Below are 57,671 nucleotides of genomic sequence, written 5' to 3'. Positions count from 1 at the left end.
AAAAACAACGTAGACCAACATGGGGTGTACAGGCAAAACTTGAATTGTTTGTATATGACAAAGGCGATATTGTTACGCCTCGAGGTTTCTTGTCAAAGCTGGAAGAGGTACTGAAAAACTTAGGCTACGACCCAAGTAAAGTTATTACCTCACAGATTTCATATGGCCGAGATGTTAGTTTCGGGGAATGGAATGACGGGTTTGTATTAAAAGAGGACCAGACACCAATGGTTGAAGCACTTATGCGAGAAAACGGAATAGGTGTAGCACCGGCTGGTTCAGGTAAAACCGTAATGGGCATGCGCTACATTTACGAAAAGGGTAAAGCAGCATTGTGGCTTACTCATACAAAAGACTTAATGTATCAATCCGCAAAGCGAGCTAAGGATACAATGCCTGGTATCGGTCGTATCGGCTTTTTCGGTGACGGTGTACATGATTGGGGAGACGGTAAATTAATTGTTGCTACAGTGCAAACTTTGCAGCGAAATCCACATTTAATTGATGCACTAAACGATTTTATCGGGACGGTAGTAGTGGATGAAGCCCATCATTTTCCGGCAATACAATTCATTGAAACGGCTGGGAAGTTAACAGCTGAAAATATGATTGGACTAACTGCAACACCTTCTCGAAAAGATGGATTGGAAATCTATATGTACAACGGTGTAGGTCCGAAAGTGTACGAGATTAGCAGAAACGGAATGTATGAAGCTGGGAGACTAATAAAACCAGCAGTGAAATTCGTATATACCGAGTTCAATTATGAGACGGCAAGTAACCGTAACGAGATTGATAGTGTAGATGCTGGTGGAGAAGATCTCGATTATACAGACCTAATTCGTCACCTTATTTCAGATAAGAAGCGTGCAAAATTAGTTGCTGAAAGTATCGTAGAACATTATCCATTAGGACCTGCGATAGTTATTACGGAATCTGTCCGGTACTGTTTTGTCTTACAACAACTCGTACAAAAATTATTGAAAGAACGTTACGGAGATACGTATTACGGGAAACAGATTAATACCGCTGTAGTACACGGAGGTATTAGTCGCTACACCTGGAGAAAAGCAAAAAATGAAAAACACGCACAGCAGCTTATCGATAGTGATCATGCGGTAGATAAAAAGCAAGGTAAGTACGGTTGGCAGGTAAAGGTTGCTCAGTATTCAGAAAAAGAAATTCGCGAATGGCAAGTGACAAAGCAGCAACGTAAAGACATTTTAGAGGCTTGCGACCGAAAAGAAGTAGATATTTTATTCGCTACTCAGTTAGCTCGTGAAGGACTGGACATGCAGCATTTAGCAGTTGGTCACATGGTAATGCCGAAACGTGGTGATTCACGGGAGAGCAATAGCGGTTCATCGGTTGAGCAAGAAATTGGACGTATTATGCGTCCTGATCGAAACAATCCGGATAAAGAGGCATACTGGTTCGATTACGTTGACTACAATGTTGGAGTATTTAAGGACCAATATCACAGCCGTAGGAAAGTATACAGCCGAATTGGATTGACGGTACCGAGAAAGCCGAAAACAGAACGTGATACAGTAGCCGGTTTCTTAAATGATATGCCTTGGTGAAAGGGGTGATAACGATGGGTAAGTACGAATATGTAGGTGCACTTTATGAAGTTACAGAATTGATTGCTTCAGCGAAAGAGGTGAAGTAAGTGAATCCAGTAGATAAAGAACAGACAGAGAAAGCATTTCAGGTAATTGTAGATACGGCTAGTAAAGTTTGGAATGCTATGAAGACTGTAGTTTAAGGTATTGGTGAGGGGTTAATAGCGACAGCAAGGGAAGCACAGCCATTTTTAGAAGAGGTTCAACGACTTGAAACGAAACGCGCGAAGCGTAGAAGACAAGTAACCTATCGAAAAAAGAAAAGCCAAGCAAAACGAAAAGCTTGGAAAAAACATGGCCTACAAGGGCGCAGGAGGAAAAAATAATGACACAAGAGACAAATCAAAATGAAGTAGTGGTACAAAATAACGCGGTGGCGAAAAGAAACGATGGAAGCAATTATATTACAGCAATTTTAGAAGAAACAAAGCAGGGGTTTGTTGAAGCGAATAACGGTCTCGATATGGATTTCGTCCGTATGGGCGAGTGGTTAACAGTTACTAAGAAAGGTAATTTTGTTGAGAAAGACGATGAGAATGTATCGTATGGTGACAATATTGATGTAGTAATCGGATACGGTGAGCAACGTTGGTCTGTATGGGGATTAGAAGAATCACCGGAGGCTGGACAATTAATTGTAGCTGAGAGAACAAAAGAAGAAGCAGAGATAGTGTTAAATCAGTGGCTAGCTGAGAACCCACAAGCACAAGAAAGATACGAGTTAGACGCTATTCAGCTTCGTTATATGGCATCAGTGGTACCAGTATCAACATTAAGCCCGGACGACTTCCCTCGTATCTACTTAATGAGCTTTAGCCCAACAGACACAATTATTTTCGGTCGTTTTGCGATGAATGTGTATACAGGGAAATATAAAGCTTTAGAAATCCCGTCAAAACTTGGGGTAAACAGAATTGTTACACGTCTTGTAACAGCTGAAAGAAAGAGTCGTACAAATGCTAGTAACCAATGGATCGGTATCGACTTCCAACCTGTTGGTGTATTTAAACCAGAAGATTACGGAATTAACGTAGAAGAAACAGAGCAAGCTTCAGAATAATTAAGGAGGGCGTCTACAAATGGCAAAAAAGAAAGATAAAACAAGTGAATATCAATATGTAGACGCATGGTACAGCAATCAGAACGGTAGAAGCATTCCTTGGAAACGAATCCCTTCCTCTGAAGTGAAGCAATTCCAAACGGGAGAGGCATTCAATTTCAATTGCTTTGCTACAGTTCAACGATTTGCGAACGACACAAAAGTAAAGGGGGAGGCATTTATTGCTCCCCTATATTTTGACCTTGACCATGCGGAAGACCCATCAGTCAGCCAAAAAGATGCAATAAAGCTGGTGGAATTTTTTACGAAAGAGATGGACATTCGTGAATCGGATATGTGGATTTACTTTTCTGGATCAAAAGGATTCCACATCTTAATAAGCTCCGATGCGCTCGGTATTGAACCGAGAAACGACCTTCATAAAATCTTCAAACATATGGCTGGGTACTTAGTCCATAGACTAGGACTCACGTCACTAGACCTTGTGGTATATACAGAAAAACGGATGATTCGTTTACCGAACAGTATGCATCAAAAAACGAACCTATTTAAAACAGAAATTAGTGTAAATGAATTAAACAAATTAACGTTGGAAGAAATTAAAGATTTAGCGAAATCACCAAGACACGCTGACGATCTACCTTATACGGCAGATGAACGTAAAAAGGCAATGAAATACAGACCTCGTACGGGGTATTTACTTATAAATAAGACAGAAGAATATGAACAAGCTGCAGCAACGAGTGCTCGTAAGTATGCGAAAGAAGAATTCCAGTTTAAGAAAGATAAACCACCGGCATGTGTAGTAGATATTTTAAATGGGGGCTGGAAAAAAGACGGTGACCGAAACCAGGCAACAGTACAGCTTGCATGTTACTTTAAAGACGCTGGCTACACGAGAGAAGAAACAATGAAAGAGCTGGAAGACTGGGTGCTTAAATTTACATCTGAGAGTAACGAGTACGGAAAACAACAGCGTGTCGCAAATACGCGAAGCGTTATTGATGCGGTATACAGCGGTGATAATACATACAAATTTGGTTGTGCGTTTATTCGTTCACTACATGGAGAAAAGAAACCAGGCAGCAAAGAATATGAACGTGTAGCATGTGCCGGTGATATGTGTCACTGCATTAAGAAAAATGCTGAAGAAGAGGAAAATGCAAAGTTACTTCATTTAGCAGAGACAGGTAATGCAGACCTTACTGGAAAGCTTGTAAAAACTCGCGTCATGGTTGCAGGGAAAAAGCATACACCTTACATCATTCCGAAAAACATTGAGTACCATTGCTGGGGCAGAGAAAGTTGTAAAAAGGTACATTGCCCTCTATACGACATCCATACACATACAGGATATAAAGACCTGGGCGTAAGTGATCGGGAAGTCATTCAAATGACGGGTGTAGGTGACGATAATATAAAAGGTATTTTACGAGAAATATCAGGCATACCAAATTGCCCGAAATACAATACGGATATTTTAGAGAACATGAACGTGGAAGAGTTACTTGTAATCCCAATGGCTGAAGAAGATGACGAAAAACAAGAGCAACATAAAGGGAATTATGTACTACGAAAAGTGTACGCCGTAAATGGACTAAACGTAAGTGAGAACAAGTACTATGAGTTAACTGGCTATGTATACCCGCATCCAAAGAATCAGGAGTCAACACTACTTGTAAAGAGTGCGGTACCGCTTCAGGATGTGGTTGAAAGTTTTGAGCTAAATGAACAAGTGAAAGAAGATTTAGCAACATTTCAGCCGGCAGATTATACAGCAGAATCGATTGAACAAAAGTTAGGAGCTATTTGTAACGATTTAACGTACAACGTAACACACATCGTAGAACGCGATGAAACGCTACTTGCAGTATTGTTAACACTTCATAGTGTCCTTCGCTTTAAGGTACCGTGGGATTTAAATCCGTTACGTGGTTGGGTGGAATTAAAAATAGTAGGTGATACAGGTACTGGTAAGTCCGCGCTCATTGAAAAAGTAATGAAATATGCAGGACTTGGAACACGCGTGAATGCGGAAAGTACTTCTCGTACAGGTCTAACGTACAAGATGGAACAGTCAGGTGCTCAAGGTGCATGGTACATCGTTTGGGGTGCGTGGCCGTTAGCTGATAAAGAAATGATTTGGATTGATGAAGATACAGGTATTACGAAAGATGATTATGGTGAAATGACGCTTGCTCGTTCTGACGGGAAGCTGGAAGTAAAACGAGCTGTAACAGCTGAAACACCTTGTAGAGTACGTGCCATCATGTCAGGGAACGTACCGAAAGGGAAACGACTTGCTGATTACTCTCAAGGCGCAGAAAGTTTAAAAGATATTTTCAATAACGAGGATATACGTCGTTTTGACTTTGCAGTTTTTATGAGAGCGAGTGATGTGGATCCTGAGTTGTACAACCAAACGCTTGCTACGTATCCATCGATTATACAGAAGGATACATTGAAAAATAACATCTTATATGCTTGGTCACGTAAGCCAGAGGACGTGCTATTTACAGACGGTACGATTGATAAAGTACTGGAAGTTGCAACAGACCTTGCGAAAGTATATGGAAATGCGAATGATATACCACTTGTATCTCCTTCAGATCAGCGGAATAAAGTGGCTCGTTTAGCAGTAGCACTTGCAGCACTTACACATTCAGTTGATGAATCGGGTGAAAGAATTCAAGTTTGGCCAGGACACGTTGAGTTTATTGGGGAGTATTTAAAAGCTTTATACAATGCTCCCGGTTGCGGCTTAAATTACTATGCTCGTTTAGCAATAAAAGAGGAAGAAATGACAGAAGAAAGATACCAGAGGTTTACGGCAGATCTTAAGAAAATCGATACGTTAACAGGTGAAATGAAGTTCTATGAGTTTATTAAACTATTTGCTCAGCAGAAGTACTTACGACTTGGTGATGTTGAAGCAATGCTATCTATCGATAAAGAAGAAGCGAAGGCAATCGTAAATCAATTAGCGAAAATGAGGATGATCCTTTTAACAAGTGGCGGCTATCGAAAAACGCCACGATTTAATGCATATATTGCGTATTGCATGAAGAAAGGTCTCTTTGATCATATAAAAGATGAGTACTACTAATTATACGGACAAGCAAGACAAATATGACTGGAAGTGAAAATATGAAACTTGGAAGTTTATTCGGGAAACCAAGAACATTAGCGAGTAGTAAAAAACAGGTACCGGTAAAGGAATCGAAATTAGCGGTAGAAATGGAAAAAAAGAAGAAGCCAGGGCAATTCGATATTGTTTGGCCAAAAGTAGAACCACAACAAGTGAAAGATTACCAAGCTATTCTTACAGTCTCAGAGTTAAAGAAATACCTTGAGCGTTGTATACAAACAGGTAAAGCAGGATTTGACTGGGAGACTGCAGCAAGTGAAGAAATTAGAGCGCATTACAAAAAGGCGTTTGAAGATATAGAAAAAGCATGTGCTACAGGTGCTATTGATGAGAAAGAAGCAGAAAAACAAAGAGAAAGTTTAGAAAAAGCATATTTAAAAACACCGTTAGATCCGTGGAAAGGCGAAATTTGTACCGTATCTTTATCAGCAGCGGCGCATGAATCAAGAGTTGTTCCAATATCACATAAAGTTGGCCAAGTATTTGAACCAAGTATGGATAGGAATGAAGCTAGAAAAGTTGTACTAGATTTACTCGATGAGTACTTATTCAAAAATGAAAATGTACTAAAGATTGCGGTCAATTTGTCTTTTGAAACGAAATATGCAGCGAAGTATGGTAAATACATTTTAGGAAAAGTGGCAGATCCATTGATTATGTGGGTACGGTGTTTACAAATCGCAGCACCTCAAAAGATTAATAACCCGAAAAAACCTACAAGCGGATGGGGTTTAAAACCAGCTACGAAAAACATTTTTGGTGTAACGATGAACGACTTTTCAGCCCTTTTAAAGAAATACAAGGTGGATTTCTTTGATGAAATTGATGCGAGTAAAGGTGAAGGACTACTTTACTCAGCTGAAGATGCGGATTACGCACTGCAGCATTATGAATATTGGTCCCAAATTGCTTCGCAAATTCCGCGATATGAGGAATGGCTCCATAAGATTGAAATGCCGTTCACACGTGTTATCGGTCTTATGGAGTATTGGGGAATGAATTGGGATCCGAACCTTGCAACGCAAAAGAAACAAGAGGCTGAAATTATGCAAGAACAAGCTGCTGAACGTATTAAACAAATCGCGAAAGAAACGTTCAATGTTGATATAAATACCGGTAAATCAGGTAAAACGAACGAAGTGAAAAGCTTAATGTTTGATTACTTAAAAATACCGGTGGCTAAGTACGGAAAAACAGGTGCGAGTCTTGATCAAGAGGCACTTATCGATATGGCATTTATGCTTGAGAATAAGCTAAACGATATCGATGAGGAAAAGTACCTCAGCATTCCATTACCTGAAAATTGGGAAAAAATTGATCCTGACAAGGACCCTACCTTAGATAAGTTAGAGCGTGGAGCAATTCGTATCGCAAAACGCGAACCACATCCTTATAAGGAACAAGCGTTAGAGGTTATCGATCAGCTGAAGAAAATCCAAAAATACACGACATTACTTTCTTCGCACATCGTAGGACGTGAAAAGTACTTGAACTTTATGAGTGGACGGATCCATGCCGGGTATAGTCCATTTACAGAAACAGGACGCTTAAACAGCTTTAATCCGAACGGACAAAACGTACCGAGACCAGATAATGATGAGTTTAAGATTAGAAACTTCTTTGTACCTAAACCAGGAAAGATATTGTTCTTCATTGACTTCTCAGGGTTCGAGCTTCGCTTAATGGCATGGAAATCAGGTGACGAGGTCATGACGGAGCTATTTAATACAGGCGGGGATATGCACCGTAGAACAGCGTCTGTAATGACTGGAAAGCCTGAGGATGAAATTGTAAAGAAAGAGCGTACAGATGCAAAGGCTGGAAACTTCGGTAGAGTAATAGGGCTTATGCCGAAGTAAAATCCACTCAAAACGGGGAAGGCTAAGGACTTTTGTCTATGTTAATCCCGTGCTGCCTTAACAGGTAGTGTATCGACTTATAATAAGCCGGCTAGGTATTTACCTAAATCAATCGAGCTTATTTATACGGTGGGCTAAAGATGTGAAAAGGAATGATGGTTTTGACTAAAAACGTAACTAGCAAACCAAAAGTATGCAAGGTTTGTGAAAAAGAGTATCTACCTACTAGCAACAGACAAAAATATTGTACTGACTGTAAGAAGGATATTAGCAAACAGTGGGATAGGACTAAGTACAAGAGACGATACGTTAAAAAGGGGTATAACCAAAAGGGTGAAAACAACAATAACTGGAGTGGTGGTACACCGCCTTATTATAAACGGATTGCTTATGAAGCTTACGGAAAAGTTTGCAACCGTTGTGGTAGTGAGAATGACATTGTTGTTCACCATAAAGACAGGAACCGTAAAAATAACGATATTAATAACTTGGAAGTCCTTTGTAAAAAGTGTCACCAGCATGAACATGAGTGCTGGAATAATCTCGGTAGGTATTTAGGAAATACAAATATATTACGTGATCAGTCAGGACGGTTTAAAAAACATCTTTAGAAGGTATAGTCAGCGCCCGTAGAAATACGGGATTAAGCGATAAGTTATGGAGGGACCGAGCACGCTTTACAGTTCACATTTAAAACGAAATACATGATTCGTAAAACATTAGACGAATGTGCACAAATTGTAAATGCTGTTAAAACAGCATACAAACGCATACCGGAGTATCAGCGCAAGATTGTTTTAGAAGCACGGGAGCAAGGTTATGTGCAAACGATTTATGGATATATGAGATTGCTACCAGGCATTAACAGCGCGAATAGAAGAGATCGTGGCTCAGCTGAAAGACAAGCAGCGAATACGCCAGTGCAAGGTAGTGCAGCTGACATTATGAAGAAAGTACAAAATGAAATTTATGAATCTATTGGTAAACAAGAAGGGGTACTTGCTCATGGTAGTGCCGATATGATTGCACAAATTCACGATGAAATTATTTTTGAAATAGATGATGATCCAGAGATTGTAGTGGCAGCAGAAAAACAAATTAAACAAGTTATGGAGCAACCTCCAGTACCAGGATTTCCAGTTCCGATTGAAGCAGAAGGAAGTGTAGGGTATCGATGGGGCGAGAAAAAGAGTGTTGAGTCCTGGCTTAAACAAAGGGAGGAATAGCATGTGGGAAGAGGAGAGGGACCGCGTAAATCGTTATTTACAAAGCGTCATGCAACAGCATTACCACGTGTAAAGCCAGCAAGAATTGTGGGAAGCATTGCTGGAGAACCGTACAACATGGTTTGGGTAGTAAGTTCATTAAGAAAAGATAAAAAGACTGGTGTGTTAGACCCAGTACCGCAAGATCCATACGCAGAATTGTTATTTAGCAGCTGCTTTAAAAAATGGAGGGAAGACGATGAACGTCTTGAACTGTCAACAACGCCGGGCGAATGAACGTGAGAAAAAGAGAACAAGGGAGCGGCAAAGTTTTCACAGGGGTGAAGTGCAGCAAGTATCCCTTTTATCGTATAAAGATGGCCGAACATTAGCATTACGTGCAGTAAAAGAAGTGTTAGGTTTGGGTCCAGTACGTTTAGAACGTGTACAGAAGCGATTGGAAGAACTAGAAAACGAGAATTTCAATGAACTATTTTTAGAGCATTTAAGAAAATAAAAAGCTGTAGGAAGGATGTACGATTGTGGGTGGTAGACAGCAAGGGAAGGGGTACGAAAATCGGAAAAGTGATAGAAAGATGGAAAGATTAAAACGTGAAATGGTTAAGCAAAAAAGGAAAGTAGCAAAAGGGGAGCCACGAAAGGCGGTAGTGTATTTGGACAATTCGGAGCAACAGTTAAAAGATGTGATGCAAGAAAATCGTGATTTGCAGTTAGCAGTTGATTTATACAAATCACAAGTGAAAGTGAAAGATAATTACGCAAAGCGTGTATTGAAAGAAAATAACGAATTACGGAAGCAGATTAAAAGTTTACGTAAAAAGTCTATTACGTTAATTGTTTCTTATATGGTGGTAGCGGTCATTGTTAGTTTTGTGATCTAGATAAGGAGGGAGCGATTGAGATGTCTGTGGTGAAAGACAATGAGTTTTGGAAAGAAGTGTATTACTACATGGAAAAGCATAATTGCTATAAGGATGAGGCTGTAAAGGTCGTGGGGGCTCAGTTCAATAGTAAGAACGAGAAAAGAGTAAAAATTATTGAAGCCGTAAAAGAAAAGTTGATTTGTGCAGGAATACCTGAAAAGGACTCTTTAAAATTCGCAGAAACTGCACCCTTTGTTAATTACTTAACTGGTGCCAGTGTAGAAAGAATGGTGAGAAGTTTTATAGAGTTGTTTAAAAAAGGGGAGCGTGCAAAACAATGAACATCACTCATTTATTCCAGCTTCAAAAAGACCTTGATAACAAGATTGTGGAAAAACGTAGTTTACAAAACGTGTCTTTGTTTCAAGAAAAGAAATTATCATTTCGTGACGAGTTAAGTGAGTTACTTCATGTCTGGCGTGGTCATAAGTTCTGGAGTGGAAATAACAAACCGATTACAAAAGATGTACGTAACAAGGGTCAAATGATGGAAGAAGATAAGGAGTACTACAATCCGTTATTAGACGAATTTGTTGATGCACTTCACTTTGCTTTATCGATTGGATTAGAACGTGAATGGAATAAATATATCGATGCCTTTGTAGTACGTAATAGCAAAGGAAATACAAAAACAGAAATTATCGATGTGTTTAACGATTTATATGAAAACAAATTATGGACTGCAGCACACTACATGACCTTGATGAATGACTTGGCGTACTTAGGTGCAGCGCTTGGATTTTCGGCTATTGAAATTTACAACGCATATATCGAAAAAAATAAAATCAATCATGATCGTCAGGCATCTGGTTACTAAAAAGGAGGCAAAGTGGTGGCACGATATACGTTATGGAAGAAAGAAGAAGTAGCGTATTTGGAACAGTATTGGGGAATATACAGTATCAAGCACATGGCAACAAAGTTTGGACGTTCAGTGGATGCTGTAAAAATAAAAGCGCAACGCTTAGGTTTAGGTGACGCACGACTACATTTTGACGGTATCACTATTTTACAGCTTTCTGAGGTTATAGGTGTCGATTATAACTGTATAAAAAGCTGGAGCAAACGTTTCGGATTTCCTATCAAGCTCAAATTGTTTTCATCAGAGCAGAAAGTAAAAGTTGTATATTACCGTGATTTATGGAAGTGGTTAAAAACACATAAACACGTGGTGGATTTTTCTAGAATTGAACCAGGCATTTTTGGTCCTGAACCAGACTGGATGATAGAGAAACGTAATGCGGACCTGGTAGCAAAAAAGAAACGTGGAAAACCATGGAGCGAAGACGACGATTTGTTACTTAAAAGTTTAGTGAATGCACACCGTTACACATATCCAGAAATTGCAATGAGGTTACAACGTACAGAGAGTTCTATAAAGCGTAGATTACAAGAATTGAAGATAAAAGCTAGGCCTGTACGTAGAGGGAATCATACAAAATATACAGAGCAAGAAGTAAAGCAAATTGTAGATTTGTATGATCGAGGTTACAGCATCGATGTAATTGCGGAAAGGTTAGGGAAAAGTGCGTTAGGTGTTCGAGGGAAGATGGAAAGAATGGGGTATCGGTTTAAAGGGAAGGTCCCAATAGTACCTAAGGAGGTTTTAGTCTGAAGATATAAAAAAGGCTAGGATTTCTCCTAGCAAAGAGTTATGTCGTACAGAAAGGTAGTTGTGCGCAAACCAGATGTTTGCAAGTTCATTATATAACGTTTCTTGAGTGGATAGGCTGAATCATAGCAATCTTTACGTAAATTTTACATGGTATTGAAGATTTTGATAAATATCAAATTTGAATTTTATTAAAAAATGGAGGAATGAAAAATGAATACAGTAACTATTAAGTTGGTCAAGGAACGGAATGTTGGAAAGAAATGCAAAAAGTAGCACAATACCTTCATTTGAAGGGTTATGAAGTTCAACCTTATGAGAATATCGGAATTGTAAAACTAACTAAGAAAATTAATGACGAATTAGTGGATAAGAAAAGACAATTCAATTGTGATCTTTGTTTTCAAAACAAGAATATTGAAGAGAAATCTATTTATCAATTCGATGAAGATGGTGACATTGTAGCATGTGTAGATTGTGAGAAAAAAGCATTTGAACAGTCAAAAAACTAAACCAAAGCGTTATTTTAAAATTAAAGAGCACCCAGGGGAGCGCTCTTCGATCAAGACAATATTGAAAAATACTCGGTAATATATGTAATCTTTTTAGCTTTGTGAGATTAATCAAAAGTTTTTTGACTTGTTTTTGGATGGTATTACATTTTGTTCTATTTTTTCGTAAAGATTAAGCAATTGTTTGATGAATGTAATTTTCGGTGTTAACCAATATGAAAATAGCGCTGAAATAATTCCTATTAAAGCTCCTGTTATTACATCGAAAGGATAATGAACTCCTACCCAAATACGAGAAATAGCTACGCAGAATGCAAGTACAAGCCATAACCATCTAACCTTTTTACGAATAAGCCAGAATGAAAAACAAATTGAAAAAAATAGAATCGTATGGTCGCTAGGAAATGAATTATCTACTGCATGATCGACAAGTTTATTAACATTAGGTAATACTGCAAATGGTTGATAATTCAAATGCAAATTCCCTGCTAATTTTCCAATTATTTCAGCAGTTACGAAAGCGACCATCGCTTGAATAATCATCATTTTGTTTTTTCTAGATTGAGTAAACCAATAAGCCATAATAATTAAACCTAAAAAATACACCATATATTCCGCCACAAATACCATAGTTGAGTTTAGGGATGAATATGACTTCCCTAAATCATTGATTGCTCGAAAAGCATCAATATTTAATTGAGAAAAAGACATTTTTAAGTCGCTCCTTACTGTGTGTTTATAACTTTATAAGGAAAATTATAGTAAAGAGTTTATAGTGAAAAAATTGATTTCAGTGACATTAGTATTACAAAATTGTAAGGATTAGCTCATTAAAGATTTTTAATAAAATAGTTATTTTAATAAAAAACGAGGAAATGAGGGGAGTGAAAGGAAAAGAACCCTTTATATAAAGGGTTCTTCTGGTGATTTAATCTATCAATTACATTCGTGGTAATATTCATCACATGAATCGTTATTATCGTTACAGCATATACAAAATGTTTTTTGAACAAATAAACTAACTTCACTATTAGAACCTTCCTGCTTTGTAAGAGTAAGACTTTGAAAATCTTCAACTTGAAATATTTTTGTTTGAACAGGTTGTAATGTAGTAGTAATTGGTACGCTAGATCTTCTTGTTAGAATAGTTACTTGAACGGGTGCACTCATACCGACAACGAATAACTGAATTAATGTTTTATTATGATTGTTTGTAAAATCCTCAAATACAGTTTGTGGAGCGGTGGTTTGAAGGAAAACAGACACAGGTATATTTCCATTTGCATTTTCTGCAAAACCAGCTATCGTATGAGTTTCAATAAAACAGTTGTTTTTTTGATTGTTGGAATGTGATTGGTTTTTATAATATTTTTTACCATCTTTATAAAAGTAATCAGCCATATGAATTTAAAGCTCCCTTCTTTTAGATATCTATATAGTCTATTTAATAAAGTGAAGTAGTGCTTGTACAACATAATAAAATCCGCTCTCGTAATTACCTAAAAATGTTATTTAGAAATTAAAGAGCGCCTTGAGAGGAAGGCGCTCTGACCAAAACTAATGTTGAAAAAGGATACCCAAGATATTGTATGTATGTTTTTTAGATAGGTGAAATTTTATAACAAAATCTTTATTTAAATAAAAAGAGCGCTAATCGAGAGCGCTCCTTATACCTCATTATAACGACAGTGACGAGCTCACATTATATAGAAAGGCACTATTATTGTATGTCAAAGTATGAGGTTAGTGAATGGATTTAGATAAAATCATTATTTTAAATTGTTTAGCCCCTTGAAGGGCGCTCCTAGGGGCTAAGATTCGAGAATTTTTAAACTCTTGTTTAATTACATGAAAACTCCCTAAAGATTATCTATGGAATTTTAACACTTAACTGATTATTTTTACAGACATATATTGAAACTCGAATGTTAATAAAAGAAACCCCGTTTATTTACGGGGCTTCTAAGGGTAATTGTCAAGTAATGACGTACTCGACTAAATAACCATATCATGAATTTTTTTGGTAAAAATACTGGTAAATGCGTCCAAATGGATGGGAGCATTATTTTAAACAAAAATGCTATTTTGTACTTAGTAAATGACAAAGCAGCTAGCTCAATGAACTAACTGCTTTATCGTCCAAGAAGAACAATACCCACAATACATTGTAACTAAAGGTTACAACTATAGTATGAGCAGAATCTAAAAAGTTATGCAAGAAAGCTAAATAAAAATTTCATTAAGCACAACATAGCAGCTAGTTAATAAAACTAACTGCTTGCTGTACAAAAGAAATGCTCGCTTACAGAAGTAATTTGTAACTAAGAGTTACAAAAATAGTATGAACAGGATTGAAAAAATTATTCGGAAATGAAAGAAAACCCAACAAAAACACTATTTTATACAATAAAACAGCTAGCGTGATTAGCTAGCTGTCCTGGTAAGAAAAGAAAACGGTGCTTATCAAATGATGCTTTTGTAATTGCGAGTTACAAACATAGTATGAGCAGAATCGAAAATATTATGCAAAAAAGAAAACCAAATAAAAACTTCATTTTACACAACAAAGCAGCTAGCTAATCTAGCTAGCCGCTCCATTGTAATGCACTGAGGAGTTCTACTAAGCATACATATTATGAGTTGTAACAAAAAGTTACAACTATAGTATAAACAAATCACAAAATAGTATGCATGAAAGAAAACTAAATAAAAATTTCATTTTGTAGAAATAAGGAAACTAAAAAAGAGCACCATGCATAAGTGCTCTTTAAGATAGGAGGTAACACTTTGAGCTGGATGGTTAGGTTAAAAGTATATGATGTAGAAAAGGAATAAGACTAAATTTTATTATTAACTCAATATAAAAGAGCAATTAGCTTTTGCTAATTGCTCGGCCCAAGGTAATAGACATAGAGTGGGTATTAGTAAATTTGGCTATTCACGAGCCTGTTTACAGTGTAACCAAGATTTTTTTAATGTATTCCCTCTTTAAAAACCTTATTTAAACAGTGTTATTTAAAGAGGGAGTGGAGTAATGAAAAAGAATACTTTTCCTTTAAACATGAAATGATTTTTAAATTCACAATATTATATGAGTGTTAAGACAAAAATGTGTAATTAAAAGAGCAGCTAGCAAAAGCTAACTGCTCAGGTCAGGGAACTACTGCTGATAGAGGTTCATTAATATGAGTTTTGGCTATCGCCTATGCACAGTATTGACGGAATATCGAGTTTTATTCAAGGGGGAGAGGGAAATAAATAATTTTAACTTGATACAACTTGGTCTTGATCAGCAACATCAGAATCAAATGTATTCGTTGCACTAACACCGTTAAAGGTATTAACAACAAAAGAAACATTTGATGCCCCTGAACCATTATAAGATTTTGTATTCTCTTTTGGAGATACGTTATAAAAATCCCCTAAATTGAAAGCACCATTACTGTTTTGAACGACAAGATTTCCAACGACAGAAGGCATAGTACACACCTGCTTTCCTAGAACGTATTTAAATTAGTATATGGTGTATTCGTCTAGAGGTTCATTAGAACCAGAAAAATTAAAGATGAAGTTTGTTAGAAACCAAACAAAAAAATCCTTTGAAAGAAAGGAGCATCCAAAACTATGAAACCCGTAAAAGCGAAATGTAAAGTATGTGAGCACGTGTTTCGTATCCAAATGCTCACAGTACGATTATCGAACCGTGTAGACAAGCACTATTTCATTTGTCCAAGCTGTAAAACAGAATTTGTAAGTTATTATTCGAACCGTGAAATGAGACAGCTGCAGAAAGAAATTTCGAAATTATACAACGATTTCCGTAAATGTTATACAAAGGACCAGGCAAAAGTAATCCAGGCGAAAATCGATAAAAAAGATTTAGAGTTTAAGTGGCTACGAGATAAATTACGAACGGAAATTGAAAATAATTTACCAATTTAAAGGGGGATAAAGTTATATGAACATACCTAAACAACTGATGATTGGTAGCGTGCCGTACGATGTGGAAGTTGTAAAAGGCTGGATTGATGAAAGAGAAAACGGAGAAGTAAGGATTGCTGAAGTAACGTATCATGAACAACATATCAAGATTTCGGACAATGTAGCGAAGCATGAAGGGCAAATGAAAAACGTACTTCATGAGGCGATTCACGCAATGCTTTATGAATACGGACTCGATCGTTTAAATAAAGAAGCAAACGTAAACGCATTAACTACAGTCTTTTTCGACTTTATTAAAAATAATATTCGTGGTGGTGTTTCCAGCTTTGTAGGCGCTAGTACTTACATCGAGATTAAGCCGGTACTGAAAACAAATATAGAATTTTATGACTCTGATGCGGAGCCTGCCAATCTAAGATTAAAAAAAGAAACAGATGAATTTTCATTTATCAATACCGCAGCAGAACTTGTAAAAGTGGTTAATCAGCACCCACCAGAAGTGGATGTCTCAGCATTAGGCGCTGCAATAGCAAAAGCGGAAGTTCATAAGGCTGTGGATCTAGGTGTTACGCATGAACAGATTCAGGAATCAGTTGTTAAGATGACCACGGATAAGCAAACTCGTAAACTACCAATCGTAGAAGTGAATCGTAGCTCGTTTCCTATGGAAGAGATAGCAAAAATCACGAAAAAAGAAGAAGCGGATCCGACTCATTGGAAAACAGGTATTAAGTATGACGATGAAGGTAAACCGAGATATCGTACACGTTACGATTGCTGCATGTGCGGGAATCGTGGAAATCAATATGAATATGAGGGGAATAAATTTACGAAATGCCACAAATGTAACGCGAAACTTAAGATAGTACAGGCAACGGAAAATGGATTCCCTGAGCGAGATGCATTCGGTAATTTTTACGTAGCTAATGATGAATACAGCGTTATTTTGGATGGTGAGTAAAGATGAAGAATATACCTACAAAAAACATAAGTGAAGAACTGGAGACACGTGAAGGTGTCACAACAGTGCAAGTAAGTCCCCATGAAAAGATTGAAGTAGCCGGTATTACGGTTGAGGGTCCGGCTGTGATTCTTATTAATAAGGACTAGGAGTGGTTGGATGGAACTTATATACGAATATCCGATTTGGACAACGTGGTTCATTTGTGTAATTTTCTTTGGTTTAGCTAGCGTTATAGAAACGATTAAGAAGTAAGAAAAAGGAGCTGAAGAGAAATGAAATCAACAGGTATTATTCGTAACATTGATCCATTAGGACGAATTGTGGTTCCAATGGAATTACGTCGTACATTAGGTATCCAGGAAAAAGATCCAATGGAGATTTTTGTAGATGGTGAATCTATTATTCTACAAAAATATAACCCTAATAACTCTTGCCAAATTACAGGAGAGGTTTCAGAAGAAAAGATTGAACTAGCTGGTGGGAAACTCGTACTGAGTCCTGAGGGAATCGACCAAGTTTTAGCGGAAATTGAATCATATTTGAAGGGGCGATAAGATGAGCGAACCAATAAAGAAATACACGAATGTCGAATTTGAAATGATGCTGGATAACATGATTCAAATGATGCCTATACAAATAAAATATTTCGATGAACTGTCCAAGTTGTATAGAGCACGCTTTGATTCATTAGTGAAAGAGGGTTTTATGGAACAACAAGCACTGGAAATCGTAAAATCACGAGGTATAGAGTGAAAGGATCTGAAGCGATCTTACGGACGATGCACCGGGTAGGAGGAGAAATCCCGGCTACGCAGTTTGATACGTGGCTGGGACAACTCTCTCAGTTAGGACTACTGGAGCAAGTCACGAAAGATGATAAACATGTTTATTATTACCGGCTTACGGAGAACGCAAGACAGTTTTTAGCGAAGAAGGGGGTAAATTAAACACCTACTTGCTGTATCATCGGGATAATCTGTTCGAAATCAGCCTGCATTTCTACAACATTTTTATATCTTTTTTGAACATCTGTATTGATCCCTTTTTCAATAAAATCTTGGAATTCTGTACTAGTAAAGGAACCAATGGATGTACGTCCAGTAAATATAAAATAAATTACACGTGTTAGTGAATATATTTCGTGATGAAGTTTGTAATTAGCGAAGCCAACCTCATAAAGGTTTGGATCACTAAAATACCCCTTAACTTCTGTTAATTGGTTAGTGAGTTGACTGTCTGGTAATTTCACTAAGCCAAAATCTGAAACTTTTATAAACTCTGTTCCGTCGTACATTTTTAATAAAATATTTGCAGGGCTAATGTCTCGATGTAATATATTCTTGCTATGGATATACGTAAAGGCCTTAAATATCTGTTGGACGAACTCAATTCTTTTTGAAATATCTATAGAGTTATTATATTTTTTTATATAGTCGGAGAGCGAGAATTCAGCGTACTCCATTATATAACGATGATTTTCTTCATCAAAATAAAATACGTCCAAAACATATGGAGATTTTAACTTTTTCATTTCTGAAAACTCTGTGCGGAACCTTTCAAGTTCTGAACTATTTAAATCTTTACGGGCAGTCTTCACAGCAAAAGAACGATTGTAAAATTCATCTTTATATTTATGTACTCTTGCATAAGAACCTTCTCCAATTAATTTCAATTTGTAAGGAATGGATACGCTTGAGTTATTTGTAGAAATAGTTGGTTTTAACTGAAAAACAGGGTTGATTTCTTCAAGGGTTACTTTGTGAGAAAAAGTAGGTGGGTAGCCATTTTTGAGTAATTCACGATTTTCACCAAATAAAGAAAGATACTCTTTAACTTCTAATAATGCGTCTTTGTATGAAGGTATTAAATCAAAGCTGTATTTAGTATTCTGTAAGGTTCCTTGAAGTTCTTCAAATTCATCGATCAGTTGCATAAATCTATATGCGTCACTGGAGTTGAAAGTATCATTAAAAATCCCAGTATAAAAATTTTTGAATTTTTTATTGAGATAAGGGTGTAACGTAGAAAAAATTCTACACAAAGGATAACCTATGTCCTCGTAACACATAGTAAACCTATTCGGCTCTAGATTATTCATTCCATAGAGTGCTAAATAATTTCTTAATTTTGAATCTAAATAATTGAAAATTCTTTCGTCTTGTGAACCCATTTATTAACTCCTTTTATTATGAAACTTTTTATTACTATAATATCAAAAATTATAAATATTATCGATACAAATTGATAATATTTATGGGGGAATTTGGATTGAGGTGTATAACAAATGACTGAAGATATTCGTAACTTACAAATCGATGTGGGAGAGATTTTATGACAAGTCTTGAATGGAGATAAAAAATTCTTTTCTTACAAGTAGTATAAACAGGCTTTAAGCTATACAGGTGTGGTGATATCGGCAAACAAAAACTTCTGAATATAGTATTATAATGATGTTGATATCTTAATGTATAAATTTATTTGAAAAGGAGAATTTTACATGGACTTATTTAATTTAGAAGTTGCAGAAAGTGCATTACATGAGAATTTTAAAAATATAAAAGATGACGCTGATTTAAGAAAAGTGATCAATAATTGGTGTATAGGTTTCGAAGATCGTGATAATAAATTTGTAAAAGAATTTCAAACCACTTTTAATTCATCATTTTGGGAAATATATTTACACGCTTCTTTTAAGAATCTGGGTTTTAAAACGGACTACTCTCATGATGCGCCAGATTTTTATTTGAAATCTAGAAAAACAAAAAAGGAATTTTTAGTTGAAGCAGTTGCAACAAAGAATCCTGATAATGGAACTCCAGAACATGAAAGAATTGAAGAATTAAATCGTTTATATAAAAGTGGAAAATCTGATGAGGAAATACACAGTGAGATTGTTCATTTAGCAACAGAAAGAATAGCTAATAGCATAAGTACTAAATGTGGTAAGTACGAAAAACGGTATTCAAAGATGGAGCATGTAAAAGGGAAACCATTCATATTAGCAATCGGTAGCTTTGAGCAACCACTGTTTTATTTACAAGGGATAGGTGCTATACAAAGAGTTCTGTACGGTTTAACAAAGGCTGAGTATAGAGGTGATATGCCATATATGGAGTTCTCAGACCATATTATTAAAAAGAGTACAGGTGGTAAAATTCCAATCGGATTATTTAATGATGATAAGCATAGCTTTATAAGTGGTGTGATTTTTAATCCAATAGCTACAGTAGGTAAATTGAGAGCATTATCAATAAATAAAAGTAAAGATATTATAGTAAACACGTATAAATATAATGATTACGATACAGTGGCGACTATAAATTCTGAACCACATAAAAAATATCGAGAGTCATTATTAGATGGAACAAGCCTTTTTTTAAACCCATATGCAGACAATCCAATTGATCCTAAAGAATTTGAGAATCCTGATATAGCTATTTATCATCATAAAAATTCTGCAAAAATAAAGCATAACTTTTTGTATTCACGAACAATAATTGATATTAAAACTAATACATCAGATATTCAAGAGATGCTATAGGGATATAGGATTGAGATGGTTTTCTCCTAGCTGGAAAATCGGTGCTGCGTGGTTATAAGACGACAGCAGCGTGGCACGTGTTTCTGGTATTAGATAAATTAAAAAATAGAGAACATTTGGTGGGCTCTAGTATCATAATTAAGCCTCTTTTGATGTAGGTTAAGCACTTTGAAATTGATAATTAATATCATGAAAATTGTAAATCAAAATCAGGGAGTGAATGATTATGTATAATAATTATTGGAATCCAAATCAAAGTCTGATGTATCCAAATGTTTATCCTAATTATGAGAATAACCCAAACTATATTCCAATTGAAGATCCAAATTATAGAATGACGCATCCAAATGCTGGTCCAAGTATGGATCCGAATTATGAAATGATGTATCCAAATTCAAGTGAAGATTCGGGGTATCAGTTCTCTCATGATTTAAATCAAAGTAATGTTCATGGCTATCGGAATGAGAGACAGCAGAAAGCGTACTTATATAGTGAAGGGGATACCGAAGAGGCTAGAAGTAGGGGCGATCTAGGACATGGGTTCTGGTCATTTTCTTGGACTCCTAAAACAGTTGAACCTAATAAATATTTAGTTGTTTTCTTGCATACACCTAATATGAATGTTATCAACGGTGGTTGGAAAATAAGTTCACCGAATGATCCAGTGTATGCAATAGAGAGTTATGATAGACAATTAGATCAGTGGGTTATTACAATACACAACGCTTCAAACAGAACTAAACAAGTTACATTTACCTTGATAGCGAAAGAAAAATAAAGCAATACGCGTGGTCAATAACTGGAACTAAAGATGAGAAAACGTTGTCAAGTGCTATGGAATTGTGTTTCGTAGGAAGATTTTCGTTATATCACAGCTCATGTAAGGAAAATAAAAATATATAAAAGAAAAATCTTTTAGTGGGGGTCTAATACACTACAGTACTTAAAAACGAAAAAGAAAATAAAAAAGACCCCCCTTAAAAAAATATACCTTATATATATAATATAAATATAAAACTAATAATTATATATAATATATATAGTATTATTTATTAATAGTTATATAGTATGTAATACTATTAATGGTTTAAGGTTTTCGTTTTAGGGGTTTGATTTTCTGAGTCAGGAGGTTCGGATATGACCATAATTGATGGCTATGTTTCAAAGAAGACAATACGACTATGGCTGGAGAATTACGAATCACTGGCTGTAGGTGATCGGTTCCCTGATGCGCCGCCTAGCTTTACTGGACCTTGTGCACAGGACGGGAAAAGCGATGGACGATTGAATAAGATTGTGTTGGATCAGGCGATTAAACAATTACCGAAGAATATGAAATATATAGTACTTGCGCGTTATGTATACAGGATTCCTAGAAGGAATACATTACGGACCATGAATATCACTGCAAAATTGTATTACGCACGCTGTAGACAAGCCGTAGATTTATTGCACATGAATATTAACGGTGATATGACTGGTATGAGAAGTATAATAAAAAAGTTGTACGAGGCTTGACAAGGTGGGTTCATAGTAGGTACAATTTATGTTAGGATGGTGAAATTGTGTCCTACTCCAGTACTAAATAATATACGTAGCCATGAGGCCCGTCATTAGGGTATCATGGCTATTTTTATGCCCGTTGGATTGGACTGATTGTGGGATATATAGTAGGTAAGAAATAGGAGAAGCTGTACCGCATACTATGAACTGTAGGCAACACGAAAGGGAAACCTTGAGGTAATTTCATCAGTCGCTCTCTCCTGGAGAAGAAGGCCCTTCGAAACTCAGGGGGTCATGATCCAATGTATAGGTAGTTAATAAGGTGAAGTTTATGCATTAATTAGATTAACAAAGGCTGTATGTATGACTTATAAACGTTGATATAACAACGTTGTATAATAAATGCATATTGGTTACGTAGTGAAAAAAGAAAGAATCATTGATATCAAGGGATTAAGTTTAAATGTAGTTTACATAACCAATGTTATAGGTAGTCATTTTTAATACAATATTCATCGTTATTCAAAATAGGCATTTTAGACTATTAAACATTTGGTTTTGTTTTAATCCCCCGGGGGAGGTCAAATCTGGTGAGGGGCTGGCAGGCGCTTGTAACGTTCCGCCAGAATTTTTAAACTCGGGGGGCTATACAAAATATACGAATTTCAAGGCAATCGATACTAAATCGGTTGCCTTTTTCTATTTCACGAAGAAAGGGGAGCGAAATGATGGCGAAGTTAGACGAGTTAAAACAGAAACTTACGGCTAAACAAATTCAAGCGGCGTACTTGCTTGTAGAAAACGAGTTGATGGAATCGAATAACGAGGAAAAAAGAACCCAAGACGAAATGGCGAACGAACTTGGTATAAATCGGACAACGCTTTGGGAGTGGCGAACTAAGAACCAGGACTTCATCGCATTCAAGAGTGAAGTGGCCGATAGTTTCCTTGCTGAGAAGCGCGAGCAGGTGTATAGCAAGTTAATGCAGTTAATTTTAGGGCCGCAACCGAGTGTAAAAGCTATGCAATTGTATATGCAGAGATTCGGTTTACTGACTGATAAGAAAGTAATCGAGGGTGATCTAGGAAATGCAACCCGTACAAATGCGGAAATCGAAGAACAGCTTCAGAAATTAAAAAAATTGACAGGCGAGTAAATGGAGGGCGGGCTACATGGCATATATAGACGGTAAATGGTTAGCCCGTCAAGAACGTCAGGAACGTATCAATCTTGTAGCAGAAAGAGCGAAAAAATTACAGGAGTTGTACGAAACTGGTGAGGCTACAGAATATTACATGGATACACTACTTGCTGACATCGATGAGTTAGAAAAGTTAAAAAGGGTGCACCGTGGAGAACATGACATGCTGTACTTCATGTATGAGTATTTCTCTGAAGAAGGGAATCCCGGGAATCCAGATAACTTAATCCCTGCCGGGGTATCGATGGATGATGCTGCAGAGTTTCACCAAACGTTATGTGGGCTATTAGATGACATCACAACAGGTAGGGAGAAAAAGAAAAAAGTAGCATGGAGTGTAGGACGTGGTCATGCGAAAACAGCATACCTGAGTAACGGTTATTTGTGTCATCAAGTCGTGTATCGATTAAAGCAGTATATTGTTTTGATTTCTGAAACATCTGATGTAGCCGGTGACTTTATATCTTGGGCACGTGATCAGTTAAAGTATAACGAAAAATTACGCGAGGATTTCGGAATCTTACTTCATGAGCAAAAAAGCCGAAATGAAGTAGATAACGACAAAGAGTTTGTGACTTTAACAAACACGAAAGTCGAAGCAAAAGGTATCGGAACACAGGTACGTGGGTTACGTCACGGTTCCAAAAGGGTTCAGCTTTACATTTTGGATGATTTGGAGAGTAAAGAAAATACCGCGACAGTTGATTTAATCGCGAAAAATAAGCGTTGGTTCAAGGAAGAATTGCTTCCAGGTTTAAGTCGTCAAGAAGGTGCCTGTATTTATATGGGTACCATCGTTTGTTACGACAGTTTATTGCATCACGTGATTAAAAACCGCCGTGATTTCGTATCGAGATCATTTCCGGCAATCCTAAAATGGTCAGAGCGAGAAGATTTATGGCAAAAATGGCGTGAGATTCGTCAGGTAGATGATCCAGACTCAGCAGATCGTGCTCGTGAATTTTATGAGCAGAATAAAGAAGAAATGCTCCGTGGAACAAAAACTTTGTGGCCATCACATTTCCCTTACATCGATTTGATGGAAATTAGAGAGGATGACGGTACCAAAGCGTTTAACCAGGAGTATTTATGTAACCCGACTGACGAGGAAAGACAGATATTTAAACCTAAATATTTCACGTACTGTACTGAAGATGATTTAAAAGATAAAAAACTTCTGCATTACGGTGCGGTTGATTTCGCGATGGGTAAAGAAAAAGGTGACTATAGTGTAGTAGTCACACTTGCGAAAAACGTTGAAACAGGAACTTGTTACGTTATCGATATTTTTATGGAGCGTGTGCATCCAAATACGTTGTTAGAAAAGGCTGTAGAATACACGCTGGAATATCAATACGAAGCACTTGCGGTAGAGGCGCAACAAGCCCAGGAATGGTTTGCGGATAAGGTTGGAGAGGCATTGCAGAAAAAAGGATATCCTTCATCGACTCGTTTAAAACAAATTAAGCAGCGTACACGAAAAGCACTACGTATTGAGTCGTTATTACCAGATATACAGAGCGGTAAATTACGTTTTATGAAACATTTACGTGCTTTATTGGAGCAATTTGAAATGTATCCGATGCACCCACACGATGACGGTCCGGATGCAGTTCAAATGGCTTTTTCTATTGCATATAAACGTGCAAGACGTAAAGCGGGAACTACAGGAAATTCAAGATATTGAGAAAGGAGGGGCTTGAATGAGAGTACAAGGTGATCGTAATTTTATGAATCCAGTGGAAATTGTAATGCCAGTTCGTACCGCACTCGGCGATTCTGAGTGGACACGCATTATGTCCGAGGTTCGTTTGTATGAGCGTTATGAAGGAGACTTAAACGTATGGTCTGATTATAAAAAACCAGACAATCTTGACTATGATCCTACGAAAATACAACTTGACTATCCTCAAAAAATCGTAAATATGATTGCAGCATGGCAATTTGAAAAAGAACCGAAAGTAACAGTTCCTCCTGATGTGATAGATGACCCAGCACTTATGATTCAATCAGGATATGAACCTAGTGAGGAGCAACAAGCAGAAAACAGTAGAGCGAAAGCAAAGGAACGGTTATTAACATGGGTTTGGGATGACAACCGAATGCATGAGAAGTTATTAGCAGCAGCAAAAGACAGGGCTATTTCAAAAACCGGTGTGTATGCTCGGATTCATTACGATAAACGCCGCGGTGAATTTAAGATTATTTGGCATCCATCGACGGAAGTAATTGCGAAATACAGTGACTGGGATATAGATCAACTGGAAGAAATTCATTTTATTGCATGGCTTGATGAAGAACAAACGAAAATGTGGAAATTATCGTATTACTTAGTTTGGCATGAAGAAGCTGGTGAGTACGACTGTGAAATTGAAGAGGCTGTATACAACGGTGATTTAGAAAAACAAGAGGATAGGGTTGAGCGCTCATCAATGGGCATCGATTTTATTCCCGTTGTACCAGTGCCGACTGAAAAGCTCAGTAAGCGAACTACAGGTTATAGTGAGCTTGAAAAAACGATTAAGCTTTCTGACGAAATCGACAAAAAGATGTCTGATTACTCGGATGCGCTACGTTTTGAAATGTTCGCTATTACGTTGCTAACGAATGTAGACGAGGATCCAAAGAATCCACTACAAGTTGCACCAGGTGCGAAATGGGATTTAGGTGACGGCGCTGAAGATGCAGGTGAACCAAGCGCTAAAAAGCTGGAAAGTGGATTCCGATTTAAAGAAACCATTGAAGCGTATCTGGACCGATTACAAAAACGCCTACATGAAAAAGCAGAAGTACCAATGGTGAATACGGCTGATATGAATACAGGTGGTATAAATGACATGGCCGTGCAGCTTTTATTCAGTAATATCATTTCAAAAACACAACGCTCATGGGTTATATGGCAATCACGCCTCCAAACCTTAAATGAGTATATTTTGCGTTATATGAAAGCAAGACAGGATGATCCAAAATTCAAATACGATAAAGCGATGTTAGCAAAAGTAGATAACTATTATGCTAGCAAGATTATTTTCGGTTTACCGTTACCACAAGATCAAAAAGCACTTATCGAACAGTTGGGGGATGAAATTTCTAACGAAATCGAATCAATTAAAGGTGCTATTACGAGAAGTGGTAAAGAAAATGCGGAACAAAAGTTCATGGAGATTATGCAAGAGCGGATGTTGAAACGACAGTCTCAGGATCCGTATAACGAAAAGTAATACTTGCCTTACGAAATGGCGCTATAAACTTTCGGAAATTATAGCCGACAGGCTCAAAATGGAGGATTTGTAAATGGAATACGCAAAACAAGCTACAGCATTAAAATTTTTTGTAGAACAAGTACAAAAAACACCTAAGTTCCCACTTCGATTAGACCTACAGTTTTTCTCTGATGGTGGTAGTCCTGAGGATAATCCTGATAACAACCCTGGCGATCCTACTAATCTACCTAAATCACAAGAAGAATTAGATGAACTTGTAAAGAAACGCTTAGAACGTGAACGTAAAAAGTCAGCTGAAAAATACGGCGACTACGATGATGTTAAAGCAAAATTAGCAGAATACGAAAAAGCTGAAGAAGAGCGTAAAAAGCAAGAAATGACGGAAATCGAACGTTTGCAGGCTGAAAAAGAAGAAGCTGACAAAAAGGCACTAGAAGCTTCTGAAGCAGCACAAAAAGCGCAAGAAAAAGCAAATACACGTATTCTAAATACAGAAATTAAGAGTATGGCACGTGCTTTAGATGCGAATGATCCAGGTGACGTATTGGCGCTTTTAGATAAGTCGACCATTCAACTTGATGAGAATGGAAATTATCAAGGAGTTGAAGAGGCTGTTAATGCGCTAAAGGAAAGCAAACCTTGGATGTTCAAGAAAGTTGTGGGAGCAGATGCAGCTGGTGGCGCGAATCCAGGAACAAATCCGAGAGCGAATGAAATTCTTGCTTTAGAAAAAGAGCTGGAAGAAGCGAAAACAAAAGCGTTAAAAGATTCAAAGTATGCGGGCGAGGTAACTCGTATTTATAACAAGTTGTTAGAAGCAAAATCGAAGAAATAACGGATCGTTGATTAAAAGTCAGCGGTTTTTTTATTTAAAAAATTTGAGGGGGCTACAAATATGCCAGTACCAACTACGTACGAATTTCAACAACAAGTAAGACAAATGCAAGCGAATGTGGATTTAATTCTTACGAAAGCACCTGTTCTTTTCGGATTAATTGGTGTAGGAGACGCTTTAACACAAACTAAATTTGAATGGCAGAATGACTATTTAAACTCTGATACAGGTATTGTGAAAACAGCCGCGGCTGTTGGGGATACGGACCTAGTTTTAGAAAAAGGCGAGGCTCGTAAATTTACTGAAAATGCTCTGGTACAAAACGGATTAGAAGTGCTACGTGTAGTAAATGTTGATGAAAACGCGGATAAAATCACTGTGCAACGTGGTTACGATAGTACGAAAGCGGAGGCAATTACAGCTGGTGGTGAATTAAAAGTCATTGCAAGACCGAGACCAGAAGGTGAAGATGCATTCCGTAAGAATGAAATTAATGATCGTCTGGTGTCACATAACTTCTCCCAAATCTTTTCAAGATACGCATCTGTTTCACGTACACAACAACAAGTGAACACATACGGCGTATCAAACGAATTAGATTATCAAGTAAACCTGCGTTTACAAGAGATGATTCGTGAAGCAAACACTTCTCTAATTTATGGTCGTAGAAATGTTGGCTCTCCAACACAACCGCGTACTACAGGTGGTTTATTTGCATTTGCGGGTATTGAAGGTTCTCATAAGCAAGACTTTAAAGGGAACGAAATTGCGGCAAAACCTTTAAATGACGCTGTAGAACAAGTATTTACTCGAGGCGGTTCAGCAAACACAATTTTATGTGGACCAAATATCGCGCGACAAATTACCAAGCTTGGTGGCGATACAATTCGTACTACACGCCAAGATACCGCAGCAGGTTACCAAATCTTATCATTCGTTTCCGACTTACCTGGTGGAGCAATTTCTAGTGTGGTAGTCGATTTAAATATGCCTAAAGATCGTGCATTACTTCTTGATACGGAAAAAGTTAAGGCGCGCTACTTAACTCCAATTTATGATCAAGATGCTACACCGAATGGTGCTGACTACTTCTCTCGTGTCATTCGTGGGGAATTTGGATTTGAAGTTAAGAATGCGAAAGAGTCTATCGCTGTTCTTGAAAATATCTCTAAAACAATGGCTTAAAAAGGTAGCGTGTATACTACCTTTTTTTCATTTTGAAAGGAGTGTTATAAATGCCTATTTCTGAAAATCAAGCTCAACGGTTAAATAAATCGATGCCGATTGCGAAAGACACATCGCTTGGCAATATTATTAAAGGTCTTGAAGAAAAAGTAGCTCTAATACCCAAAAAGGTTGATAAACAACCAGATAGTACAGCGACTGACGTAGCGGGTATAGTAAAAGACTTAAACGCCCTTATTGCAAAGTTAAAAGCTGCAGGAATCATGATGCCTTAACAAAATACAGTGACGGAGGTGACGCCAAATGAAGGTGTCGGAAAGGCTGGAGAGTCGGTTAGCAAAAGTTCCAAAAGTAACTCCTGAAGACATCGGAAATTGGCTAGCTGAAGCCGAAACCGAGTCAGAATTAACCGAAGAATTAAACGCAAATGCTGTTTTTTATCTTGCTCTGTCATTTGCTTATGAATCGATTGCGGCAGACGCAGCGCGCTATTTTTCTTATACAGATGGTGAAGAATCAGTTGATAAATCAATGATCTTTGCAAACTATAAGAAGTTATCAGCGGACGCGCTTAAAAAGTACAGGAAGTATCGACGGGGAAAAGGTACTCACCAAACATTTGCTAAACGGGCAGATGGGAGATGATTACATGAGCGATTCTCAACAAGAGATGGATGCGGCGCTCGATACCATTTCCGAAGAATTTAAAGAGGAGCATGAAAAACAGGTTTCTGATACAGTTAAGGCTATTATCCTAATACGTTTGTTTTTAGTTGATTTATTGAATGACTATCAAAAGGATGGAATCGTAAAGCGTAGTAGGTTAAATGCGTTATTACGAGACCTTACTTTATACGAAAAAGAATTTCGTAAACAAGCAGAGCGGTCATTCCATACATTGATTGAAAACACGTCGAAATGGACCACGTCAAAATTATCAGAAGCAGGTTTGGACGTGAAATCTATAACTGCAGTAAATAAGCAAATTATTCAAGGGGTTATAAAAAGACATGGTGAAGATGGCTTAGTTCTGTCTGATCGTGTATGGAATTTATCTGGAGATATGAGAGATCGATTAAGTAGTGTCATTCGTCCATCTGTATTAAAGGGCGAGAGCATTACAATGATTTCTCAAAAGATAAAAGAAGTACACGACAATGAGAGATGGAAGGTTGAGCGCGTAGCAATTTCTGAGAGTACTAACACATACCGAGTAGCTACTATACAGAATGGGTTAGAAAGTGAAATTGTGGCAGGTTATCAAATTATTGATAATGGCCATCGCCACAGATATCACTCAAAGCATATGTGTTACAAGCTAGCGAGACGTGATGCATACGGTTTAGGAGCTGGAAAGTATCCGAAAAATATCCCGGAAAGCCTTATGAATCAATTAATAAGCCCACATCCACAATGTTCGTCACGGCTGAACTACTTAATAAGCGGGGAGGTGTAGCAATTGCTTACTGAAGATGATATTAAAGAGATTCGCGAAAATCGTGAAATGGTTGAGCAGGGACGTAGAGAACCGGTGATTTTATACATTAAAGGGGTTTCTGTAAAGGATCCAATTACAGGAGAAGAGATGCAAGGTGAACCTCAAAAAGAAAACGTTCAATTAGTTTGGAAGAAATTCACGTCAGTGGAAAAGACGAAGTTTGCTGATCTCGATGTTAAAAAAGGAGAGGCACTTGTTACATTTTCTCTTAATGTGGACTTAGAGAACATTGAAAAAATTGAACGTAAAGGTGTTTTTTACGTTATCGAACTTATCGATGAACGAGGGCTTGGTGGAGTAAACCGTCGTGAGGTTATTGTAAAGAGGGTGATTTGATGAGGATTAAAGTTGTTGTTAAAGGAAAATCAAATGTGTTAAAAGCACATAATTCCAATAGATACAAAACACCAATTGAGCAAACGGTAGAAAAACATACACGCTTACAAGCTAATCAAGCCTCTAATCGAGCACCGATATTACACGGTCCTTTATCTGAAAGTATTCCTGCAAGTGTAAAGATGGTAGTCGGTGCGAGAATTATTGGTACGTATGGATCTCCTCTTATTTACGCGGCGGTACAAGAATTTACGCACAAAACAAAAAAAGGTTTTATGCGTAAAACAGCTTTTGAAGGTGAGCAACCATTTGTTGAGGATATAAGCAAAACTGTTCAACGTATAGCGAAGGGGCATTAATTATGTTGAATGATGTAATGTATTCATTAAAAAAGTTGCTGGATGTTTTTGCGCCTACTACATGGATATACGATGGTGTTTCTGTATCAGGAAAAGACAAACCCTTCATTACCATTGAGGATTTGTCTGGAACAATTAGCAGGTATTCAAAGGAGAATTTCTCACGTAATCATCTGATACAAGTAGGTGTGTATGCAGATAAAATTTTTGATAGGAACGATTTGCAAGATAGAATAATTAACCGATTCGAAAAGGGTTCAATTGACTTGTACGATACAAGTAAAAAGAATCCAGAACGAATCGGTTTTTTTAATGCAAAAGTAAAGGATTTTGAACCACTGTCTCAAAAAGACGTTGAGATTTTAACAGCGAAACATTTGAGTTTTATTACTATAACAATCAGAAATTAGAGGGGGACTAAAAATGGCAGAAGTGAAAAAAAGTAATGCACCTGAGTTTAAAGGTGCCGAAACGCTTTACTTGATTGACATTCCGCAACCTGATGGGAAAACTACAAAAACAGTTCGATTTTTTAACCAAACGTCAGGTTCACGATCAATTGAGGCTGGAGAAATCGAGTTGAAAACAAAAGATAAGAGTGGATCTGATTACGGTGACGTAACACAATCAGCTAGCATTGAAGGGATTTGTACTGAAGGTGACGAGGGACTTGATTATGTAGAAGAAGCAATTCTTAATAAAGTTTTAGTAAGAATTCATGAAGTTAACCTACGTAGTGCAACCGCTTCTGAGTTTAAAGTTAAATCAGGAACATACATGTTGAATAGTTTGGAACTTTCTCATGAAAATGAGGAGTACTCAAAGTATTCTATTGGCTTAAAATTAAATGGAAAAATTTCTAAAGGGACGCTTAATAAAGTACCTGAAGGTGCGCCTTCTGGTGATGTAGCTACACCAGGAGCGTAATAGTAAATCTATTTATTAATAATTAAGAATGTTTATGGGGGTGGGGATTTTTGGATATATCTAAAATTGAAAAAATTGCAATCGCATCTTCAATTCTTTCAACATTCGGAGAGGATGCTTTGGCTCCTCACGTTGATTTAAATCGCTTATCAGAATTATGTGAGGAATCGACTCGAAATTCAACAGCGAGACAATGTGGTGAAGCGACAGTTAGTGTTTTAAATAAGATTATTGATAGCTTGTCAGAGGAGGGTGAACAATGAAGCTAGATCAACAAGAGCAAGCGGTTATTATAGGCAATATAATTATGATGCTTGGTGGGCATGAAGAGGTAACTAATTATGTCGATCCTAAGAAGTTGGCCAAAGTAAGTGATATTCACAATGAGTTATACGATAATACAACCCCGCGTGAGCGAAGAGAAGCAATGATTAGTTTGCTTAATAAAACAATGGATGAATTTGTGGAAAATAAATAATTAAGATTTGAATAAGCGTTCATATAGACGCTTTTTTATTTTGAACAAAAAATAATTGGAGGTAATTATTATGGCTGAAAAATCATATACGCGTTTCGTAATTAATGGTAAAGAACAAGAACTGAAATTCTGTTTACAGGCACTGAGGTTATTAGATGAAAACGGTGGGCCGATGCAATTCGTTTCCCAAACCATGCAGGGCGGAATTACTAATTTCACGGATGTGGTTTATTACGCACTGATTCATACAAATGAGGGAATCACGTATGAAGCTGTACAGAAAGAGATTGAAGATATGTTTAATGCTGAAAAACTAGACCTTGATGAAATTCTAAAGTACAACAAAGCAGTTGTGCTAAATAGTTTTTTCTTCCAGAAGACAGTGAAGAAACTTCTAGGGACAATGACAGCGGAACAACAGAAATCGTTCGAGAACCTGTACGCATAAATATTGATGAATTGCAAGGTGAGTGTTTTCGTTTTTTTAATATGACCACCTTGCAATCTTGGCGTATTAGTCTCAAGGAGTATCACCTTATGTTGAACGGATATAAGGAACAACTACTTGATAAGTACGAGTTTGCAAGTGTACAAGCTTTGTTTAATCGAAATGCTAAAAGTGACAAAATCAAGTCATTAGCGGATATATATACCCGTCCAGAAAGTGTTCGTGATATTGAAAAACAAGCAAATGAACGGAAAGAAGTAGTTGAAAAAATTCAAAGAAACGAATCGTTCTTTGATCAAATAGAATCAATGATTAGAAGTCAAATACAAGAAGAGGAAGGGTAGGTGAGGTGAATGAGCCAGAACAAGGTAGAAACTCAGGTGATTGCAGACATATCTAATTTAATAAGTAACCTTGGAAGAGCTACACAAGCATGGAATACATTTTTTCAGCAGATTAGTAGACCACCTCCTATCCCACCAGCACCGCAACCGCCGTCACCTCCACCATTACCGCCAGCGCCACCAGCACCACCGCCTCCTGATTATTCAGGGTGGCGTGCTAGATTTCAAGAAGTAGGTAATCAAGCAATTGAAATGGGCCGACGTGTACAGCAAACAGGGCAAACAATGCAAAATGCATTTGGTCCTGCAGCTGCAGCGTCGGCTTTTGCTTTAGGGAGTATGATTCAAAAGTCACGAGAATTTGAATCACAAACTCGTAAAGCGGTAGTTTTAACTGCAGGTGACTACGGTCAAGTAAAGAAAGCGATTCTTGATATGGCAAAGGACTCTGTGTATTCAACAGGGCAGGTAGCAGCGGCTTTTGCTGAAATGGGTGCGAAAGGTTTTGATTCGGCTCAGGCAACGTCCGCATTACCTGGTGTGTTGAGTGCAGCGGCTGCGTCAGGCGAAGACCTGGGGATGGTTGCTGATACGATTACGTCAGCTTTAAACTCATTTGGTATGGAGGCAAGTCAAAGTACACATGTTGCTGATGTTCTAGCAACAGCCGCAAACGCAACAGCTGCGGGTGTAGGGGATATGCAATACGCTTTTAAATATGCGGCGGGTCCAGCAGCTCAATTAGGCATATCGATGGAAGAACTAGCGGCTTCTGTTGGTATTATGTCAAATAGCGGTATTAAAGGGGAGACCGCTGGTACAGCATTACGTGCATCTTTACTACGTTTAGTTAAACCGCCAAAAGCAGCGGCAAATGAGTTAAAACGGCTTGGCGTATCTATTACGGATCAACAAGGTAATATGAAACCATTGTCTCAAATTATTGGTGAGTTGAAATCAGGAATGGAAGGTATGACAAGTGCACAAAAAGGTGCGGCGTTAGCAACAATATTTGGTACAGAAGCTGTATCAGGTATGATGGCACTTGTAGCAGCAGGACCTGAAAAGATTGATGCTTTAACACAATCCTTAGTGAACTCGGACGGTGCTTCTAAAAAAGCTGCGGACTCCATGCTTGAAGGATGGGCCGGAGCACTGACGAAAATGGAATCCTCTCTTGATGCTGCTGCACGTGCATTTACTGATGCATTAGCTCCTGCATTAATGGCCGTAGCTGGAGTAGTTGAAACCTTGGCAAACGCGTTTATGAAATTACCAGCTCCTGTACAGACGGTGATTGCTTCCGTAGTAGCATTTACTACAGCTTTTTTAGTTATAGCAACGGTAGCAGGTATTGTTATTAATGCAATCGGTGGTGCAATTATCACCATCGGTAAACTTATGCTATGGATGTCGGGAACATCAAAAGCAGCGGTAATGCTTCGGGCTGCTTTATCAGCATTAAGAGCCGGATTTGCATTATTGTTAGGACCGGTTGGTGCGGTTATTGCAATTCTAAGCTTAGTGGGGGTAGCGCTAGTTCAACTTTACAAACATAACGAGACTTTTCGAAATGCTGTTAACAATGCGTGGGAATCAATAAAGAGTAGGACAGTAGCGGCAGTTGAAGCTATGAAATCTGCTTTTGATTCTTTAGGTTCTTATCTTGGGACGATACCAGAAAAATTTTCAGCAATGGGTACAGCAATCAGCGCAGCATTAGAGGCAGGGTTAATTAAAGCGGGTCAGGTGTTTTCTGGTTTTGCAACAGCAGTAGAGGTTTCGTTAGCTGTAATAAAATCGAAATTTAGTGAATTTGGTCAGGGGATAAGTGGTGCATTTAGTTCAGCAATATCAGGACTTAGTTCAGCATTTGCTGGAATTGGGTCAGCTCTTTCTCCAGTAATTGACTTTATAAAAATGTCTTTCTCTTCAATAGGAAATACGATAGCTACTTTAACACCATTAATTGTTCGTTTAGGCTTATCGTTTTTAGGTGTTTCAGGACCCGTAGGATGGGTAATCGCTATTGTAGCTTCTTTAGGTGCTACGATATTTAAATTGATAAATACAAATGATCAAGTGAAGTCTGCGTTTATGTCGGCTTGGCAGTCTATACAATCGATTTTTAGTTCTGTGATTTCTGCGATTTTGCCGGTTGTTCAGTCGATAGCTCAAGGGATTACACAAGCATTTGCACCACTTGCTCCTGAATTTGCGAAAACCGGACAAGTTATAGCAGAAAGTTTCGCGACACTTGGACCTGCTCTTTCTGAGCTAGGTACGGCCTTTGGTGAGCTAGGTTCTACAATAGCTAGTTTGTTTAGTGAAGTAGTACAAGCTGTAGTACCGATAGCACTCGACTTATTCCGTTTGTTTGGAGAAACAATCCAAGCCGTAGTACCTTTAGCGTCTGATTTATTTAAACTTTTTGGGCAAGTAATACAAGAAGTAATGCCTATGATTACTGAATTAATTCAGATGTTTGCTGATACGACAATAGAAATTATGCCATTGATAACAGAGGCTATACAACAAGTAGCTCAAATTTTTACTGAGCTAGCATCTACAGTTTTACCGATATTCGCTCAAGCTTTTCAAACGGCATTCCCTATTATTTTACAAGTAATCCAGACGGTGTTTAGTATAGCAGGAATGCTGATTCAAGGATTTGGAGAGGTCCTATCTATCATAGCGACATCAGTAATTCCGATTATTCTCCAGGCGGTACAAGCGGTCTTCCCAGTAATAGCTGGGATTATTGCTGCTGCGATTTCCGTTGCGATTCCGATTATTCAATTATTAGGTCAGGTAATCTCTATCATAGCGACTACAGTTATTCCTTTAATTTTGCAAATAGTCCAGGCGGTTTTCCCGGTAATAGTTTCTATAATTCAAGCGGCGATTCCCGTAGCCACTGCGATACTTGAAGGTCTAGCAACAATAATAAAAGGCGTAGTGATCCCGGCGATTCAATTTATTTTGTCGATTGTTCAGGCGGTTTTCCCCGCTATTATGGGCGTAATAACCTCTGCTATTGGGATAATCACCAATATAATAAAGCTTTTCACTTCAGTTTTAAAAGGGGATTGGAGTGGGGCGTGGAACGCGGTGAAAGGCATTACGTCGAGTGTGATGTCATTAATCGGAAATATCATCCAAGGGGCAATAAATTTAATTTCTGCGGTCGTGACTGGTGGGCTAAATTTAGTGAAATCTATTTTTTCTAGTGTTCTATCAGCGATAGGTTCTCTAGTAAGCTCAATTTTCTCGGGGATAGGCTCGGTTATTTCATCTGTTATGAATGCAGCAGGTAGCATCATTTCCTCAATTTGGAATGCGGCTAAGTCAGCGACATCTAATATCCTAAATTCTATCTATAACACAGTGACTCAAATTTTTGGCAATGTAAAGTCATTCCTAAGCGGAATTGATTTAGGAAGCATAGGAAAAAATATGATGAAGGGGCTTTTAAATGGTATAAGCTCTATGGCTGGGGCTATTTGGGACAAAATTACGGACATCGGAAATGGAATTAAAGATAAAATTTCAGGACTTTTATCGATTCACTCACCGAGTCGTTGGTTCAGGGATTTCATTGGTGTCAATATGATGAAAGGGTGGATTAATGGTATTGATGCAATGAAAGGCGCTGTACAAAGAACAACAGAACAAATGACTGAATGGATGAAACCGGAAGCTCTACAAGTAGAGACTGTATACGGAATGCCAAGAGGACTTGGTGCGTACCAGACAGCTAAGCCACAAGCAAGCTCAGGAAATGAAGATTCCGGAACTGCTTCAAATTCTACAGCTAGTGAAAGACAACCCGCGTATATTAATATACAGCTTGGTAGACAAGAGTTTAATAGGTTCGTTGATGATATTACTGGAGAGCAAGAAGCTGTGAAAAAAAGGAAAGATGTATTTTAAAGGAGGGCGGTAGATTGTTAGTTTTTAATGGGATTAATTTAGAAGAATATTTCGGTCAAAAATACGAAAAAGGATTTTTTATGGTTAACGATATAAGAGGTCGCGGAATTTTAAGTGACGAAATTAGTGAGTTAACGGTACCTCACCGCCCAGGTTCATATTTTTTAAGTAAAAGGACTCCCAAGAGAGTATTAGAAGTAGATTTCTCTCTTAAGGGAGTCTCTCTTTTTGAACTAAGGAAACGGATAGATGAATTGAATGGTTTATTAGATACAGAAGAACCTGTAAAAATTACCTTCACAGACGAACCGGATATTGTGTATTACGGGATTAAGGAATCTGTAGAGGAGACTTTAGAAAAATCTAATATTCATCAAGCAACTATTACACTAATATGTCCAATGCCGTATAAGTTAGGGAATGAGAAAACGGTTGACTTTGAAAATGACGGTCGAGGGTTAATAGCCAACATTCAAAATAAAGGCAGTGCGGAGTCAGAACCTATCATCGAAATTGAAGTTGAAAACCCTTCTACATTTTTAGATGTTTGGAATAAGAGCGTATATCTTCCAAACAAAGAAGATTATTTTCGGATTGGTTACCCGTTACAAGTAAACCAACTTCCAGTAGAGTGGAAACAACGTGTAATGTGGGATGAAATGTCTACTACAGTTGGATGGACAAGTGTATCACAGTTTGAAAACACTAAAGGTGGAGGTACATTCAAATCTAATGGACATCAATTTTATGTAGAAGATTATGGTGATCAGAATTACAAAGGGAATCATGGAGCGATTGCTAAAAAAAGTATTCCTAGCGGACCATTACAAGATTTTATAATGGATGCTTATGTAAGGTTCAACTGCAGTAGTTATGTACAAATGGGACAAGTAGAAGTGGCCCTACTGGATGAGACTAGTAAACCTGTAGTTCGATTGTCGCTAAACGATGTATATTGGGAGGCTGAAGAAACTTTTGGTGTTGCTAAGATTGCCTATCCAGGGCATCCAGCTGAACAAATGATGATCCATACGCGCGGTATGTATCCTTGGACGTGGAATAATTTTTACGGAAAGTTATGTGTTTACCGTATTGGGAATGAATGGGAGTTTTATATTGCGAAATTTGCGCACGGTACTGAGATTGATGATGCTGGAGCAAAAGCTCGTTGGGTAGACAAAGATGGGATTTTGATGAATAAAATTGCACAGGTACAAATTTCTATCTGTCAATGGTGGAATAATAATCCGGCTGTACTTATGACAGTTGATGATATTAAGATTTGGAAAGTTAACCAAAATACAAGTAATAATCCTCCATATATTGTTGGAAAAGGAGATAAAGTGCAAATCGATACAGCTAAAAGTCTAGTTAGTATTAATGGTTCAAGTGCAATTAATCTGAAGGAATTATTCAGTGATTATCCTAAAATTACTAAGGGCCAGAATAAACTTGAAATTATGCCAGCTGATATCGGAACAGCAAAAGTTAAATATAGGGAGCGATTTCGATGAGAACACCAAGCGGATTACTTCATGTTGTTGATTTCAAAACAGATCAAATTCTATCCGCTATTCAACCAAAGGACTACTGGGAAGATAAACGTCATTGGGAAATTAAGAATAACATTGATATGCTAGAGTTCAAAACTTTTGACGGCACTCCACATGCAATTACATTGCAACAGCAGAACTTGGTTTTAAAGGAAGTACGAGATGGTCGAATTGTTCCGTATGTTATTAACAATGAAGTAGAAAAAGATTCAAATGATAGATCATTAACTGTACATTCTTCTGGTGCCTGGGTTCAAATAGCTAAAGATGGGATTATTAAACCTCAACGTATAGAGAGCGAAACAGTTAATACGTTTATTGATATCGCGCTTGCCGATTCAAAATGGCAACGTGGAATAACGGATTATTCTTCATTCCACACGATGACTATTGATGAATTCATCGATCCCCTCACTTTTTTAAAGAAAATTGCGGCTTTGTTTGAGTTGGAAATACAATATCGTGTTGAAGTATCCGGTTCTCAAATTACTGGATGGTACGTCGATATGATAAATAAACGAGGGAGAGAAACAGGGAAGGAAGTAACCCTGGGAAAAGACTTAGTGGGCGTTAGACGCATTGAACATTCCAGGGATATTTGTACCGCCTTAGTCGGATTTGTACGGGGTGAAGGTGAAGAACTTATCACGATTGAGAGCATCAATAACGGACTTGTTTATATTACAGATAGTGATGCCTTTCAACGTTGGAATGCACATGGTAAACATAAATTTGGTTTCTACACGCCAGAAACAGAAGATCAAAATATGACACCACAACGACTACTGACTTTGATGAAGACGGAATTAAAAAAACGTGTCAATTCTTCAGTTTCTTATGAAGTAGAAGCGCAATCGATTGGACGTATTTTCGGATTAGCGCATGAACTAATTAATGAGGGCGATACAATCCGAATCAAAGATACAGGCTTCACACCTAAGTTATACCTTGAAGCAAGGGCAATCGCTGGTGATGAATCATATACTAATCCTTCGCAAGATAAATATGTATTCGGAGACTATCGAGAGATTATAGATTCGAACGAGGAATTACGAAAATTATATAACAAAATGCGTGCTTGGTTAGAGGGGAAGGCTAACAAGGAACTGTTAGAACAACTAGAAAAGTTGGCCGAAGAAGCAAAGGAAGAATCAGGAAAAGCTGTAAAGGAATCACAAGAGGCTAAAGATATATCAGAGCAACTAAAAAAAAATATTGAAAATAATATGGTTAACATTATAGAAAGTAAAGAACCACCAACTACTGATCTTAAGCCAAACAAAACGCTATGGCGTGATATTAGTAATGGAAAGCCTGGTATTTTAAAAATATGGACAGGTACAGCTTGGGAATCGGTTGTTCCGGATACGGGACCATTACAAAAAGATATAAAGAATGCACAAACAGAAATTGATACTTTAAAAGAGACAATTGAAGATATACCTGATAAGACTTGGTTAAATCAGCAACTTGAAGGAAAGGCCAACAAAGAAGGTGTTTATACAAAAGATTGGGTAAACGAAAACCTTATTGGAAAGCAAGTGTACGAAACAAACCGTAAAGGTGATATAAAAGTATTAAATGAAACAAAAACGACTGCTGAACGCACAGCTGAAGAAATTAAAAATAAAGCAGAGAAAACGGAGATAACAACTCTAAACGATAATCTTAAACTAGTAAGTCAAACTGCTAATATTGCTAAACAGACAGCCGAATCTAACACTAACACCATTACAGAATTAAAAACTACTGTAAATAATATTTCTGTAGGTTCAATCAATTTAGCTAGCGGTTCAGAAACAGGGTTAAATAAACAGAACATGACTGGAACCTGGTCAGACAATAAACAAATGACTTTATCGGATAAGGTCAACTATAGAAATAAAATTTTTACTATCTCATTTTTGTTTACTGGTAAAATGACAAAATTCAATACAAATGCTTGGTTTGGCGTAGAAACAGCGATAACGTATGCAGATGGAGAGCAAGACTGGAAATCTGTACGCGCAGACTCGCAATTAAAGATTAATGTGGATTATAAAGACGAGCCACTATCAGTTACATTCAGAACAAAAGACAAAGACGTAACTCAAATTAAATTCTACTATTCTGGGCGCAATATTGATGGGAGTTTAAACTCATATCACGCTAAATTTGAAGAAGGTAACATACGAACTACATGGCAACTTTCTAACGATGAAGTTACTTCTAAAGCAGATTTTACCCAAACAACTAATGAAATTCAGCAAACAGTAAATACGAACTCCAAAACAATCTCGAAAGTACAACAAGATCAAGGTACAATGCAAACAACTCTAAATGAAGTGAAGCAGACCACAAATTCGAATTCTCTTAGTATTAAAACACTAACAGAAACGCAAACAGATCAAGGAAAACTCATTCAAGAAAACAAGAATGACATTACACAAACAAAAGACTCATTAAGTTCAAAGATTTCGGAAAAGCAAATGAAAGCTTATGTAGGGGCACTTGGCAGTATAAATCAATTCTTCAACACAGAGTTTAAGAAAAAAACAGTTGATGCTAATGGCAATATAACAAATGAGGTTGCTAGTACCGATAAATGGACAGTAGCAGGAGTTGTATCAGGTGCTACAGTAACACCAGTAACAGACAGACGCCATGAAGGTTATAACTCGGTCAGAATTGCAAATGCGGGGGTTGCAGCAAATAGCTGGACTGGTATTGCTCAAAGTATTGGAGCCTCACAAAATAGCGGTGACTACGTATTGTCTGCATGGGTTTATGTAGTAGATAAAAACTTATTAGACCAAGGAGCGTGCGTTAAGCTTCAATTCTTTAATGGCTCAACCGCATTAGGTTATGAGCAAACTGAAATAAAAGAGTTATTAGTTAATGGCTCCTGGATACTAGTTAGTGTAACCATTAAAGCTCCTGACGTTCCTGTAACTCGTTTGCAAGGAGATATATGGGTACGCCGTAATGGCACAATGTGGGTATCTCAACCACAGCTGCAACAAGGGAAAGAACCATCTGTATACATGCCAAATCCAAAAGACATTACCAACTATAAAGAATTGATTGATTTAGTTGCGGACAAAGTTGTAAAAAGTGATTTTGATACAGTAACTACAAACATGCAGACAGAAATTCGGCAGAATACAGAAGAAATAGGCTTTCGTGCTAAAGCGACTGAAGTGTATTCAAAGACGGATGCGGACAAAAAATTCGCTTATGTTTTGGATATGGAAGCAGCTATTAATTTAACAAACCAAAATATTAATTCTAGGGTTAAAAAAGGCGATGTTATATCCCAGATTAATCAATCCGCTGAGCAAATTCTAATCCAAGGAAGCAGAATTAATCTTATAGGGTATGTAACAGCTGAGCATATCAAAGGGAAAGTTTTAGAAGGAGTAACACTTAAAACGAGTGGAAACAGATTTGTTGAAATAAATAAGCAAGACATGAAGATTTTCGATGCAGATAAGCCACGTGGCTATATAGGATTTATGGAAACAAATGATGGAAGTATTCAACCTTCATTTGTCCTTGGTTCTGACAATATTAAATACAGGGGGACAGGATCGTTTTATATTTATCAAGTCATGCCGCGAATTAATGGAGTCGATCAACCTTCTAAAGCGTATGCGAAATTTGGGGTTTCTAAAGGAGAAAATGCAGAAGGAACTAATATTTGGTCAAATTATATTCAAATGCAGAATGACGGTGGACATCTGAGCGTATATTCAGATGGACAATTTCGTTTTAAAAACTTGAATGATATTATTTTTGAATCTGAAGGATGGGCTCCAGGATATGGTTACTTCTCTGTAACTACAACTGAACCGCATGTTTTTACAAATAACTGGGGACAGTTTACTTTCAAAAGAAAAGGCAGTGACTATAAAATACATTTCGTAAACGGCGCCACCGATCATGATTTAATCATGGGTAATGCAATGATAAGATCAAGTTTTGTACAAGGTTATAACAACGGATTACAGATTAAAGATATGATGGGTCAGGGATGGAAAGATATAGAATTAAGAACACTACGAGCGCAAGAAAATGTAAATGCCAATGGTCAAATGTGGGCGAAAGCATTTAATCCTACGTCAGCTAGAAATATGAAAGAAAATATAAAAGACATTTCTTTCTCGGCTCTTGATAAAATCATGAGTTTGGCTATAAAACAGTACAACTTCAAGGACGACATGTACGATCTGTATCAAATGCGTGTGAACAAACCAGAGGAACAAACAGAACCATATACAACAAAAGAAATTGAAACGTATTTCGGTATGATTGCAGATGATACGGAAGATATATTTACAGATAAAGAGAAACGGGCCATTAATTTATATAATACCGTTTCTATTCTTATTGCAGCATTCCAACAGTTTTACGATGAGTATAAGTTATTGAAAGAAGAAAGCAAACAATCGAAAAGAAGGATTGAAACGCTCGAAACCAATATAGCTGAGTTGAAAGATATAGTTCAAAAGTTAATTAATGAAAAACCAGAGCAGCGATAAGTTGGTCTTTTTTTTATTGTCTAAAAAGGGGTGATGGCGGTGGAGCAAAAAGAGTACGAACGTATTGCAAAATTAGAAGTGCATCTTCAGACGATGAACGCCGCAGTTAAACGAATCGAGGAAAAGCTAGACTACAATCAAAAAAATTATATGCAAAGGACTGAAGTTGATGAGATGTTCAAGTTCCGTGATCGAGAAATACGAGACTTAAAACTAGCGCAAGAAAAGTTGGAAAGTAACAAAAAATCACATATATCTATGTGGATTTCAGGACTGTCATTGGCAGTCCTTTTATTATTTAATATTTTAAATTTCTTTAAATGAGAGGGGGTGAGAGCATGGGGAACTTTGATGCAGCTTCAATAAGTCGTTATGTCGTATTAGTAATTGCTGTGATTAATAGTGTCTTAAATCTGATTGGATACCAAACGATTGATGACAAAATTACAAACGATTTAGTAGCCGTAATTACAGGAGCATTTACTTTGTATATGGCTTGGAAGAACAACTATTTGAGCAACAAAGGATTACAACAAAAAGATGTATTAGAAAAAAATAACTTACACTAAAAGGAGATGTTGAGTAATGGAAATTAGAAAAAATTTAGTTGACCCAAGTAAATATGGTACAAAATGCCCCTATACGATGAATCCAGAATTCATTACTGTCCACAATACTTATAACGATGCTACAGCAGCAAATGAAATAGCATATATGATTCGTAATGATAATCAAGTCTCTTTTCATATTGCGGTAGATGATAAAGAAGCTGTACAAGGAATTCCTTTAGAGCGTAACGCTTGGCATTGCGGTGATGGTGGTGGTAACGGAAATCGTAAATCTATTGGAGTTGAAATCTGCTTCTCTTTAAACGGTGGAGATCGATATTATAAAGCAGAAGATAATGCAGCTATCGTTGTAGCCCAACTCATGAAACAGTATAATATTCCAATTAGTAAAGTTCGCACACACCAATCATGGAGTGGAAAGTATTGTCCTCATCGTATGTTAGCAGAAGAACGTTGGAATAGCTTTATTGAAAGAGTCCAAAATGCATATAACGGAAGTAATAATCCAGTAATACAAAAACCTACTCCACCTTCAAACGATAGTACAGAAGTTGCTTATATTAATGGCGATAACGTGAATTTACGAAAAGGACCTGGGACTGGATATGCAATTATTCGTAAGTTAGGTAAAGGAGAATGCTATCAAGTATGGGGTGAGTCAAATGGCTGGCTAAACCTTGGTGGCGACCAGTGGGTTTATAACGACCCATCATATATTAATTATACTGGAAGGAATGCACCAGAACCTTCGAAGCCTTCAAATGATGGCGTTGGTGTCGTGACTATTACAGCGGATGTATTACGCGTTCGCACTGGTCCAGGAACTAATTACGGCATCGTGAAAAATGTGTACCAAGGCGAAAAATATCAAACGTGGGGATGTAAAGATGGTTGGTATAATGTTGGTGGCGATCAGTGGGTTTCAGGTGGCTATGTAAAATTTGAAAAGTAAAATATATTACAAAATAATAGCTTGCTTTTTTATTGGTACATTTAATATTAATCAACATTAAAACTGCTCATAGTTTTTCTTTCTAAATCAGTGGGATCAAATAATCGTTTGCATTTCTCATACCCTTCTACTACATCTTCTTTAAACTCTTTCAAATTACGTAGTTTGTTTTCATAGTCCTCTTGGTTCTTGGTTTCAACAATTGTAAAGCCGCCTTCGATAAGTGGAATTAGTGCGTTAATTTGGTTGTATAAATCATTAGCTCTTTCCATACCTTCCCATAAATCTGAACGATCCATTTCGCCACAATCGCCTTTGAAAGTATAATCTGAAAGATAGAGTTTATTAATGAATTGCTTGTGTTCTTTTTGGATCTTATCATATGGTTCTAAGAATTTTTTAAATCCATTTAAGTTTATACCGGCCATATATAAAACAACTCCTACCTTGAATAATTTGATATGTATATATAAAATAAATATTACTACAAAACCTTTGGATAATCACGGGTTAATTACTATTTTATTCCTGTATTTAATGGGATGAGAGTATGGGGTATCTTTAGTTAGAATTATAAGGAGGTGATAAAATGAGAGAACAAGGAGGGAATGAGGCAGAAAATCTTACCATATGTATAGGACTATCTATTGTTTTGTTAGGCCTTTTTTATTTAATACGTGTCACTATTATTCCTTCAAGTTTGGTAATAGGTGTTTCATTTGCAGGGTTTTGCTTAACTTCGGTAGATTTTTTTGATGAAATGTATTATTACGAGAAAAAGAAAAATTTGAAATCATCTATAATTAATGGATTACTTTATCTGTTTGCAGCTATGGGTATTATCGTAATGCCTAATTTGAAAATGGATATAATATCCAATAAAGATGCGCTTGATACTCTAAGTACAGGTGTAAGTGTTGCGACTTTGGGATACGTTTTTATGATAACTGGATTTAGAAATAAACGTATTTCTCAAGAACAACAAATTCAACATAAAAAATACGTTCAGCGGGTAGAAGAGCTGGAAAGGCAAATTCAACTACTTAAAGAAAATGAAAATAAAAAAGTAGGTGCTTAAACAGACGTTAGTTTTGTTATTTTGAAATTTTTTTGTAATATGATTTTGTTTGTATAAAATGTTTGTTGTAGAGGAGTGGATTGTACTAATGGGCGGTCAAATAACAGAAATAGGTGCTGGAAATAAAGTTATGGAAATTGATCCTCCTAAAATTGTAAACGAGGAAAAATACGAAAAAGATTTATCTTCTAAACAAAGCGCAAATACATTATTTAATTTTACTGGGAGGTTTGAGTGGTTAACAGAAAACTTAAGAAGGAAAGCTTTTTCGCCAAGATACAATGAGGAGAGTATAGAAGTATTTGGTTTAGGAGACGAAAAAAAAATTTGTTTTCCTATGACTTGCTTTTGTGATATACATTTAAAGCGGCTTACACCTCATATGACAAAATACGGGGAATTTGGTATAGGGTTAAAAAAAGAATGGGGAATAAATGCTGGTGTTCAACCTATTCAATATATAAATGTTCATTCACCATTACATAAAGAGTTTGCTGAGTTGTTTACGAAAACGTTGAGAAGCGGTGATGAAGACAACGATTTGTTGATAGAACATCAAAATTTTCTTTTAACCAAGTTACTTTATATAAAACCTTTGGAAGGCATGATGAGAATATCTAATGCAGAAGATGATTACGCTACACGTAATTTTCATGATGAACGCGAATGGCGATATATTCCAGAAATGAATGGTCGAGGAAATTTACCGTTGGTATTACCTAAAGATCATATGTCTCCAGAAGCATACCTAAACTATTCAATCGCTTTAGGTCGTATACGAGAATTTTGGTTGGAATATAAGTATGAAGATATTAAACATTTGATAGTTAAAAACGAAAACTATAGAGAGCAGTTAATTCATTTTATAACAAATGAATTAGATATTAATGATTATGAAAAAATGTTGCTAGTTTCAAAGATAATTGTTTGGGATGATATTAATAAGGATTGGTGATAATATGTTTTCTAATTTTAAACAGGCATTTAAGAGGGATGAAAGTACAATTCCTAACATACCTCAGGAGGTTTTAGATGTATTGAGTGAAGAACTAGGTGGTGGTTTGAAATATGTTCCAATAGATGCAAGGCACGTTAAAGTAGTTGCAGAAGAGGGGAGTGATATAAAATTCACACTTTCGAATATTAAAATAAAATTACCCGATGGTCTGCAGCTTAGTTCTCCAGAAGAATTACAAGAATTTTTATACCGTACGCAACAAATTGTAGAAACCGATGGGATAAGTGTGATAATAAATGGGGAACGAAAACCTATTGCTGAACTAGTTAAGGATCCATTTAGACCAAAAAGATATTTAGACGGCAAAACAAAATTTGAATTAGTACCAGAGCCATTCCCGGAACCGAAGCCATTAGAAGTAGCTTATGATGAGGGAGGGATATTCAAAGTTTTTCATGTACAGAGACAACCTTTAGCAGACATGAAAAAAAGTTTATTTAAAACTGTAGATAATGGTTCGCTTGAAATTACTTTTATATTTAATGAAGAAACAGGATCTTTAACATTTAATGTGAATACAATTCTGTCAAAAGCAGAAAATATTGAAGAAATTATAGAAACATTAAAATTATATATTGGATTTATAAACGGGAAAATCAAATTAGGTGGTACGATTCAAACACCTCTTATGAACGGAAATGAGGGAGAGTCAATTAATGGTGCTTTACATTATTGGGAAAAAGTATTAGCTATAAGTAAAAAGTTAAATGTAAAATTTAATCCACATGAAGAAATTGATGAAAATGGTATGCTTTACATTGAGAAATTGTATAAATCTCTGATTGAAGGCGCGCCTTATAAAATCTCTGTAAATGTTGAGGATTTTACAACTACGACAAGTGAACCTTTAGATACGAGTGAATACTTAGAAAAAGATGGTATGGCGTTCCAGTATGCGCAAGAAGAAAGTGTGAAGCTATATGGAGCAACATTAACTATATTTAGTGCAGTTGCATTGCTTAATTGTAGAGTTACGGAAATTGAATCGGTGGAGAAAAATAAATATAAATTTAAAATAGAACCTGCTTATGGAGAAAATATTGAGCAAGCTGCACAGCATTTTATAAGTAGACAAGAATTGGATGATTTATTTACACCACCAGAAAATGCATTAAAGGTATTGTCAAAAGCTAAAGATCTTTATGAAAACAAGCCTTCTAATTAGAAGGCTTGTTTTCATTCTGCCACTCTACTAAAGTACGTTTCTTACAACTTCCACAATCAAAATAACCATTTCCTTTTGTAATTCTTTGTTTGTGATTACAGTTAGGGCACTGAATTTCTTGTTTTTTAAAAGCTGCATATATAAAACCTAATGAAAAAAGAAACAGTGGAACAGCGAAAAATAACCCGACTATTGTGATACCTAAAATAACAGAAAAAATGATACCAAAAATGCCGAAAACCAATGAAGTTTTACGGCCAAATTTTTCTTTTCCGGAGCTCTTTTTTTGATCCACTTCAATGATAAACGTATTACCGTCTGCCGTTGTTTTTGTCTCCATATTTCTCCTCCTTTATTACATTTAAATAAGTATATCAGAGTATTCAGAAATGTATCTACAAATAAAAACAGTACATTTATTTTATGTACTGTACAACGTCCTCAATACGGTAGGTTTTATCGACACCGTTTTCTTCAGCTAATTGGTTTAAAGCGTCCAGGATTGACTTTAATGTATCAAAACGTACAAGACCAACCTCACCATTAACTAGATTACTAATAGTTGCTGGACGAACTTTTGATTCCACTGCTAATTTGTTTTTGGTAATCCCGATTTCCTCCATCGTTTCTCCTAAAGTGAATACCATAGAACTCATGGTAATACCTCCGTTCATTCCGATCATTTATTACTTTACATTTTACACAATTTACATATCAAAGTAAAACTTTTTTAGGGATACCATTGACGTATGACTCCTAGAGTTATATATTAGTACTAACAAAGTTTTACTTCTGGAGTCATACTTTTATATAAATATGAAAGGTGGAACAGTATAGATGCAAAGAATAAGCGATTACTTCGGTTTAGAAACAAAATCTGATTGTATTTGGTTTTATGGTTTTTATACTGTAGCTTCGGTTTTATTCCTTATCAATATGCTTATAGCTCATGTGCTATAAGCTCTTTCTTTAACTAAATATCGGACAACCTCCAGCCTCGTGACTATCCTTATTCGAAAAAATAGATATGCACGAGGTCTAGTTTCCCATTGTCTTTTTTAGGTAACTAAGAGGAGGATCCACACGAGGAATGACCTAACACTCGTTAAACTTGAACAGGTTAGCTAAGCCAACGTCAGAAAGTTAAGCGTCCTAACGAATAACGTTTCCTTGTTTGCGTTGTTAGGAGTCTAGGCGAGTACGGCCATTAACGGTACGGCGGTTGCTTGGCGTGCTACGGCACGGGTAGCAGCTGATAATGAAAGAATTATAGGTTGCGAGTAATGAAGGATACGCCAGTAGTGCATTTCCTTTCCTGATTCTTTCTGCAGATAGGACAAGCTTTATCTGTAAAAAGTCAGCTGTGTAAGAAATTACAGCGTTTAAACAGGGTGTTACTATACGGATTCCTTAACCCGATAGACCATGATTGACAGAACGTCTACTTTACGACGCTTTTTATTTTTGAAGCGTTGTAAGGTAGTCATTCTCTGCCCTAGCCGTTGTCCTGTACCCTCATCCCATGATTGTATGCCGAACACAAAAGTCAAGTGTAAAAAGAAAAATAAAGATAAAAACTTATTAAGGCTGGAGGGGGGAGGAATTACTCCTCGATGGTCCAGATCTCCTCAATTGGTTTACCGAGTTCCTTACAGATTAAATAGGCTGTATCGAATCTAGGTTTAGTACGATTACGAACAATTGCACTAAGGGTAGAGTCGTCAACTCCGATACGTTTTGCAAAATCACTCTGTTTAATATCAAGCTCTGCAAAGATTACCTTGAGTCTACATTTAAACTTCATATACGCTCACCTCAAGAATTTACTTTCTATATACAGAAATAAATTCCTTTATAAAAAGTACAAGCTAGAAAGAAAAAAATTGGTGTGGACGTGCAAAAATAATTCTCCAGGTCATATACCTATATCAAGACCACGAGGAATACCAAGTGGAACTAAGGACATCAAGAGGGGAAAGGTGAGGAACGATGAGACCTGGGTATAAGTATTTAAACCGTATGCAGCTGTATCCATCCCAAACTTTTTACAACATGTACACAGAGGTGGACGACAAAAATGAAGTACGCTGTGTGTACGATCACATTGCAAATCACAATATGTTACAACACCCAAACTACACTGATATCGTTGACTTATTAGGAGAAGAAGAGCCTTATGGTCCGTATAACGAAATAGGGATTCAGAAAAGGATTGATGCGTACTTAGAGGACTGTAAACAGTGGAGGGATGAACGATGAGGTGGCAATATGATTATTTGAACGACACGCCATATCTGTATCCTTCTAAAGAGCTAAGAAGCATGTATAAAGAGTCCAGGGGTAAAGGTGAAGTAAACTCTATTCTAAAACATATGGAAAGACACGAAGTATCTAACAACAAAGAGTACCGCGGTTACTACAGCTTATCTAACGATATTATGGAGGATCTATACGGGGAAGAGGAAGAAATTATTGAATGGGATGAAATGGTTAATCAGTATCAACCGATTCTCACGTCAAAAGGATTACAACTAAAAAGAAAGAGGGAATCGATATGACACTTGCTGGGGAAGTTGTAGTAATTTGGACAGCGACAGGATTGTCTGTAGTGGCGCTAAAGGTAGCTGAGAAAATGGGGATGAGTGTTCCACATTGGCTTCCACGTATGACGACGTATACAACTCTTACCGGCTCGTTTTTGTATCTTCTACGTTATGTGCTAATGGTGTTTCTTTGAAGGAATGGAACCTGGAATCATGGGACACTTTGTTATATAAGAAAAACAACTTGTATGTAAACCTTCCAGTAAAGAGCAACTATATCCTTTAAGGATATATAAGGAGTGAACCCCTATGCTTGAATTGTTATTAATACCTGCAGTTTCGCTCGGGTACGCTTTACTAAATGATAGTTTAAAAGGTAAAGAGGATGATAGAAAGAAAATACAAGTATTCTTTGAAGTAAGTGGGATTGCAATTAGGAAGGATGAAAAATTACATTATCCGGTTTTTCTCGAAAGAAAAGAAGATGATCGTAGTACGACTTATGTATATAAACTTCCGTTAGGGATGCCATCTAAATTAATACAAAAGGTTGAGGATGTTGTAAGTGAAGGATTAAATAAGCCTGTACGTATTAAATACGATAACTACAAGATAATGATTCGGGTATTCAGTAAACGTATCCCACAAAAGTGGTGTTGGAATGAAGGGCTAGTAAAAAAAGGTGAATGGCAAGTACCGATGGGGCAAAGCCTCGAGAAGTTAATTTATCATGACTTTGATAAAACTCCTCATATGGTACTAGGTGGTCTTACACGAATGGGGAAAACAGTATTTATGAAAGTACTACTTACTACTTTGATTGAGGCGAATCCTGAAAATGCTCACGTATATTTAATTGATTTAAAGGAAAAGGGATTGGAATTTAGCGAGTTCAGCGGCTTAAAACAGGTGGAAGAAGTGGCTGATTCTGTAGAAAAAGCACATCATGTACTAAAACAAATAATGAAAAAAATCGAAGAGCGTGGAAAATTCATGAAGGAAAATGGTTACAAAAATATTGTTGAAACAAAAGAAAAAGATCGGTATTTCGTTATTGTTGATGAGGGTGCCGTACTTGCTCCGGCCAAAGGATTACCACGTCCAGTTAATAAAATTCGTGAAGAGTGTCAATATATGCTTAGTTATATAGCGACTGTATCAGGTGGATTAGGATTTCGTTTGATTTTGGCTACACAGTATCCTACAGTCACATCAATTCCATCAGTAGTAAAGCAGATGTCTGATGCGAAGTTAGGATTTCGGCTACCGACATATAAGGCATCTGAGGTTGTACTTGATGAATCGGGACTAGAAACATTGCCGTCCTTACCTGGTAGGGCTATTTATAAAACGGATCGACTAACTGAGCTGCAGGTACCGTTTATTAGCGATGAAATGATGTGGAAACATCTAAAACAATACGAGGTGAAAAAAGATGAACATCCAGACACATATCAAAATAAACCGTCAGATGACGATTCTGACCTCGATTAGAAAGCTGAAATTCGCAACACGTAGGCATCTAATGGCGGTGCACGATCTGGGAGGGATTCGCAACGCAAATCGTATTTTAAAAGATCTCAGTCCATATGTAAATAACACCGTGCACCAAAAAGAGTACGTGTATTACTTAAATAAAAAAGGTCGTGAACTGTTCGACGATACAGAAAAGATTGTACCAAATAGTCGATTAGCTCACAGCCTTATGAGAAATGAAGCGTGGCTCTATCTGTTTTGTCCCGACGACTGGCAGATAGAAACACCTATACGTTATAAAGTAAATGATAAAAAGAAGACAATTATTCCTGATGTGAAGTATAGGGATGAAGAAGGAATATTAAACGCCGTGGAAATAGATCGGACTCAGATGATGAATGTGAATGCGGAAAAGATGAGTCGTTACAGGGAATTTTCATTATATTATAAAAATAAATATAGTGGGAAAATACCTTTGATACATTTCTTTACAGTGACAGAATATAGACAAAAAAAGCTAGAGCAACTTGCTGCTAAATATGATGTGTATGCAAAGGTGTATGTGGTTTCAGGTATTTCGTACTGAAAAAATATTGGGTACATGTGAACATAATGGATTGTAATTATCGACTATGGCATAACAGTGGAAGTGGTACAGCTTTCCGAAGTGAATAATAATAATAAACGTTGGAGGTGAAGAAGTAATATTGTCAATATTAAGGGGGGATAGCAGTGAAAAGATTATTAGGTTAATGGGCTTACAGCCTGAAAAAATAAAGAAAGTTGCAGTAGCTTTTTCAGAATAAATTAGTTTAAAAAAAGACTTGCTATTAAATATTTGCTATTATTTGTATATAGAATTTAAGGAGTGGATACTTTGGAGAATGATAATTTAATAGCGGAAAAAACTAATATATATCGTGAGTTAGAAGATGTTGTTTCGGCTTTGAAAAAGGCTAAAGAAGATAATATAAATGTAAACTTATTAATTGGAGCTGGATGTTCTGTAACAGCAAATATTCCTGCAGCACAAGGTATGGTTGATGCTATAAAAAAAGAATTCCCTGGGGAATTCAAACGTGCAGAAGAAAAAAACTATCCTAATTGCATGTCTAAACTTACACCTTCCGAACGTAGAAATTTAATCTCCCGAATTGTAAAAGATGCAAAGATTAACTGGACACATATAGCTATTGCGCAACTATTGAAACATGGATATATAAATCGTATTTTAACACTTAATTTTGATAATTTGGTTCAACGTGCTTGTTCCTTAGTCAATGAGTTTCCAGCTATCTATGATATGACTACTTCTTCCGAATTTAGAACAGATTTACTATTTGATAAATCTGTAATTCATTTACATGGACAGCATACAGGGTTTATTTTATGTAATACAGGAGAAGAAGTAGAGGCACAATCTAAAGTCTTACAGCCTATTTTTGATCAACTTGATCAGAAGAGTTTATGGATTGTTATTGGATATAGTGGTAATAACGATCCTATTTTTAGGTTGTTAGCAAAAAAGAAAATTTTTGAGCATCGTCTCTTCTGGATTGGCTATGAAAATAATCCTCCTTCTACAATGTTAAAATCAGATCTTCTCTCTGATGACAAATATGCATTCTTTGTAGAAGGATATAATTCTGATGATTTTTTTGTACTTGTTTCTCAACAATTAGGGTGTTTCCCACCAACTTTTATTGGAAAACCGTTTACACATTTGTCTGAAACACTTGATACACTAGCTAGATACAGGATCCCATCAGTTAATCATAAATCGGTTAGATATGGAAATGCTGATGATAATTACGCTATTCATAGCTTAACAAAAAACGTAATCCAAAAAGCCATTAGTAGTATTGAAAATAATAGAGAACTTATGACTCAACATTATACTATGGCTGGACTTTTTGATGAGGTAATAAAATTGGCAGATAAAATTCCGGATAAGGATGACTTGGGATTTGAATATCAAGTAATTAATGCCTTGCGTCAAAAAGATGAGTATCCAGCCGCAATTGAGCGCTTGAATCAGTTAGATAGTATACTTCCTAATACTTACGAAATTAAAGATAGATTAGCATCCGCTTACTTTGTAAACGGATATACAAAAAAAACTACAGATTCTAAGACAATTGATTTAGAAAGTCTAAAATCATCTATGGATATCTCAATGAGTGCATACAATGTATCACCCTCATTAGATAGTATTAAACGTTGGGAGACACGCGTGGGTGTCATGCATGCTTTTTCGTTTACATCTACTCATGATGAAGAATTATGTACATTTTTACGTGAATCAGCAAATGTTTTTATTAAACATTTAAAATCCTTCGCATCAGATAATAGTGATAAATTGATTTCCACAGGCTTATACACGAGTGCAAAAATATATGTAGAAAAACAAGATTTTGAATACGCACAATTTATATTAGAAAGTTTACAAGATATAAATACCTTAGATACAGATTCTCAGGCGAATATAATGGCTACATGGGGATTATGGTATTTTAGAAATATAGATTGTGATTTCGATACAGCTTTAAAAAAAGGGGTACAATATTTTAAAAAAGGAATAAATTTATTAAATAAAAAACCTAATGCCGATTCGAATGGTAACTTGAACATTAAAATTAAACAAAAGTTCCTCTTTGAACATGCTAAATTCCTAGTGCAATATGAACAACCAAAAGAAGAAATAATTTCTATACTAAAAGAATGCATTGAGTTGGGTAAACTTCCTGGCCTGGATGGTGATATACAAAATGAAGCAGCTGTTATATTAGAATCTATGAATGTTCAAAATACAGCTCTATTACAAGTAGCTACTACTAATTCGCCAAACTAACTATAAAAATTTATTAAATAAAAGATAACCACCTGTGAGAACAGATGGCGTGCAATTTGTTGGTGGAATAAACGGAGTTGTACACAAGTACTGGCACCTAATCAAATGAAAATTATAGTCTTAAAATCTTAGAGTCTTATAGTAATACTACCTATATATTATTACTAATAATATACTCTATATATAATATATATTTATAAGTTATATATTTATATTATATATATAAGGTATATTTTTTATAGAGGGGGTTCTTTTTCTTTTTTGTTTTTATTAGATGTTGTTGTGTATTATTTACCCCCTCCTAAATTTTTGAGATTTATATATTTTTATTTTGACGACTGTAGAGAGTCGTCTTTTTACATTGGTAATAGATTGCCATATGACTCCAGGAGTTATATAATGGTGTCATAATCATGATGGATGTGGGAGGATGATATTAGTTGAAATATGCTGTATATGTACGTGTATCCACTGATAAAGATGAGCAAGTTTCGTCGATTCAAAATCAGATTGAAATCTGTAGATACTGGATTGAAAAAAACGGATTCGAGTGGGATGAAAATTCAATTTATAAAGATGAAGCTGTTTCTGGAACAGCATGGCTAGAAAGACGTGCGATGCAGTTGATCTTGGGGAAAGCTCGTAAAAAAGAATTAGATACTGTTGTTTTTAAATCTATTCATCGACTGGGAAGAGATTTGAGGGACGCATTAGAAATCAAGGAGATACTGTTAGGGCATGGTGTCCGATTGGTGACGATTGAAGAAGGGTATGACAGTTATTATGAAGGGAAAAATGATTTGAAGTTTGAGATGTATGCAATGTTTGCATCCCAATTACCTAAGACATTATCTGTTTCTATATCAGCAGCGCTAGCGGCTAAGGTAAGAAGGGGAGAGTACACTGGTGGAACAGTTCCGTATGGTTATAAAATTGTAGATAAGAAATATGTGATTAATCAGGAAGAAGCTGAAATTGTTCGGGAAATGTATGAATTATATGACAATGGACTAGGCTATTTGAGAATTTCTAATGCACTAAATGATGTTGGTAAGTATAAGAGATCTGGGAAATTGTGGACTTATTCGGCTGTGAAGCTAATAATTACGAATCCTATGTATAAAGGTGATTATGTAATGGGGAGGTCTACAGAGGTAAAAGTAGACGGAAGAAAAAAGCGGATTCAAGAGCCTAGAGAAAAGTGGGTAGTATTTGAAAATCATCATCCGGCTATAATTGAACGTCTGTTATGGGATAAAATAAATAACCCCAAAATAAATAAAAAAATAAAGCGGCGTGTAGCAGTAACGAATGAATTAAGAGGAATAGCACGTTGTATTCATTGTGGTTCACCGTTTGTTCTACACACTTACAAATACAAAAACAAAGAAGGTGAAGAGCTTAATTATGGTTATTTAACGTGCGGCACGTATAAGTTGACTGGTGGGCGTGGTTGCGTCAAACACTCCGGACTAAGGTATGAAAGATTGCGTTCTCTTGTGTTGCGAAAATTAAAGGAAAAAGAGAGAGATTTGGAAAAAGTATTTAAATTGAATGATAAAGATAAACATCAAGAAAAGCAGAAGAAATTAAGAAAAGAAAAGAAAGAATTAGAGATAAAAAGAGAGCGTTTATTAGATTTGTATTTAGATGGTGGATCTATCGATAAAGAAACTTTTACCAAACGAGATGCTAACTTTGCGAAAAATATACAAGAAAAAGAGTTAGAAATTTTAAAATCGGATGACGTTAAAGCGTTGATAGTCGAGCAGCAGAAGGTAAAAGATGCATTTAAGTTGCTAGAGGATGCTGAAAATCTATATCCGATTTTTAAGAAATTAATTGCACGAGTAGACATAAGCCAAAATGGGGCTGTAGATATCCGATATAGATTTGAAGAATAGTAGTTTTATTTTTGTCTATATTGGCTGTCCGCATCTGCATGGCGCATAACATATTTATGCGCTACAGCGATTGCTAAAACATCATCTAATAAGCCAATCTCAATAATAGCAGCTATATCTGGAATGAAATCAATTGTTAATACGTAATAAGATAAAGCGGCTAATATTATGAATTTCGCTTTAGTAGGTAATTCTTTCTTTTTCATTGTGTAGAATAAGATAATACTTTCATATACGCTGGATTTACCGAGGTTTACAGAGCTTTTTTTGAACTTTTTCCAAAGTGTCTGTTTCTCCATATAAATACTCCTTTTACAAAAACATAGATTTTTTAAAAGGATAGACAAAGAAGTGAGAGATTAATCAATGTTATTGTTTTTCTTATTATATATTTCCATAAAAATAGGGGATTACCTGTTCAAAATAATATAATGTGGATTATGCCACGATTCACAGTGTTCCGTTACATAGTATATATATTGTAAAATGTATGTGTATGATTTAGTTATTATTATGCATTTTATAAGCGGTATGGGGGAAGAAAAATGAAAATAATAGAACTACCAATTGAATTCGAATTTAACGGGCAAAAACAATGTATTTATCCAAGTTTAATTATATTACATAATGAATTAACGTTAGTCGATACAGGATATCCAAGTTTTTTACCTTTAATTGAAAATGCAATATTAAAACATGGATATGAGATGAAAAACTTAAAGAATATAATTATTACCCATTATGATGACGATCATATAGGGGCTTTATATGATTTTAAAATGAAATATCCAAATATTAATGTTATTGCTAGTGAAATTGAATCTAACTATATTAATGGTGATATAAAATCAGAGAGGTTAGTTCAAGCTGAAGAAATGTTAGAACGTATGCCAAATGAAGAAAAAGAATTTGGCAAATGGTTTATACAACAGTTAAAAAATATAAAACATATTTCCGTCGATGAAAAAGTACATGATGGTCAAATGATTTTGAATAATGAATGTCAAGTAGTGGCAACGCCAGGACATACCTCGGGGCATATTTCATTATATTTTCCGAATTTAGACTGTGTAATTACAGGAGATGCAGCGGTTCAAGAGAATCGAGAATTAGTTATAGCTAATCCGAATTTTTGTTTAGATATAGAAAGGGCGGAACAGTCTTTAAATAGGATTAAAAGTCTTAAAGCAGCACAGTATTATTGCTATCATGGAGGAAAACTTACTTTATAAAATAATGAAAACCGGTCTTTCCTAAATCGAAAAGATCGGTTTTTTAGTTCATATATTTTGCGATTTCAACCAAATCAGTAACATTATATTTCGGTAAAATTGAAATATATATGTAAAGAAGAATAT

At 36.5% G+C, this 57,671-nt stretch carries 62 protein-coding genes and 3 pseudogenes (1 of these 65 running past the window's edge); 56 read left to right on the top strand and 9 right to left on the bottom strand.

Annotated elements, in window-relative coordinates; genetic code table 11:
- The 13 genes and pseudogenes from DN403_RS16375 to DN403_RS16315 form a co-directional block, all read left to right on the top strand.
- Positions 1-1,583 carry the 3' portion of a DEAD/DEAH box helicase gene (locus tag DN403_RS16375; RefSeq protein ID WP_149185635.1) on the top strand. It extends 10 nt beyond the left edge of the window, so only the last 1,583 of its 1,593 coding nucleotides appear in the window; its start codon lies beyond the left edge, outside the window; it ends in the stop codon at positions 1,581-1,583.
- A 367-nt stretch (positions 1,584-1,950) separates the two neighbouring features.
- Positions 1,951-2,685 carry a hypothetical protein gene (locus DN403_RS16370; protein WP_149185621.1) on the top strand — a complete coding sequence of 245 codons (735 nt, stop codon included), beginning with the start codon at positions 1,951-1,953 and terminating at the stop codon, positions 2,683-2,685.
- A 19-nt stretch (positions 2,686-2,704) separates the two neighbouring features.
- A complete protein-coding gene (locus DN403_RS16365) occupies positions 2,705-5,791 on the top strand; it encodes a DNA primase small subunit domain-containing protein (protein WP_149185620.1) in 3,087 nt (1,028 codons plus the stop codon).
- Positions 5,792-5,814: 23 nt separating this feature from the next.
- Positions 5,815-7,677: pseudogene (locus DN403_RS16360) on the top strand (bifunctional 3'-5' exonuclease/DNA polymerase); the annotation flags it as partial.
- A 176-nt stretch (positions 7,678-7,853) separates the two neighbouring features.
- Positions 7,854-8,303 (top strand): HNH endonuclease, encoded by a 450-nt coding sequence (locus DN403_RS16355; protein ID WP_161959116.1) that lies wholly within the window; start codon positions 7,854-7,856, stop codon positions 8,301-8,303.
- A gap of 39 nt (positions 8,304-8,342) precedes the next feature.
- Positions 8,343-8,918 (top strand): annotated as a pseudogene (locus DN403_RS16350) (DNA polymerase); the annotation flags it as partial.
- A 3-nt stretch (positions 8,919-8,921) separates the two neighbouring features.
- On the top strand, positions 8,922-9,194 hold the full coding sequence (locus DN403_RS16345) for a hypothetical protein (protein WP_149185619.1): 273 nt from the start codon (positions 8,922-8,924) through the stop codon (positions 9,192-9,194).
- Positions 9,157-9,414, top strand: coding sequence for a hypothetical protein (locus tag DN403_RS16340; protein ID WP_149185618.1), 258 nt, complete (start codon positions 9,157-9,159; stop codon positions 9,412-9,414). The genes DN403_RS16345 and DN403_RS16340 overlap by 38 nt, the downstream gene beginning before the upstream one ends.
- A 25-nt stretch (positions 9,415-9,439) precedes the next feature.
- Complete coding sequence (locus tag DN403_RS16335; RefSeq protein WP_149185617.1) at positions 9,440-9,799, top strand: hypothetical protein; 360 nt, start codon at positions 9,440-9,442, stop codon at positions 9,797-9,799.
- Positions 9,800-9,819: 20 nt separating this feature from the next.
- The gene (locus DN403_RS16330) at positions 9,820-10,122 is read left to right on the top strand and encodes a hypothetical protein (protein WP_149185616.1); all 303 of its coding nucleotides are present in this window, start codon (positions 9,820-9,822) and stop codon (positions 10,120-10,122) included.
- Complete coding sequence (locus DN403_RS16325) at positions 10,119-10,658, top strand: dUTP diphosphatase (protein ID WP_149185615.1); 540 nt, start codon at positions 10,119-10,121, stop codon at positions 10,656-10,658. The genes DN403_RS16330 and DN403_RS16325 overlap by 4 nt, the downstream gene beginning before the upstream one ends.
- Positions 10,659-10,670: 12 nt before the next feature.
- On the top strand, positions 10,671-11,456 hold the full coding sequence (locus DN403_RS16320) for a hypothetical protein (RefSeq protein ID WP_149185614.1): 786 nt from the start codon (positions 10,671-10,673) through the stop codon (positions 11,454-11,456).
- A 210-nt stretch (positions 11,457-11,666) separates the two neighbouring features.
- Positions 11,667-11,965, top strand: a pseudogene (locus tag DN403_RS16315) (DUF8088 domain-containing protein).
- Positions 11,966-12,076: 111 nt separating this feature from the next.
- Here the strand turns inward: DN403_RS16315 and DN403_RS16310 are convergent.
- From DN403_RS16310 to gerPF, 3 genes are all read right to left on the bottom strand, one after another.
- Positions 12,077-12,676 carry an undecaprenyl-diphosphatase gene (locus DN403_RS16310; protein WP_149185613.1) on the bottom strand — a complete coding sequence of 200 codons (600 nt, stop codon included), beginning with the start codon at positions 12,674-12,676 and terminating at the stop codon, positions 12,077-12,079.
- Between the two features lie 225 nt (positions 12,677-12,901).
- Positions 12,902-13,366: an exosporium protein D gene (locus DN403_RS16305; RefSeq protein ID WP_098920072.1), complete on the bottom strand. Its 465-nt coding sequence runs from the start codon at positions 13,364-13,366 to the stop codon at positions 12,902-12,904.
- A gap of 1,863 nt (positions 13,367-15,229) precedes the next feature.
- Positions 15,230-15,445 carry a spore germination protein GerPF gene (gene gerPF, locus DN403_RS16300; RefSeq protein ID WP_061884034.1) on the bottom strand — a complete coding sequence of 72 codons (216 nt, stop codon included), beginning with the start codon at positions 15,443-15,445 and terminating at the stop codon, positions 15,230-15,232.
- 144 nt (positions 15,446-15,589) lie between these two features.
- On the opposite strand from gerPF, the gene DN403_RS16295 reads away from it, so the two are divergent.
- The 6 genes from DN403_RS16295 to DN403_RS16270 all read left to right on the top strand — a co-directional run bounded on the left by DN403_RS16295 (position 15,590) and on the right by DN403_RS16270 (position 17,818).
- A complete protein-coding gene (locus DN403_RS16295; RefSeq protein WP_149185612.1) occupies positions 15,590-15,907 on the top strand; it encodes a transglycosylase in 318 nt (105 codons plus the stop codon).
- Between the two features lie 16 nt (positions 15,908-15,923).
- Complete coding sequence (locus DN403_RS16290) at positions 15,924-16,868, top strand: hypothetical protein (RefSeq protein ID WP_149185611.1); 945 nt, start codon at positions 15,924-15,926, stop codon at positions 16,866-16,868.
- Positions 16,869-16,870: 2 nt separating this feature from the next.
- A complete protein-coding gene (locus DN403_RS16285) occupies positions 16,871-17,017 on the top strand; it encodes a BC1881 family protein (protein WP_000790088.1) in 147 nt (48 codons plus the stop codon).
- Positions 17,018-17,143: 126 nt separating this feature from the next.
- A complete protein-coding gene (locus DN403_RS16280; protein ID WP_149185610.1) occupies positions 17,144-17,425 on the top strand; it encodes an AbrB/MazE/SpoVT family DNA-binding domain-containing protein in 282 nt (93 codons plus the stop codon).
- A 1-nt stretch (position 17,426) separates the two neighbouring features.
- Positions 17,427-17,624, top strand: a complete 198-nt coding sequence (locus DN403_RS16275) for a hypothetical protein (RefSeq protein WP_149185609.1) — start codon at positions 17,427-17,429, stop codon at positions 17,622-17,624.
- A gap of 26 nt (positions 17,625-17,650) precedes the next feature.
- Entirely contained in the window at positions 17,651-17,818 is a 168-nt protein-coding gene (locus DN403_RS16270) for a hypothetical protein (RefSeq protein ID WP_179958935.1), read from the top strand.
- Here the strand turns inward: DN403_RS16270 and DN403_RS16265 are convergent.
- Positions 17,815-19,041, bottom strand: coding sequence for a serine/threonine-protein kinase (locus DN403_RS16265; RefSeq protein WP_149185607.1), 1,227 nt, complete (start codon positions 19,039-19,041; stop codon positions 17,815-17,817). The two genes, DN403_RS16270 and DN403_RS16265, sit on opposite strands and share 4 nt — an antisense overlap.
- Before the next feature lie 327 nt (positions 19,042-19,368).
- Between DN403_RS16265 and DN403_RS16260 the strand changes: the two genes are divergently transcribed.
- From DN403_RS16260 to DN403_RS16140, 25 genes are all read left to right on the top strand, one after another.
- Entirely contained in the window at positions 19,369-20,412 is a 1,044-nt protein-coding gene (locus DN403_RS16260) for a hypothetical protein (protein WP_149185606.1), read from the top strand.
- Between the two features lie 226 nt (positions 20,413-20,638).
- Positions 20,639-21,190, top strand: a complete 552-nt coding sequence (locus tag DN403_RS16255; protein ID WP_149185605.1) for a hypothetical protein — start codon at positions 20,639-20,641, stop codon at positions 21,188-21,190.
- A 359-nt stretch (positions 21,191-21,549) separates the two neighbouring features.
- Positions 21,550-21,930, top strand: coding sequence for a hypothetical protein (locus tag DN403_RS16250; protein WP_149185604.1), 381 nt, complete (start codon positions 21,550-21,552; stop codon positions 21,928-21,930).
- Positions 21,931-22,643: 713 nt separating this feature from the next.
- A complete protein-coding gene (locus tag DN403_RS16245) occupies positions 22,644-23,072 on the top strand; it encodes a phBC6A51 family helix-turn-helix protein (RefSeq protein ID WP_001086032.1) in 429 nt (142 codons plus the stop codon).
- A 16-nt stretch (positions 23,073-23,088) separates the two neighbouring features.
- Entirely contained in the window at positions 23,089-24,804 is a 1,716-nt protein-coding gene (gene terL, locus DN403_RS16240; protein ID WP_149185603.1) for a phage terminase large subunit, read from the top strand.
- Between the two features lie 16 nt (positions 24,805-24,820).
- Positions 24,821-26,338 carry a phage portal protein gene (locus DN403_RS16235; protein WP_149185602.1) on the top strand — a complete coding sequence of 506 codons (1,518 nt, stop codon included), beginning with the start codon at positions 24,821-24,823 and terminating at the stop codon, positions 26,336-26,338.
- Positions 26,339-26,411: 73 nt separating this feature from the next.
- Entirely contained in the window at positions 26,412-27,176 is a 765-nt protein-coding gene (locus DN403_RS16230) for a phage scaffolding protein (RefSeq protein ID WP_000455455.1), read from the top strand.
- 60 nt (positions 27,177-27,236) lie between these two features.
- Positions 27,237-28,361 (top strand): SU10 major capsid protein, encoded by a 1,125-nt coding sequence (locus tag DN403_RS16225; protein WP_061884046.1) that lies wholly within the window; start codon positions 27,237-27,239, stop codon positions 28,359-28,361.
- Positions 28,362-28,411: 50 nt separating this feature from the next.
- Positions 28,412-28,636 carry a head fiber protein gene (locus DN403_RS16220; RefSeq protein ID WP_149185601.1) on the top strand — a complete coding sequence of 75 codons (225 nt, stop codon included), beginning with the start codon at positions 28,412-28,414 and terminating at the stop codon, positions 28,634-28,636.
- Between the two features lie 28 nt (positions 28,637-28,664).
- The gene (locus tag DN403_RS16215; RefSeq protein ID WP_000868476.1) at positions 28,665-29,006 is read left to right on the top strand and encodes a hypothetical protein; all 342 of its coding nucleotides are present in this window, start codon (positions 28,665-28,667) and stop codon (positions 29,004-29,006) included.
- A gap of 4 nt (positions 29,007-29,010) precedes the next feature.
- Positions 29,011-29,817, top strand: a complete 807-nt coding sequence (locus tag DN403_RS16210) for a hypothetical protein (RefSeq protein ID WP_149185600.1) — start codon at positions 29,011-29,013, stop codon at positions 29,815-29,817.
- Positions 29,818-29,820: 3 nt separating this feature from the next.
- Positions 29,821-30,195, top strand: coding sequence for a hypothetical protein (locus tag DN403_RS16205; protein ID WP_149185599.1), 375 nt, complete (start codon positions 29,821-29,823; stop codon positions 30,193-30,195).
- Positions 30,195-30,554 carry a hypothetical protein gene (locus DN403_RS16200; RefSeq protein ID WP_149185598.1) on the top strand — a complete coding sequence of 120 codons (360 nt, stop codon included), beginning with the start codon at positions 30,195-30,197 and terminating at the stop codon, positions 30,552-30,554. Before DN403_RS16205 ends, DN403_RS16200 begins: the two co-directional genes overlap by 1 nt.
- A gap of 2 nt (positions 30,555-30,556) precedes the next feature.
- The gene (locus DN403_RS16195; RefSeq protein ID WP_149185597.1) at positions 30,557-30,964 is read left to right on the top strand and encodes a hypothetical protein; all 408 of its coding nucleotides are present in this window, start codon (positions 30,557-30,559) and stop codon (positions 30,962-30,964) included.
- Positions 30,965-30,977: 13 nt separating this feature from the next.
- Entirely contained in the window at positions 30,978-31,481 is a 504-nt protein-coding gene (locus tag DN403_RS16190; RefSeq protein WP_000852561.1) for a phage major tail protein, TP901-1 family, read from the top strand.
- A 50-nt stretch (positions 31,482-31,531) separates the two neighbouring features.
- Positions 31,532-31,744, top strand: coding sequence for a hypothetical protein (locus DN403_RS16185; RefSeq protein ID WP_000355285.1), 213 nt, complete (start codon positions 31,532-31,534; stop codon positions 31,742-31,744).
- Positions 31,741-31,959 (top strand): hypothetical protein, encoded by a 219-nt coding sequence (locus DN403_RS16180; RefSeq protein ID WP_149185596.1) that lies wholly within the window; start codon positions 31,741-31,743, stop codon positions 31,957-31,959. The genes DN403_RS16185 and DN403_RS16180 overlap by 4 nt, the downstream gene beginning before the upstream one ends.
- Before the next feature lie 70 nt (positions 31,960-32,029).
- Entirely contained in the window at positions 32,030-32,407 is a 378-nt protein-coding gene (locus DN403_RS16175) for a tail assembly chaperone (protein WP_149185595.1), read from the top strand.
- Between the two features lie 89 nt (positions 32,408-32,496).
- Positions 32,497-32,751, top strand: coding sequence for a hypothetical protein (locus tag DN403_RS16170; protein ID WP_149185594.1), 255 nt, complete (start codon positions 32,497-32,499; stop codon positions 32,749-32,751).
- Positions 32,752-32,787: 36 nt separating this feature from the next.
- Positions 32,788-36,684, top strand: coding sequence for a phage tail tape measure protein (locus DN403_RS16165; protein ID WP_149185634.1), 3,897 nt, complete (start codon positions 32,788-32,790; stop codon positions 36,682-36,684).
- 14 nt (positions 36,685-36,698) lie between these two features.
- Positions 36,699-38,198, top strand: a complete 1,500-nt coding sequence (locus tag DN403_RS16160; RefSeq protein WP_149185593.1) for a distal tail protein Dit — start codon at positions 36,699-36,701, stop codon at positions 38,196-38,198.
- Complete coding sequence (locus DN403_RS16155) at positions 38,195-42,757, top strand: phage tail spike protein (RefSeq protein WP_149185592.1); 4,563 nt, start codon at positions 38,195-38,197, stop codon at positions 42,755-42,757. Before DN403_RS16160 ends, DN403_RS16155 begins: the two co-directional genes overlap by 4 nt.
- 33 nt (positions 42,758-42,790) lie before the next feature.
- Complete coding sequence (locus tag DN403_RS16150) at positions 42,791-43,081, top strand: hypothetical protein (protein ID WP_255451991.1); 291 nt, start codon at positions 42,791-42,793, stop codon at positions 43,079-43,081.
- Positions 43,082-43,095: 14 nt separating this feature from the next.
- Positions 43,096-43,326: a phage holin gene (locus DN403_RS16145; RefSeq protein WP_078993282.1), complete on the top strand. Its 231-nt coding sequence runs from the start codon at positions 43,096-43,098 to the stop codon at positions 43,324-43,326.
- A gap of 16 nt (positions 43,327-43,342) precedes the next feature.
- The gene (locus tag DN403_RS16140; protein ID WP_149185590.1) at positions 43,343-44,278 is read left to right on the top strand and encodes an N-acetylmuramoyl-L-alanine amidase; all 936 of its coding nucleotides are present in this window, start codon (positions 43,343-43,345) and stop codon (positions 44,276-44,278) included.
- A gap of 47 nt (positions 44,279-44,325) precedes the next feature.
- Here DN403_RS16140 and DN403_RS16135 read toward each other — a convergent pair whose 3' ends face one another.
- Positions 44,326-44,706, bottom strand: coding sequence for a hypothetical protein (locus tag DN403_RS16135; RefSeq protein WP_149185589.1), 381 nt, complete (start codon positions 44,704-44,706; stop codon positions 44,326-44,328).
- Between the two features lie 161 nt (positions 44,707-44,867).
- Here DN403_RS16135 and DN403_RS16130 point away from each other — a divergent pair, with 161 nt between their 5' ends.
- From DN403_RS16130 to DN403_RS16120, 3 genes are all read left to right on the top strand, one after another.
- Positions 44,868-45,356 carry a hypothetical protein gene (locus DN403_RS16130; protein WP_149185588.1) on the top strand — a complete coding sequence of 163 codons (489 nt, stop codon included), beginning with the start codon at positions 44,868-44,870 and terminating at the stop codon, positions 45,354-45,356.
- An 88-nt stretch (positions 45,357-45,444) separates the two neighbouring features.
- The gene (locus DN403_RS16125) at positions 45,445-46,311 is read left to right on the top strand and encodes an abortive infection system antitoxin AbiGi family protein (protein WP_179958934.1); all 867 of its coding nucleotides are present in this window, start codon (positions 45,445-45,447) and stop codon (positions 46,309-46,311) included.
- On the top strand, positions 46,289-47,539 hold the full coding sequence (locus DN403_RS16120) for an abortive infection system toxin AbiGii family protein (protein ID WP_346655096.1): 1,251 nt from the start codon (positions 46,289-46,291) through the stop codon (positions 47,537-47,539). Before DN403_RS16125 ends, DN403_RS16120 begins: the two co-directional genes overlap by 23 nt.
- Here DN403_RS16120 and DN403_RS16115 read toward each other — a convergent pair.
- Complete coding sequence (locus DN403_RS16115) at positions 47,532-47,879, bottom strand: hypothetical protein (RefSeq protein ID WP_149185585.1); 348 nt, start codon at positions 47,877-47,879, stop codon at positions 47,532-47,534. The two genes, DN403_RS16120 and DN403_RS16115, sit on opposite strands and share 8 nt — an antisense overlap.
- A gap of 76 nt (positions 47,880-47,955) precedes the next feature.
- Positions 47,956-48,195 carry a helix-turn-helix domain-containing protein gene (locus DN403_RS16110; protein ID WP_000097410.1) on the bottom strand — a complete coding sequence of 80 codons (240 nt, stop codon included), beginning with the start codon at positions 48,193-48,195 and terminating at the stop codon, positions 47,956-47,958.
- A gap of 181 nt (positions 48,196-48,376) precedes the next feature.
- Between DN403_RS16110 and DN403_RS16105 the strand changes: the two genes are divergently transcribed.
- Entirely contained in the window at positions 48,377-48,499 is a 123-nt protein-coding gene (locus DN403_RS16105; protein WP_118043470.1) for a DUF3961 domain-containing protein, read from the top strand.
- A gap of 643 nt (positions 48,500-49,142) precedes the next feature.
- Here the strand turns inward: DN403_RS16105 and DN403_RS16100 are convergent.
- The gene (locus DN403_RS16100) at positions 49,143-49,343 is read right to left on the bottom strand and encodes a helix-turn-helix transcriptional regulator (RefSeq protein ID WP_000669091.1); all 201 of its coding nucleotides are present in this window, start codon (positions 49,341-49,343) and stop codon (positions 49,143-49,145) included.
- 185 nt (positions 49,344-49,528) lie between these two features.
- Here DN403_RS16100 and DN403_RS16095 point away from each other — a divergent pair, with 185 nt between their 5' ends.
- From DN403_RS16095 to DN403_RS16065, 7 genes are all read left to right on the top strand, one after another.
- The gene (locus tag DN403_RS16095) at positions 49,529-49,798 is read left to right on the top strand and encodes a hypothetical protein (RefSeq protein ID WP_149185584.1); all 270 of its coding nucleotides are present in this window, start codon (positions 49,529-49,531) and stop codon (positions 49,796-49,798) included.
- A complete protein-coding gene (locus DN403_RS16090) occupies positions 49,795-50,097 on the top strand; it encodes a hypothetical protein (protein ID WP_098850683.1) in 303 nt (100 codons plus the stop codon). The genes DN403_RS16095 and DN403_RS16090 overlap by 4 nt, the downstream gene beginning before the upstream one ends.
- The gene (locus DN403_RS16085; RefSeq protein ID WP_097947386.1) at positions 50,094-50,276 is read left to right on the top strand and encodes a hypothetical protein; all 183 of its coding nucleotides are present in this window, start codon (positions 50,094-50,096) and stop codon (positions 50,274-50,276) included. Before DN403_RS16090 ends, DN403_RS16085 begins: the two co-directional genes overlap by 4 nt.
- 115 nt (positions 50,277-50,391) lie before the next feature.
- Positions 50,392-51,576, top strand: a complete 1,185-nt coding sequence (locus DN403_RS16080) for an FtsK/SpoIIIE domain-containing protein (protein WP_149185583.1) — start codon at positions 50,392-50,394, stop codon at positions 51,574-51,576.
- Entirely contained in the window at positions 51,518-52,144 is a 627-nt protein-coding gene (locus DN403_RS16075) for a replication-relaxation family protein (protein ID WP_149185582.1), read from the top strand. Before DN403_RS16080 ends, DN403_RS16075 begins: the two co-directional genes overlap by 59 nt.
- 291 nt (positions 52,145-52,435) lie before the next feature.
- Positions 52,436-54,409: an SIR2 family NAD-dependent protein deacylase gene (locus tag DN403_RS16070; RefSeq protein WP_255451990.1), complete on the top strand. Its 1,974-nt coding sequence runs from the start codon at positions 52,436-52,438 to the stop codon at positions 54,407-54,409.
- A 440-nt stretch (positions 54,410-54,849) separates the two neighbouring features.
- Entirely contained in the window at positions 54,850-56,313 is a 1,464-nt protein-coding gene (locus tag DN403_RS16065) for a recombinase family protein (protein WP_149185581.1), read from the top strand.
- A gap of 5 nt (positions 56,314-56,318) precedes the next feature.
- Here DN403_RS16065 and DN403_RS16060 read toward each other — a convergent pair whose 3' ends face one another.
- A complete protein-coding gene (locus tag DN403_RS16060) occupies positions 56,319-56,612 on the bottom strand; it encodes a YkvA family protein (protein ID WP_149185580.1) in 294 nt (97 codons plus the stop codon).
- Positions 56,613-56,858: 246 nt separating this feature from the next.
- Between DN403_RS16060 and DN403_RS16055 the strand changes: the two genes are divergently transcribed.
- Positions 56,859-57,545, top strand: a complete 687-nt coding sequence (locus DN403_RS16055) for an MBL fold metallo-hydrolase (protein WP_016098505.1) — start codon at positions 56,859-56,861, stop codon at positions 57,543-57,545.
- The last annotated feature ends 126 nt before the right edge of the window (positions 57,546-57,671 follow it).

The sequence above is a fragment of the Bacillus sp. AY2-1 genome, from assembly GCF_008368965.1.
Lineage (GTDB): Bacteria > Bacillota > Bacilli > Bacillales > Bacillaceae_G > Bacillus_A > Bacillus_A thuringiensis_S.
Note: the sequence above shows the minus strand (reverse complement) of the source record. Positions and strands in the feature narration are given on the sequence as shown.

Excerpts from the sequence above, each read along its gene's own strand:
- DN403_RS16370 (WP_149185621.1), top strand. The coding sequence starts at position 1,951 with ATGACACAAGAGACAAATCAAAATGAAGTAGTGGTACAAAATAACGCG.
- DN403_RS16365 (WP_149185620.1), top strand. The coding sequence starts at position 2,705 with ATGGCAAAAAAGAAAGATAAAACAAGTGAATATCAATATGTAGACGCA.
- DN403_RS16340 (WP_149185618.1), top strand. The coding sequence starts at position 9,157 with ATGAACGTCTTGAACTGTCAACAACGCCGGGCGAATGAACGTGAGAAA.
- DN403_RS16330 (WP_149185616.1), top strand. The coding sequence starts at position 9,820 with ATGTCTGTGGTGAAAGACAATGAGTTTTGGAAAGAAGTGTATTACTAC.
- DN403_RS16325 (WP_149185615.1), top strand. The coding sequence starts at position 10,119 with ATGAACATCACTCATTTATTCCAGCTTCAAAAAGACCTTGATAACAAG.
- DN403_RS16310 (WP_149185613.1), bottom strand. The coding sequence starts at position 12,676 with ATGTCTTTTTCTCAATTAAATATTGATGCTTTTCGAGCAATCAATGAT.
- DN403_RS16305 (WP_098920072.1), bottom strand. The coding sequence starts at position 13,366 with ATGGCTGATTACTTTTATAAAGATGGTAAAAAATATTATAAAAACCAA.
- gerPF (WP_061884034.1), bottom strand. The coding sequence starts at position 15,445 with ATGCCTTCTGTCGTTGGAAATCTTGTCGTTCAAAACAGTAATGGTGCT.
- DN403_RS16295 (WP_149185612.1), top strand. The coding sequence starts at position 15,590 with ATGAAACCCGTAAAAGCGAAATGTAAAGTATGTGAGCACGTGTTTCGT.
- DN403_RS16290 (WP_149185611.1), top strand. The coding sequence starts at position 15,924 with ATGAACATACCTAAACAACTGATGATTGGTAGCGTGCCGTACGATGTG.
- DN403_RS16285 (WP_000790088.1), top strand. The coding sequence starts at position 16,871 with ATGAAGAATATACCTACAAAAAACATAAGTGAAGAACTGGAGACACGT.
- DN403_RS16280 (WP_149185610.1), top strand. The coding sequence starts at position 17,144 with ATGAAATCAACAGGTATTATTCGTAACATTGATCCATTAGGACGAATT.
- DN403_RS16275 (WP_149185609.1), top strand. The coding sequence starts at position 17,427 with ATGAGCGAACCAATAAAGAAATACACGAATGTCGAATTTGAAATGATG.
- DN403_RS16270 (WP_179958935.1), top strand. The coding sequence starts at position 17,651 with ATGCACCGGGTAGGAGGAGAAATCCCGGCTACGCAGTTTGATACGTGG.
- DN403_RS16265 (WP_149185607.1), bottom strand. The coding sequence starts at position 19,041 with ATGGGTTCACAAGACGAAAGAATTTTCAATTATTTAGATTCAAAATTA.
- DN403_RS16260 (WP_149185606.1), top strand. The coding sequence starts at position 19,369 with ATGGACTTATTTAATTTAGAAGTTGCAGAAAGTGCATTACATGAGAAT.
- DN403_RS16255 (WP_149185605.1), top strand. The coding sequence starts at position 20,639 with ATGTATAATAATTATTGGAATCCAAATCAAAGTCTGATGTATCCAAAT.
- DN403_RS16250 (WP_149185604.1), top strand. The coding sequence starts at position 21,550 with ATGACCATAATTGATGGCTATGTTTCAAAGAAGACAATACGACTATGG.
- DN403_RS16245 (WP_001086032.1), top strand. The coding sequence starts at position 22,644 with ATGGCGAAGTTAGACGAGTTAAAACAGAAACTTACGGCTAAACAAATT.
- terL (WP_149185603.1), top strand. The coding sequence starts at position 23,089 with ATGGCATATATAGACGGTAAATGGTTAGCCCGTCAAGAACGTCAGGAA.
- DN403_RS16235 (WP_149185602.1), top strand. The coding sequence starts at position 24,821 with ATGAGAGTACAAGGTGATCGTAATTTTATGAATCCAGTGGAAATTGTA.
- DN403_RS16230 (WP_000455455.1), top strand. The coding sequence starts at position 26,412 with ATGGAATACGCAAAACAAGCTACAGCATTAAAATTTTTTGTAGAACAA.
- DN403_RS16225 (WP_061884046.1), top strand. The coding sequence starts at position 27,237 with ATGCCAGTACCAACTACGTACGAATTTCAACAACAAGTAAGACAAATG.
- DN403_RS16220 (WP_149185601.1), top strand. The coding sequence starts at position 28,412 with ATGCCTATTTCTGAAAATCAAGCTCAACGGTTAAATAAATCGATGCCG.
- DN403_RS16215 (WP_000868476.1), top strand. The coding sequence starts at position 28,665 with ATGAAGGTGTCGGAAAGGCTGGAGAGTCGGTTAGCAAAAGTTCCAAAA.
- DN403_RS16210 (WP_149185600.1), top strand. The coding sequence starts at position 29,011 with ATGAGCGATTCTCAACAAGAGATGGATGCGGCGCTCGATACCATTTCC.
- DN403_RS16200 (WP_149185598.1), top strand. The coding sequence starts at position 30,195 with ATGAGGATTAAAGTTGTTGTTAAAGGAAAATCAAATGTGTTAAAAGCA.
- DN403_RS16195 (WP_149185597.1), top strand. The coding sequence starts at position 30,557 with ATGTTGAATGATGTAATGTATTCATTAAAAAAGTTGCTGGATGTTTTT.
- DN403_RS16190 (WP_000852561.1), top strand. The coding sequence starts at position 30,978 with ATGGCAGAAGTGAAAAAAAGTAATGCACCTGAGTTTAAAGGTGCCGAA.
- DN403_RS16180 (WP_149185596.1), top strand. The coding sequence starts at position 31,741 with ATGAAGCTAGATCAACAAGAGCAAGCGGTTATTATAGGCAATATAATT.
- DN403_RS16175 (WP_149185595.1), top strand. The coding sequence starts at position 32,030 with ATGGCTGAAAAATCATATACGCGTTTCGTAATTAATGGTAAAGAACAA.
- DN403_RS16170 (WP_149185594.1), top strand. The coding sequence starts at position 32,497 with ATGTTGAACGGATATAAGGAACAACTACTTGATAAGTACGAGTTTGCA.
- DN403_RS16155 (WP_149185592.1), top strand. The coding sequence starts at position 38,195 with ATGAGAACACCAAGCGGATTACTTCATGTTGTTGATTTCAAAACAGAT.
- DN403_RS16150 (WP_255451991.1), top strand. The coding sequence starts at position 42,791 with ATGGCGGTGGAGCAAAAAGAGTACGAACGTATTGCAAAATTAGAAGTG.
- DN403_RS16145 (WP_078993282.1), top strand. The coding sequence starts at position 43,096 with ATGGGGAACTTTGATGCAGCTTCAATAAGTCGTTATGTCGTATTAGTA.
- DN403_RS16140 (WP_149185590.1), top strand. The coding sequence starts at position 43,343 with ATGGAAATTAGAAAAAATTTAGTTGACCCAAGTAAATATGGTACAAAA.
- DN403_RS16135 (WP_149185589.1), bottom strand. The coding sequence starts at position 44,706 with ATGGCCGGTATAAACTTAAATGGATTTAAAAAATTCTTAGAACCATAT.
- DN403_RS16130 (WP_149185588.1), top strand. The coding sequence starts at position 44,868 with ATGAGAGAACAAGGAGGGAATGAGGCAGAAAATCTTACCATATGTATA.
- DN403_RS16125 (WP_179958934.1), top strand. The coding sequence starts at position 45,445 with ATGGGCGGTCAAATAACAGAAATAGGTGCTGGAAATAAAGTTATGGAA.
- DN403_RS16120 (WP_346655096.1), top strand. The coding sequence starts at position 46,289 with ATGATATTAATAAGGATTGGTGATAATATGTTTTCTAATTTTAAACAG.
- DN403_RS16115 (WP_149185585.1), bottom strand. The coding sequence starts at position 47,879 with ATGGAGACAAAAACAACGGCAGACGGTAATACGTTTATCATTGAAGTG.
- DN403_RS16110 (WP_000097410.1), bottom strand. The coding sequence starts at position 48,195 with ATGAGTTCTATGGTATTCACTTTAGGAGAAACGATGGAGGAAATCGGG.
- DN403_RS16105 (WP_118043470.1), top strand. The coding sequence starts at position 48,377 with ATGCAAAGAATAAGCGATTACTTCGGTTTAGAAACAAAATCTGATTGT.
- DN403_RS16100 (WP_000669091.1), bottom strand. The coding sequence starts at position 49,343 with ATGAAGTTTAAATGTAGACTCAAGGTAATCTTTGCAGAGCTTGATATT.
- DN403_RS16095 (WP_149185584.1), top strand. The coding sequence starts at position 49,529 with ATGAGACCTGGGTATAAGTATTTAAACCGTATGCAGCTGTATCCATCC.
- DN403_RS16090 (WP_098850683.1), top strand. The coding sequence starts at position 49,795 with ATGAGGTGGCAATATGATTATTTGAACGACACGCCATATCTGTATCCT.
- DN403_RS16085 (WP_097947386.1), top strand. The coding sequence starts at position 50,094 with ATGACACTTGCTGGGGAAGTTGTAGTAATTTGGACAGCGACAGGATTG.
- DN403_RS16080 (WP_149185583.1), top strand. The coding sequence starts at position 50,392 with ATGCTTGAATTGTTATTAATACCTGCAGTTTCGCTCGGGTACGCTTTA.
- DN403_RS16075 (WP_149185582.1), top strand. The coding sequence starts at position 51,518 with ATGAACATCCAGACACATATCAAAATAAACCGTCAGATGACGATTCTG.
- DN403_RS16060 (WP_149185580.1), bottom strand. The coding sequence starts at position 56,612 with ATGGAGAAACAGACACTTTGGAAAAAGTTCAAAAAAAGCTCTGTAAAC.
- DN403_RS16055 (WP_016098505.1), top strand. The coding sequence starts at position 56,859 with ATGAAAATAATAGAACTACCAATTGAATTCGAATTTAACGGGCAAAAA.